Annotated in this window: 41 protein-coding genes (1 of these 41 cut by a window edge); 26 read left to right on the top strand and 15 right to left on the bottom strand. The window is 71.6% G+C overall.

Annotation, left to right across the window (positions count from 1 at the left end):
- Nucleotides 1–135: 135 nt before the first annotated feature.
- Nucleotides 136–537, bottom strand: coding sequence for a DUF2795 domain-containing protein (locus tag ACZ58V_RS11115; RefSeq protein WP_468183926.1), 402 nt, complete (start codon nt 535–537; stop codon nt 136–138).
- Nucleotides 538–695: 158 nt separating this feature from the next.
- Between ACZ58V_RS11115 and ACZ58V_RS11110 the strand changes: the two genes are divergently transcribed.
- The 5 genes from ACZ58V_RS11110 to ACZ58V_RS11090 all read left to right on the top strand — a co-directional run bounded on the left by ACZ58V_RS11110 (nt 696) and on the right by ACZ58V_RS11090 (nt 5208).
- Nucleotides 696–887, top strand: a complete 192-nt coding sequence (locus tag ACZ58V_RS11110) for a hypothetical protein (protein ID WP_471289630.1) — start codon at nt 696–698, stop codon at nt 885–887.
- Between the two features lie 254 nt (nt 888–1141).
- Nucleotides 1142–1936, top strand: coding sequence for an RNA polymerase sigma factor SigF (locus tag ACZ58V_RS11105; protein ID WP_468183932.1), 795 nt, complete (start codon nt 1142–1144; stop codon nt 1934–1936).
- A 142-nt stretch (nt 1937–2078) separates the two neighbouring features.
- On the top strand, nt 2079–2750 hold the full coding sequence (locus ACZ58V_RS11100; RefSeq protein WP_471289628.1) for a hypothetical protein: 672 nt from the start codon (nt 2079–2081) through the stop codon (nt 2748–2750).
- Between the two features lie 152 nt (nt 2751–2902).
- On the top strand, nt 2903–4150 hold the full coding sequence (locus ACZ58V_RS11095) for an aminotransferase class I/II-fold pyridoxal phosphate-dependent enzyme (protein WP_471289624.1): 1248 nt from the start codon (nt 2903–2905) through the stop codon (nt 4148–4150).
- Nucleotides 4147–5208 carry an MBL fold metallo-hydrolase gene (locus ACZ58V_RS11090; RefSeq protein WP_471289623.1) on the top strand — a complete coding sequence of 354 codons (1062 nt, stop codon included), beginning with the start codon at nt 4147–4149 and terminating at the stop codon, nt 5206–5208. Before ACZ58V_RS11095 ends, ACZ58V_RS11090 begins: the two co-directional genes overlap by 4 nt.
- A 67-nt stretch (nt 5209–5275) precedes the next feature.
- Here ACZ58V_RS11090 and ACZ58V_RS11085 read toward each other — a convergent pair whose 3' ends face one another.
- Both ACZ58V_RS11085 and ACZ58V_RS11080 read right to left on the bottom strand, forming a co-directional pair.
- A complete protein-coding gene (locus ACZ58V_RS11085; protein ID WP_468186085.1) occupies nt 5276–5890 on the bottom strand; it encodes a DedA family protein in 615 nt (204 codons plus the stop codon).
- A gap of 35 nt (nt 5891–5925) precedes the next feature.
- The gene (locus ACZ58V_RS11080; RefSeq protein ID WP_468183942.1) at nt 5926–6699 is read right to left on the bottom strand and encodes an MBL fold metallo-hydrolase; all 774 of its coding nucleotides are present in this window, start codon (nt 6697–6699) and stop codon (nt 5926–5928) included.
- A gap of 83 nt (nt 6700–6782) precedes the next feature.
- Here ACZ58V_RS11080 and ACZ58V_RS11075 point away from each other — a divergent pair, with 83 nt between their 5' ends.
- The 6 genes from ACZ58V_RS11075 to dnaK all read left to right on the top strand — a co-directional run bounded on the left by ACZ58V_RS11075 (nt 6783) and on the right by dnaK (nt 14109).
- Nucleotides 6783–7184, top strand: a complete 402-nt coding sequence (locus tag ACZ58V_RS11075; RefSeq protein ID WP_355847889.1) for a hypothetical protein — start codon at nt 6783–6785, stop codon at nt 7182–7184.
- A 143-nt stretch (nt 7185–7327) separates the two neighbouring features.
- The gene (locus ACZ58V_RS11070) at nt 7328–9400 is read left to right on the top strand and encodes a phage holin family protein (protein ID WP_468183945.1); all 2073 of its coding nucleotides are present in this window, start codon (nt 7328–7330) and stop codon (nt 9398–9400) included.
- A 102-nt stretch (nt 9401–9502) separates the two neighbouring features.
- Nucleotides 9503–9931 (top strand): OsmC family peroxiredoxin, encoded by a 429-nt coding sequence (locus ACZ58V_RS11065; protein ID WP_468183948.1) that lies wholly within the window; start codon nt 9503–9505, stop codon nt 9929–9931.
- Nucleotides 9932–10050: 119 nt separating this feature from the next.
- Entirely contained in the window at nt 10051–11433 is a 1383-nt protein-coding gene (locus tag ACZ58V_RS11060) for a hypothetical protein (protein WP_471289620.1), read from the top strand.
- Complete coding sequence (locus tag ACZ58V_RS11055; protein WP_468183953.1) at nt 11430–12170, top strand: glycerophosphodiester phosphodiesterase family protein; 741 nt, start codon at nt 11430–11432, stop codon at nt 12168–12170. Before ACZ58V_RS11060 ends, ACZ58V_RS11055 begins: the two co-directional genes overlap by 4 nt.
- A 73-nt stretch (nt 12171–12243) precedes the next feature.
- Entirely contained in the window at nt 12244–14109 is a 1866-nt protein-coding gene (gene dnaK / locus ACZ58V_RS11050) for a molecular chaperone DnaK (protein WP_471289617.1), read from the top strand.
- Between the two features lie 21 nt (nt 14110–14130).
- Here the strand turns inward: dnaK and ACZ58V_RS11045 are convergent, their stop codons facing one another.
- Nucleotides 14131–14598: a nitrate reductase molybdenum cofactor assembly chaperone gene (locus ACZ58V_RS11045; RefSeq protein WP_468183958.1), complete on the bottom strand. Its 468-nt coding sequence runs from the start codon at nt 14596–14598 to the stop codon at nt 14131–14133.
- Between the two features lie 752 nt (nt 14599–15350).
- On the opposite strand from ACZ58V_RS11045, the gene ACZ58V_RS11040 reads away from it, so the two are divergent.
- From ACZ58V_RS11040 to tgmB, 7 genes are all read left to right on the top strand, one after another.
- Nucleotides 15351–17450, top strand: a complete 2100-nt coding sequence (locus ACZ58V_RS11040) for a bifunctional polysaccharide deacetylase/glycosyltransferase family 2 protein (protein ID WP_468183961.1) — start codon at nt 15351–15353, stop codon at nt 17448–17450.
- Between the two features lie 19 nt (nt 17451–17469).
- Nucleotides 17470–18879, top strand: coding sequence for an LCP family protein (locus ACZ58V_RS11035; RefSeq protein WP_471289615.1), 1410 nt, complete (start codon nt 17470–17472; stop codon nt 18877–18879).
- Between the two features lie 115 nt (nt 18880–18994).
- Nucleotides 18995–19138, top strand: coding sequence for a hypothetical protein (locus ACZ58V_RS11030; protein ID WP_471289612.1), 144 nt, complete (start codon nt 18995–18997; stop codon nt 19136–19138).
- A gap of 114 nt (nt 19139–19252) precedes the next feature.
- Nucleotides 19253–20008, top strand: coding sequence for an RNA polymerase sigma factor (locus ACZ58V_RS11025; protein ID WP_468183970.1), 756 nt, complete (start codon nt 19253–19255; stop codon nt 20006–20008).
- A 29-nt stretch (nt 20009–20037) separates the two neighbouring features.
- Complete coding sequence (locus ACZ58V_RS11020) at nt 20038–20754, top strand: hypothetical protein (protein ID WP_471289608.1); 717 nt, start codon at nt 20038–20040, stop codon at nt 20752–20754.
- 152 nt (nt 20755–20906) lie between these two features.
- Complete coding sequence (tgmA, locus tag ACZ58V_RS11015) at nt 20907–21098, top strand: putative ATP-grasp-modified RiPP (RefSeq protein ID WP_471289606.1); 192 nt, start codon at nt 20907–20909, stop codon at nt 21096–21098.
- Between the two features lie 13 nt (nt 21099–21111).
- Nucleotides 21112–22029, top strand: a complete 918-nt coding sequence (gene tgmB / locus ACZ58V_RS11010; RefSeq protein WP_468183979.1) for an ATP-grasp ribosomal peptide maturase — start codon at nt 21112–21114, stop codon at nt 22027–22029.
- A gap of 70 nt (nt 22030–22099) precedes the next feature.
- Here tgmB and ACZ58V_RS11005 read toward each other — a convergent pair whose 3' ends face one another.
- A complete protein-coding gene (locus ACZ58V_RS11005) occupies nt 22100–22963 on the bottom strand; it encodes a helix-turn-helix domain-containing protein (protein ID WP_471289604.1) in 864 nt (287 codons plus the stop codon).
- Between the two features lie 238 nt (nt 22964–23201).
- Between ACZ58V_RS11005 and ACZ58V_RS11000 the strand changes: the two genes are divergently transcribed.
- Nucleotides 23202–23627: a hypothetical protein gene (locus ACZ58V_RS11000; RefSeq protein ID WP_471289601.1), complete on the top strand. Its 426-nt coding sequence runs from the start codon at nt 23202–23204 to the stop codon at nt 23625–23627.
- Here ACZ58V_RS11000 and ACZ58V_RS10995 read toward each other — a convergent pair.
- On the bottom strand, nt 23609–24424 hold the full coding sequence (locus ACZ58V_RS10995) for a helix-turn-helix domain-containing protein (RefSeq protein ID WP_471289598.1): 816 nt from the start codon (nt 24422–24424) through the stop codon (nt 23609–23611). The genes ACZ58V_RS11000 and ACZ58V_RS10995 overlap by 19 nt on opposite strands.
- A gap of 127 nt (nt 24425–24551) precedes the next feature.
- Between ACZ58V_RS10995 and ACZ58V_RS10990 the strand changes: the two genes are divergently transcribed.
- Together ACZ58V_RS10990 and ACZ58V_RS10985 are read left to right on the top strand one after the other, a co-directional pair.
- Complete coding sequence (locus tag ACZ58V_RS10990; RefSeq protein WP_184588441.1) at nt 24552–24857, top strand: 4a-hydroxytetrahydrobiopterin dehydratase; 306 nt, start codon at nt 24552–24554, stop codon at nt 24855–24857.
- 4 nt (nt 24858–24861) lie between these two features.
- Nucleotides 24862–25623, top strand: coding sequence for a class I SAM-dependent methyltransferase (locus ACZ58V_RS10985; RefSeq protein ID WP_471289596.1), 762 nt, complete (start codon nt 24862–24864; stop codon nt 25621–25623).
- Here the strand turns inward: ACZ58V_RS10985 and ACZ58V_RS10980 are convergent.
- Both ACZ58V_RS10980 and ACZ58V_RS10975 read right to left on the bottom strand, forming a co-directional pair.
- Nucleotides 25589–26068: a hypothetical protein gene (locus ACZ58V_RS10980; protein ID WP_471289593.1), complete on the bottom strand. Its 480-nt coding sequence runs from the start codon at nt 26066–26068 to the stop codon at nt 25589–25591. The genes ACZ58V_RS10985 and ACZ58V_RS10980 overlap by 35 nt on opposite strands.
- On the bottom strand, nt 26065–26544 hold the full coding sequence (locus ACZ58V_RS10975) for a hypothetical protein (protein WP_471289591.1): 480 nt from the start codon (nt 26542–26544) through the stop codon (nt 26065–26067). Before ACZ58V_RS10975 ends, ACZ58V_RS10980 begins: the two co-directional genes overlap by 4 nt.
- Before the next feature lie 39 nt (nt 26545–26583).
- Between ACZ58V_RS10975 and ACZ58V_RS10970 the strand changes: the two genes are divergently transcribed.
- On the top strand, nt 26584–27552 hold the full coding sequence (locus tag ACZ58V_RS10970) for a helix-turn-helix transcriptional regulator (protein ID WP_471289589.1): 969 nt from the start codon (nt 26584–26586) through the stop codon (nt 27550–27552).
- A 38-nt stretch (nt 27553–27590) separates the two neighbouring features.
- Entirely contained in the window at nt 27591–29501 is a 1911-nt protein-coding gene (locus ACZ58V_RS10965; RefSeq protein ID WP_471289587.1) for a rhamnogalacturonan lyase, read from the top strand.
- Between the two features lie 60 nt (nt 29502–29561).
- Here the strand turns inward: ACZ58V_RS10965 and ACZ58V_RS10960 are convergent, their stop codons facing one another.
- The gene (locus tag ACZ58V_RS10960) at nt 29562–32216 is read right to left on the bottom strand and encodes a cellulose binding domain-containing protein (protein WP_471289584.1); all 2655 of its coding nucleotides are present in this window, start codon (nt 32214–32216) and stop codon (nt 29562–29564) included.
- 208 nt (nt 32217–32424) lie between these two features.
- The gene (locus ACZ58V_RS10955; protein WP_471289582.1) at nt 32425–35343 is read right to left on the bottom strand and encodes a glycoside hydrolase family 48 protein; all 2919 of its coding nucleotides are present in this window, start codon (nt 35341–35343) and stop codon (nt 32425–32427) included.
- Between the two features lie 408 nt (nt 35344–35751).
- On the opposite strand from ACZ58V_RS10955, the gene ACZ58V_RS10950 reads away from it, so the two are divergent.
- Nucleotides 35752–37473, top strand: coding sequence for a glycoside hydrolase family 6 protein (locus ACZ58V_RS10950; protein ID WP_471289580.1), 1722 nt, complete (start codon nt 35752–35754; stop codon nt 37471–37473).
- A 137-nt stretch (nt 37474–37610) separates the two neighbouring features.
- Nucleotides 37611–38504 (top strand): class I SAM-dependent methyltransferase, encoded by an 894-nt coding sequence (locus ACZ58V_RS10945; protein WP_471289578.1) that lies wholly within the window; start codon nt 37611–37613, stop codon nt 38502–38504.
- A gap of 92 nt (nt 38505–38596) precedes the next feature.
- Here ACZ58V_RS10945 and ACZ58V_RS10940 read toward each other — a convergent pair whose 3' ends face one another.
- From ACZ58V_RS10940 to ACZ58V_RS10930, 3 genes are all read right to left on the bottom strand, one after another.
- Complete coding sequence (locus ACZ58V_RS10940) at nt 38597–39388, bottom strand: aldo/keto reductase (RefSeq protein ID WP_468186088.1); 792 nt, start codon at nt 39386–39388, stop codon at nt 38597–38599.
- A 160-nt stretch (nt 39389–39548) separates the two neighbouring features.
- Nucleotides 39549–41375: an AMP-dependent synthetase/ligase gene (locus ACZ58V_RS10935; RefSeq protein ID WP_468184017.1), complete on the bottom strand. Its 1827-nt coding sequence runs from the start codon at nt 41373–41375 to the stop codon at nt 39549–39551.
- A 244-nt stretch (nt 41376–41619) separates the two neighbouring features.
- Entirely contained in the window at nt 41620–42498 is an 879-nt protein-coding gene (locus ACZ58V_RS10930) for a LysR substrate-binding domain-containing protein (RefSeq protein ID WP_468184020.1), read from the bottom strand.
- 170 nt (nt 42499–42668) lie between these two features.
- On the opposite strand from ACZ58V_RS10930, the gene ACZ58V_RS10925 reads away from it, so the two are divergent.
- Nucleotides 42669–43682 (top strand): bile acid:sodium symporter family protein, encoded by a 1014-nt coding sequence (locus ACZ58V_RS10925; RefSeq protein WP_468186091.1) that lies wholly within the window; start codon nt 42669–42671, stop codon nt 43680–43682.
- Here ACZ58V_RS10925 and ACZ58V_RS10920 read toward each other — a convergent pair.
- Nucleotides 43618–44856, bottom strand: coding sequence for a DUF4185 domain-containing protein (locus ACZ58V_RS10920; protein WP_468184023.1), 1239 nt, complete (start codon nt 44854–44856; stop codon nt 43618–43620). The two genes, ACZ58V_RS10925 and ACZ58V_RS10920, sit on opposite strands and share 65 nt — an antisense overlap.
- A gap of 11 nt (nt 44857–44867) precedes the next feature.
- On the bottom strand, nt 44868–45546 hold the final stretch of the coding sequence (locus ACZ58V_RS10915) for an exo-alpha-sialidase (RefSeq protein ID WP_471289575.1). The gene runs 1193 nt beyond the window's last position; 679 of the gene's 1872 nt are visible here — the last part of the coding sequence; the start codon falls outside the window, past its right edge; it ends in the stop codon at nt 44868–44870.

The raw sequence follows: 45546 nt of genomic DNA, 5'->3' as shown, positions 1-45546 counted from the left end.
CTCCCCGCGTTTTTCGCCTCATGTTTAACTCACGCCAAAGCCCACCCCCCCCCCCCCCCCCCCTCCCCCCCCCCCCCCCCGCCCCACCCCCCCCCCCCCCCCCCCCCCCCCCCCCCCGCTACCCCCGCGCGGTCACTACGCGTATTCCTCCGGCCCGGTCTCGCGGGCCCGGACCAGGGCCTGGGCCAGTTCCTGGACACTGCCGTAGCGCTCCTGCCGCGGCAGCCGTTCCAGAGCCTCGACGAGGGTGTCGGGCGCCTGGTGGCCGCGCAGTTCGCGGGCGAGCTCGCGCGAGTTCGCGGGGAACGCCTTGCGGCCCAGGATCCGGGCCAGATCCAGCCGCACCGACTCCAGGGACGTCGGCGCACGGCTCGGTGTCACCGGCCCGTACGCGACCTCGGGGTCGTCCTCGGCGGCCGGCTCCGGGTCGTGCCACTCCTCACTGCGCGTGGGGTGCCCGGACCTGAGCAGACCCTGCAGTTCGTGCTTCATCTCGTCGTCCCGGTGGACGCTCAGCCGGTCGCTGCCTCGCTGCATGTCTCCCTCCAGACCTTCGGGGGTCCGCACCGCGTACCCGAACACCGGAAGCCGACACGGGTTCGGCACACCGGATCGCCACACCCGCCCTGGTTTGCGCCACGGCCTGGGGGAGACCCGGGTCACATCCCCCACACCTCCCTGGGGAAGGACCCGCCATGGCGATGCTCGCTGTGCTCATCCCGCTGCTCATGCTCGGAGTGGTGCTCGTTCTGGGCCGGTACGAGGAACTGCTGCTGCCGCAGGAGAACGCCGAACGGCGTGAACCGGCCGGCGTACCCGCACCCGCCGCTTCCGCTGCCGCTGCTGCTTCTCCCGCCCCGGCAGGAACTGCCGCCCCTTCCCCCTGAGGCCCCGCCCGACCTTCTGAGGCCCTGCTCGACCGTCGATCCCCGGTCCGCTTCGGGTCACCCTGCGCGACCGCGGGAAACCTCTCCGGGTTTGCGTGTGAGGGCCCGGGGCAGGCGCCCTTAAGTGCTTCGGACAGGAGGCACGCCCGTGGGAGCGGCGTGAAGCGTCGCCACCGGCGCCCCTGTCCCGCAGCGGATGCGCTCCCACGGTGACGGTCCGAACCAGAGCATCTGCAAGGGAATCGCGACGCATCATGCCGACTCACACGAGCTCGAAGCAGCACCCCCACGACGACGCCCCCGACACCGCCGAGGCCTTCCGCAGGCTCGCCGCCCTCCCCGCCGGCCCGGAGCGCGACGCGCTCCGCGACGAGATCGTCGAGGCCTGGCTGCCCATGGCGGACCGCCTCGCCGGACGCTTCCGCAGCCGCGGCGAGAACCTGGACGATCTGCGCCAGGTCGCGGCCCTCGGCCTGGTCAAGGCCGTGGACCGGTACGACCCCGAACTCGGCAACGCCTTCGAGAGCTATGCCGTGCCCACCGTCACCGGCGAGATCAAGCGGCACTTCCGTGACCACATGTGGACCCTGCACGTACCCCGCCGGGTCCAGGACCTGCGCAACCGTGTCCGGTTCGCCTCGCAGGACCTGTCCCAGACCATCTCCGGCCGCCGGCCCACCGTGGCCGAGATCGCCGAGCACGCGAAGATGAGCGAGGAGGACGTCAAGACCGGCCTGGAGGCGCTGGAGAGCTTCACGGCCCTGTCCCTGGACGCGGAGCTGCCCGGCAGCGAGGACGGGTACTCCCTGAGCGACGCGCTCGGGTCGCCGGATCCCGCGCTTGACACGGTCGTGGACCGGGAGGCGGTGAAGGACCGGCTGGCCGCGCTGCCGGAGCGGGAGCGGGCGATTCTCTACATGCGGTTCTTCTCCGACATGACGCAGAGCCGGATCGCCGAGGAGCTGGGGATCTCGCAGATGCATGTGTCCCGGCTGATCAGCCGGTGCTGCGGGAGGGTGCGGGAGCAGGTCATGCGGGATGCGGTGTAGCGCCGTCCCCGGGGGGTGACGTCCCGCTTCACCCGGTTGGAGGGTGCTGTCCCGCTAATGGGGTCCGGACGCGCGCGGCGGTCCGGAGGGCGGGCTGTGATGGCAGAGGGACATTCTGCCGTCGCCCGAAGGAGTCCCCTCCATGCGCCGCACCGTGCACGCTCTCTCCGTCGCCGTTCTCGCCGGGTCCGCGCTGCTGGGATTCGCACCCGCCGTCTTCGCCGAACCCGCCGCCGAGGTCAGTCCCGCCACCGTCGAGCCCGGGGGGACGCTCACCGTCTCGGTCAGCTGCGATCCGACCGGTGGGCCGCCGCCCGACACCATCGACGCCACCTCGCAGGCCTTCGACGAGGGCACCGTCCCGCTGCGCAAGGTCACCGGCAACGACGACAAGGTGTCCGGGCCCGCCTACCGGGGCACGGCCCGCATCGCGTCCGCCGAGAACTTCGAGGGCGATCCGGACGCCCTCGGCGAGGACTCGGCGTGGACCGTCGACGGCACCTGCCCGGCCGCTCCCGGCGGGGAGGGCAAGGAGTGGAGCGCGACGTTCACGGTGACCCACGGCGGCGGTGGCCACCACAAGCCGTCGCACCGGCCCACACACCGGCCCACCCACAAGCCCTGCCCCGAACAGCACCACACCCACGACCCCGAGTGCGGCGGGGCGGTGATCCAGCGCGGGGTACGGGCCGGTGACGGCGGTGCCTTCACCGACTCCGTGCCGGCCCTGGTCGCGGGCGGACTGCTGATCGCGGGCGCGTTCGGCGCCGCCGCGCACCGGCTGCGCAACCGGGAGAGCGACCCCTACCGCTGACCTGCCCGGGCCCGGCCCGCTCATGCTGTGACCGTCACAACCCGGCGGGTGCCCATGGGGCGGCGGCACCCTGGGTACTCGGTGGCCGAGGGCACGAGCCGCACCGTACGGATCACCAGAACACGGCGGCACCAGGCACTGCGGAGGTACGGATGCGGCGGACGGACCCGCAAGGCCACGGCCCGGTCCGGTTCGGGCCGCCGCTCCCCGAGGACGGGCTGCCGGTCCTGCCGGAGCTGTCCGCGGTACTCGCCGCGGCGGCGTCCCGTGGTGTCCACGAGCCGGTCGGCGGCGGCCCCGCGTTGCGGGAGGCCGCCTGCGGCTACTGGGACCGGCGCGGACTGCACTGCGCCCCCGACCGCGCGGCCGCCGGCCCCGGCGCGCCCTCCCTGCTGCTCGCGCTGACCGCCGCCCTCGGCGGTGACGTCCTGGTGCCGAGGCCCTGCGCGGCCTGGTGGGCGCCGTACGCACGCCTGTTGGGGCGGCCCGCCTTCCATGTGCCGACCCCGCCCGAGAGCGGCGGCGTCCCCGATCCGTACGCCCTGCTGGAGACCGTGCGCCGGGTCCGCGCCGAGGGCGGCGACCCGCGCCTGCTGGTGCTGTCCGTCGCCGACGACCCCACCGCGACCGTCGCCCCTCCCGAACTGCTGCACGAGACCCTCGAAGCCGCCCAGGGGGAGGGCCTGCACCTGGTCAGCGACGAGACCTGGCGCGACACCCTGCACGACCCGCACGACACCGTGCTGCTCAGCCCCGCCGAGATGCTGCCCGACCGGGTCACCGTCGTCACCGACCTGGCCGGTTCCCTGCTCCCGCCCGGCTGGCCCGCCGCCGTGGCCCGCTTCCCGGCCGGCGAGGACGGCGACGGCCTCCACGCGCGCGTGCTCGACGTCCTCACCGCGCTCGACGCCCGCGTCGCCGCCCCGGTCGCCGCGGCGGCCGGGTACGCCCTGGCCGAACCGGAACCCGTCACGGCGCGCGCGGCCGCCACCGTACGCCTGCACGCGCGCCTGGCCGCCGCCGCGCACTCCGCCGTCGTCGCGGCCGGTGCCCTCTCCCGGCCCCCGCACGCCGGCCGGCACCTGTACGTGGACCTCGCCCCGCTGCGCCCCGCGCTGACCGCGCACGGGGTGAGCGACGCACAGGAACTGGAGGACTTCCTCTCCGCCCGCCTCGGCATGCCCGCGCCGGGCGGCCACCGCTTCGGCGACGACCTCGAAGCCCCGCGCGTGCGGCTTTCCACCGGCGCACTGCTGCCCGCCTCCGACCCGGAACGCGCGGAATGCCTCACCTCACCCGCGCCGTTGGAACTGCCGCACGTGCGAGGCGCGTTGATCCGGCTGAAGTCGGTCTTCGACGATCTCCGCGACGAAGCTCAGCGATGGGAGCCTCCTCGATGACGCAGCAGTCCGAGTCGACCACAGGCACGACCACCCAGGAGGCCGACGACCCGGCACTCCCGTCCCCCCTCGCGCCCCCGTACCCGCCCCTGGCCGAACCCCGGCCGCCGGCCGAGCGGAGAGTGTGGCCGCGTACCTTCCACGACCGGCTGACCGCCCCGCTCCCCGGCCTGAAGGCCATCGCCCGCTTCGCCCGCGAGGGCTCCGTGAGACCGAGTCCCGAAGGCCTCGCCGACATCCCCCGGCTCCCCTACGCCCCCGGCCCGCTGCCCCGCGTCGACGCCCGCACCATCGCCGTCACCTGGGCGGGACACGCCAGTTGGGTGCTGCGCGTCGGCGGCCTCACGGTCCTCACCGACCCGGTCTGGTCCCGCAGGATCCTCGGCACCCCCGCCCGCGTCACCCCCGTGGGCGTCCCCTGGGAAGAGCTGCCGCGCGTCGACGCCGTCGTCATCAGCCACAACCACTACGACCACCTCGACGCCCCCACCCTGCGCCGGCTCCCGCGCGACACCCCCGTGTTCGCCCCGGCCGGGCTCGCCCGCTGGTTCCACCGTCGCCGCTTCACCCACGTCACGGAACTCGACTGGTGGGAAGCGGCCGAACTGGGCGGCGTCCGCTTCGACTTCGTCCCGTCCCACCACTGGTCCAAGCGCACCCTCACCGACACCTGCCACAGCCTGTGGGGCGGCTGGGTGCTCACCGACCGGGACGGACAGCGCGTCTACTTCGCCGGCGACACCGGCTACGGCCACTGGTTCTCCCGCATCGGCCGGCGCTACCCCGGCATCGACCTCGCCCTCCTGCCCATCGGAGCCTACGAACCGCGCTGGTGGCTCAGCGACGTCCACTGCAACCCGGAGGAGGCGGTCCGGGCCGCCCAGGACCTGGGCGCCCGGCGGATGGCCCCCATGCACTGGGCGACCTTCGTCCTGTCGGCGGAGCCGGTCCTGGAGCCCCTGACGCGCGTACGAGCGGCCTGGGAGAAGGCGGGTCTGCCCCGGGAAAACCTCTGGGACCTGCCGGTGGGCGCTTCCAAGGTGCTGTTCGGGAGCTGACCTCTCAGGGGCGCGGGGAACTGCGCGAACAACCCGCACTCCGCGAACAACCGCACCCCGAACGGCGCTACCGAACCCGCCGCACCACACTCGGCACCGCGCTGATCACCAAGGTCAGCGCGATCGCCGCCACCACGCCCTCCCACGGCTCATCGAACAGCGCCCCCCCGAGAATCCCGATCAACTGATACGTCACGGCCCACGCCAGACACGCCGGCAGGTTCCCCCGGGAGAACCGCCGCAACGGCCACTCCGCCAGAAGACAGGCCAGCATCACCGGGATACGCCCCGCCGGCACCAGCCGGGACAGCACCAGCACCGCGACACCGTGCGCGGCGAGTTTCTCCCGCGCCTGGGCGAGCCGGTCCTCCGGCGCCCGCGCCCGGATCGCCTCCAGCCAGCGCGAGCCGTTCTTCGACCTCAGCCCGCGCCGCCCCAGCCAGTACAGCGTGGCGTCCCCGAGGAACGCCGCCAGCGACGCCGTCAGGAACACCATCACCAGGGAGAGCGGCGACGTCTGGTGAACGGCGACCACGGCGGCCGAACTCACCAGCGCCCCCGTCGGAATCACCGGCACCAGCGCCCCGAGCAGCACGAGCAGGAAGAGCGTCGGATAGCCCACCGCCTGCTGTGTGGACGTCGGCACGATCGACGCCGGGGTGACGGCCGACGCCGCGAGCAAAGGCAGACCGGCCTGCGCCACGGGCGCGGTCCAGGTCACCGCGCCACCTTCAGGCGCACGCTCTCCCCGTGCCCGAGCCGGTGCACCGCCACGCCGGGTGCGCGCCGGGCCGCCAGCCGTACGAACTCGTCGCCCGGCGCATGGAACTCGTGGGGGCGCACGGCGTCCATCCCGATCGGCCAGTACGTGCCGTAGTGCACCGGCACCGCGCTGCACGGCGCCAGTTGTGCCAGCGCCTCCGCCGCCCGTCCCGCGTCCAGATGTCCCTCGCCCAGGTACGGCCCCCAGCCGCCGACCGGCAGCAGCGCCACCTCGACCGGCCCGACCTCCTCGGCCATCGTGTCGAACAGCCCGGTGTCCCCGGCGAAGTAGGTCCGGGCCTCGCCGGCTATGACGTAGCCGAGCGCGGGGACGCGGTGCGGTCCGAGCGGCAGCCGCCGCCCGTCGTGCCGCGCGGGCACGGCCCGTACGACCACGTCGCCGACCGGGATCTCGTCCCCGGGCGCCATCTCGCTCACCCGCAGGTGCGCGAGTCGGCGCAGTCCGGGCACCGCTCGGCGCGCGCCCCGGGGCACGAGCAGGCGCGTGCCCGGAGCGAGCCGCATCAGCGAGGGCACATGCAGATGGTCGGCGTGCAGATGCGAGACCAGTGCAACGTCCGCGTCACGGGCGCCGGACGGCGGCAGGGCTCCGCGCCGGCGCCGCAGGTGCGCGAGCCGGCGTGCGAACAGGGGATCGGTGAGTACGCGTACGTTCGAGTCCTCGACCGTGCAAGTGGCGTGACCCCACCAGGTGATCTCCACCGGCACTTCTTTGCCTCCTTCGCGCGACTCCCCGAAGCCTACGGGCAGGAGTAGGGTCGGCGGCGAAACCGGAGGTGAGGGGGGACGCCATGGTGCCGGTCCGGGTCACGGCGATCGCGAGTCTGACGCCGTTGGAGGAGCTGGACGACGATCCGTTCCTGGTCGACTCCCGCAGCCAGCACGCGATGTGCGCCCGCTGGGCCGCCGAGCGGGGCTATGTGATCAGCCGGGAGTTACTGGTCCGGGGGCTGCGCCCCGACCACGGCGCCCTCTGGGACGGCGTCCGGCCCGGCCTCGACCTGTTCGTGGCGCCCAGCCGGCGGGTACTCGAGAGCGCGCTCGCGTCCGTGGAGGAGTTCACCGCGGAGTGCGCGAGGCGCGGGGTGCGCGTCGAGACGGTGGGGCACGCCGAGCCGGCGTACGACGCGGCGATGAAGGCGTGCGTACACCGCCGGCTGTCGATGCCGACGGCCGGCTACGACGGACGCTGACGCGGCGACAGCGAAGGCGTGCCTTCGGCCTGGCTCTGCCCTGCTCCGCCTCGGCAGTGCGAGGGACAAAAGGCGTTCCCCGGGCGTTGTGACAGGGTGGACGAGGGCCCGCGGCGGCGGGCCGGGACGTGAGGTGGCTGGGCGTGCGGGGCGTGCGGTGGCGGCGGGTCGCCAGTCAGATAGGGCGGAGCGTCGCCGTGTGGGCGGTCTCCACCGTCACCCTGCTCCTGCTCGCCGGGATCCTGCCGGACTTCCGGCTCCGGTCGGCGGACGGCGACAGCGCCACCGACATCGCCGTCACGGCCGCGTTCGGCGCCGGCGCCTTCGGTCTGCTGTCGGCCGTGGTCTGGCCGCTGCTCGTCCGGCTCCTGCTCCTCGTACCGGCGCTCGTGCTCGGGCTGCTGGTGTTCTTCCTGAACGGCGCGCTGCTGCTGCTCGCCCTGCGTCTCAACCCCGCCGAGCGCGGCGCCGCCGCCCCGGAGACCGCCGTCGTGGTCGCCGCCGTGATGTCCGCCGTGGCGTCCGCCACCGGCGCCGCCCTGGCCGTGCGCGACGACGACGCCTACCGCCGCAGGCTGTACCGCCTCTCCGACCGCCGCCGCCGGTCCGGACCGCCCAGCCCGTCCAGCCCCGGCACGGTGTTCCTCCAGCTCGACGGCGTCGGCCACGACGTCCTGCTGGACGCGGTCGGCAAGGGCCTGATGCCCACCGTCGCCCGCTGGCTCGACTTCGGCGACGGCGGCCGCTGCACCCACCGCCTCACCCCCTGGCGCACCGACTGGTCCAGCCAGACCGGCGCCAGCCAGCTCGGCATCCTGCACGGCAGCAACCACGACGTCCCCGCCTTCCGCTGGTACGAGAAGGACACCCGCGAGGTGGTCGTCTGCAACCGCCCGACCAGCGCCGCCGAACTCCAGCGCCGCGCCGTCGGATACGCCGGGCACGGCGGCCTGCTCGCCGTCGACGGCGCCAGCCGCGGCAACCTCTTCAGCGGCGGCGCCGAGCAGCAGGCCCTCGTGCTGTCCATCGCCGCCCGCCGCCGCAGCCGCGAGAACCGCTCCCGGGCGGGCTACTTCGCCTACTTCTCGGATCCGGCCAACGCCGTGCGCACCGCCCTGTCCTTCGTCGCCGACGTCGGCCGGGAGATCGGCCAGTCCACCCGGGCCCGCCTGCTCAAGCAGCGCCCGCGGGTCTCCCGCGCGGGCCTCTACCCGTTCGTGAGGGCCTTCGCGACGGTCGTCGAGCGGGACGTCGTCGTCGCCTCGGTGACGGGCGACATGCTCGTCGGCCGCACCGCCGTCTACGCCGACCTGGTGGCCTACGACGAGGTCGCCCACCACTCCGGCCCGGCGAGCCGCGACGCGCAGAAGGTCCTGGAAAGCCTCGACCGGTCGCTGGCCCTGATCGAGAACGTCGCCGAGCACGCCCCGCGCCCGTACCGGATCGTCGTGCTGTCCGACCACGGCCAGAGCCCCGGCGAGACGTTCCGCTCCCGCTACGGCCTCACCCTGGGCGACCTGGTACGGGCCGGCTGCGGACTGCCCGTGTCGCGCAGGGCGGAGCGCACCCGCAGCGGGGCGGAGGCCCGTGCCGCCGTGCGTGCCGCCCTGCGCATCCCGGTCGAGGAGGGCGGCGAGCGGCATCGCCCCGCGCGCCGCTCCGAGCCCATCGTGCTGGCCTCCGGCAACCTCGGCCTGGTCTCCTTCCCGGACGTCACGCACCGGATGAGCAAGGAGGAGATCGACGCCCGCCACCCCGCCCTGCTGCCGACCCTCGCCAACCACCCCGGTGTCGGCTTCCTGCTGGTCCGCAGCGACGAGCACGGCGGCGTCGTCCTCGGCGCGAACGGCGCCGAGATCCCGCTGGCCGGTCTCGACGACGACCCGGGCCCGCTCGCCGCGTTCGGGCCGGGCGCGGCCGACGCGGTGCGCCGTACGCACTCCTTCCCGCACACCGCCGACATCATGGTCAACTCCTTCCACGACCCGGCCGACGGCGAAGTCCTCGCCTTCGAGGAGCAGATCGGCTCCCACGGCGGCCTCGGCGGCGCCCAGGGCAAGCCCTTCCTGCTGTCCCCGCTCGTCCTCTCCGCACCGGTGGCGGACGGGGCGGAACTCGTCGGCGCCGAGCACGTCCACCGTGTCCTGCGCCGCTGGCTGCGCGAGTCGAACGGCCCTCAGGTGCCGTTGGAGAGCAGCGAGGAACGCGCGGCCTGAAATTCGGCGCGTGCGCGGACGCGGCGCCACGGGTGTGATCGGATGGGGGAAGGGGACCCGGAGACGGGCCCCACAGCGAGTCCGTACGCGAAAGGAAGAACCGTGGCTACCACGCGCTCCGCACACACCGTCTGGGAAGGCAGCCTGCTCGAGGGCAACGGCGTCGTCACCTTCGACTCCTCCGGTGCGATCGGCGAGCAGCCGGTCACGTGGGCGTCGCGCGCCCAGGAGGCGAACGGGAAGACCAGCCCCGAGGAGCTGATCGCCGCCGCCCACTCCAGCTGCTACTCCATGGCCTTCTCCAACATCCTGAACAAGGCCGGGACGCCGCCCACCAAGCTCGTCACCTCCGCCGACGTCTCCTTCCAGCCCGGCGAGGGCATCACCGGCATCCACCTCACCGTCGAGGGCACCGTCCCCGGCATCGAGGAGGCGGCCTTCCTCGCCGCCGCCGAGGAGGCCAAGGTCGGCTGCCCGGTCAGCCAGGCGCTGAAGGCCACGCCCATCACGCTGACCGCCAAGCTCGCCTGACCGGACACACCCCCGTCGCGCGGGCCGCCCACCAGGGGCGGCCCGCGCGTCGTCGGTTCGCCACCCGCGGCCGGGGTAGGAACCAGACGCTCTCGAACCGACGGGCCGGAAGGAACGCGATGCTGCCGGGAACGTCGCCGAACGCCACGGTGCTCGACTCCGCCACCCGTGACCGGACCCGTGTCCTGCTGCTGTTCAGCCTCTCCGGACGGCTCCGCCCCCGGGACACCGCCCTCGGCGCCCTCGTCGACCGCTACGACTACGGCCGCTTCGCCTCCCACCTGATGACCAGCCAGGACGTGCTCCCCGTCCCGGTCCTCGACGAACAGGTCGCGCCCCGCCGGCTGCGGCTGCCGCACGGCGACCACGGCCTGGGCCTCGCCTCCTTGCGGATCCTCGTCGTCGCCACCCCGCGCGGCGACGCCACCCTGGTCGTGGACTGCGCCTTCGCGGGTGAGACCACGGCCGGCGACCTCGCCGCCTGGCTGGCCACGACCTGCTTCGACCGGGAGCGCATCGAACTCGACGACCGCCCGTTGCTCCAGACGCTGACCGAGCAGCTCGGCCGCCCGCTCGCCCTCGGCCAGAACGTGCACCAACTCGTCTTCCCCGGCGGCCGGTTACACCGCGAACTGCTCAGCGCCGACGAGGCCCGCAAGGCCATCCTGCTGAACGAGATCGTCTACCGCGGCCGGATGCCCTGGAACCCCGCCACGCCCTACGACGCGAGCCTCGCGCCGCACCTCAGGAACCACGGCCTCACCCTGTCCGCCCTCGGCCGGGGCGTCTCCGTCCAGGCCGGCTGGGCCCCGCACGTCGAGAACGGCCTGATGCTCGTCGCCGTCGGCATGGTCTCCGCCCTCGCCGTGCTCCAGCGCACCCGGCTCGCCGCCTTCGCGATGATGAAGGCCAACGAGCAGGCCCTGACCGACTCGCCCACCGAGATCCGCTCCCTGATCTCCCGCCTCTCCGCCGGCGTCAACGAACTCCAGCTGGACCTCGCCTTCGGCGTCGAGGCCTACGTCGACAGCCTGCTGATCCCCGAGATGGTCATGGAGGCCTTCCAGTCCTCGCAGCGTGACGCGCTCGGCATCCGCGACAGCCTGGAGAACTCGGCCCGCATGGTCGAGCGGCTGACCTCGGTGATCAGCGCCCGCTCCGCCGCCCTGGACGCCGAACTCGCCGAGCGTGACGAGCGCCGCGACCGCACCGTGTCCGGCCTCGTCGCCGCCGCCACGCTGATCGCCCTGCCTCCGACCCTGCTGCTCGCCTTCTTCGGCGTGAACGGCACGAACGTCGACGACCACCGCTCCATCCTCGACCTGCGCGCCTACGGAGCGGCCTACGCGCTGGCCTGGCTCCCCTTCGTCGTCCTCGTCGTGATCGGATACGTCCTGCTCAGACGTATCAGCACCCGCTCCGGCTCCCTGCTGCCCACGTCCGACGACGACGCCGTACCCGTACCGCCCCCACGCCCGCCCTCCGGGAGCCCCCGACCATGACGCCACGCCCCGCCGTCTCCGCCCACCGGGGCGGCTCCGAGCGCGCCGACGCCGCCACCTGGGAGGCGTACAAGGACGCGCTGGAGTCCGGGGCGGAGTATGTAGAGTTCGACATCCGCCGCACGGCCGACGGTGTCCTCGTCGTCTACCACGACCCCCGGGTCGGGCCCACCGGGCCGCCGCTGTCCCGGCTCACGCACGCCGAGCTGAGCGAGCGGGCCGGATACGACGTGCCGGTGGTGGACGAGGTCATGGCGCTGATCGCCGGGCGACTCGTGGCGCACCTGGACCTCAAGGAGGTGGGCTACGAGCAGGAGGTGGTCGACCGGGCGGTGGCCCTGCTCGGCACGGACGGACTCGTCGTGACGACACTGGAGGACCGTTCCCTCGCCGCCGTGACACGGGCCTTTCCCGGGGTGCGCACCGCGCTGTCCCTGGGGCGCGACCGCAGGGACCTGGCCCTGGCACAGCTGCCGGGGACCCGGCTGAGCGAGCTGTTCCCCGCCCGCAGGATCCGCGCCTGCGGGGCCCACGGCGTCGCCGTGCACCAGCGGCTGGCCAGGACCACCGTGCTGCGCGAGGCGACCCGGCGCGGCCTGTTCACCATGGTGTGGACGGTCAACGACGACACCCTGATGCGGGCGTTCCTCGCCCACCCGCGCGTGGACGTGCTGGTCACGGACCGGCCCCGGCGCGCCGTGGCCCTGCGCGGGCCCATCACCCCTTCGCGGCATTGACAACAGCGCACTCAAGTTTTGTGCTGGAGAGTGGGGAATGAGTGGGGGAGTGCCCTGACGGAAGGGGACAGCGATGGGACGAGCGGTCGGGATCGACCTCGGGACCACGAACTCGGTGGTGGCCGTGCTGGAGGGCGGTGAGCCCACGGTCATCGCCAACGCGGAGGGGGCAAGAACCACACCCTCGGTGGTGGCGTTCGCCAAGAACGGCGAGGTGCTGGTGGGGGAGGTCGCCAAACGGCAGGCCGTGACGAACGTGGAGCGCACCGCCCGCTCGGTCAAGCGCTACATGGGCGACGCGAGCTGGCGTTTCCCGGACCAGGGCGACGTGGACGGCACCCGCTACCGGGCGCAGGAGCTGTCCGCCCGGGTGCTGCAGAAGCTGAAGCGGGACGCGGAGTCCTACCTCGGCGAGGACGTCACCGACGCGGTGATCACCGTCCCGGCCTACTTCGACGACACGCAGCGGCAGGCGACCAAGGAGGCCGGGGAGGTCGCGGGCCTGAACGTGCTGCGGATCATCAACGAGCCGACGGCGGCGGCGCTGGCGTACGGGCTGGACAAGGAGAACGACCAGACGGTCCTCGTCTTCGACCTCGGCGGCGGCACCTTCGACGTCTCGCTGCTGGAGATGGGCGAGGGCGTCATCGAGGTGAAGGCCACCAACGGCGACACCCACCTCGGCGGCGACGACTGGGACCAGCGGATCGTCGAGTACCTCGTCAAGCGCTTCAAGGGCCAGTACGGCGTCGACCTCGCGGGCGACAAGATGGCGGTGCAGCGGCTGCGCGAGGGCGCCGAGAAGGCCAAGATCGAGCTGTCCAGCTCCACCGAGACGACGATCAACCTGCCCTACATCACGGCCTCCGCCGAAGGGCCGCTGCATCTCGACGAGAAGCTGACCCGGGCCCAGTTCCAGGAGCTCACCTCCGATCTGCTCGACCGCTGCAAGGCGCCCTTCCACCAGGCGGTCGACGACGCCGGGGTGAAGCTCTCAGCGGTCGACCACGTGATTCTCGTCGGCGGCTCCACCCGGATGCCCGCGGTGACCGAGCTGGTCAAGGAACTCACCGGCAAGGAGCCGCACAAGGGCGTCAACCCCGACGAGGTCGTGGCGCTCGGTGCCGCGCTCCAGGCGGGCGTCATGCGCGGCGACGTCAAGGACGTGCTGCTGCTCGACGTCACCCCGCTGTCCCTGGGCATCGAGACCAAGGGCGGCATCATGACGAAGCTCATCGAGCGCAACACGACCATCCCGACCCGGCGTTCGGAGATCTTCACGACGGCCGCCGACAACCAGCCCTCGGTCGGCATCCAGGTCTACCAGGGCGAACGGGAGATCGCCGCCTACAACAAGAAGCTCGGCGTCTTCGACCTGACGGGCCTGCCGCCGGCACCGCGCGGCGTCCCGCAGATCGAGGTGGCCTTCGACATCGACGCCAACGGCATCATGCACGTCTCCGCCAAGGACATGGCCACCGGCCGGGAACAGAAGATGACCGTCACCGGCGGCTCGGCCCTGGGCAAGGAAGACATCGACCGCATGATGCGCGAGGCCGAGCAGTACGCCGAGGAGGACCGGGGCCGCCGCGAGGCCGCCGAGACCCGCAACCAGGCCGAGCAACTCGTCTACCAGACGGAGAACTTCCTCCGCGACAACGGCGACAAGATCCCGGCCGACACCAAGACCGAGGTCGAGTCGGCCGTCACCGAGGTGAAGGGACAACTGGAGCAGCAGGCGGACACCGCCGCCCTGCGCACCGGGGTCGAGAAACTCGCCTCGGTCAGCCAGAAGATGGGCCAGGCGATGTACGCCCAGGCCCAGCAGGCCCACACCGAGGAGTCTCCCGGCACCGCGCGGGAAGAAGAGGGCGTGGTCGACGCGGAGATCGTGGACGAGGAGAAGGACCAACGGGACGAGAAGGGCGGCGCCGCATAGGCAGGACCACCGTCGGCGGTCCTAGAGACCGGTGTGCGCGGGCGGCAGTGTCGCGCACACCGCGTCCAGGACCGTCGCGTACGGCGTACCGAAGTCGGTGAGCCTGGACCGGAGCTGATCCAGGCCGTCGCGGTGCTCGGTCAGCAACTCGGTGCTGCCCGTGCGGGCCGCGAACTCCAGGACCGCGGGCAGGAAGTCGGGCGGTTCCTCGCCGGTGGTCTCCAGGCCGTGCGCGCGGTAGACCTCCTCGGAGGGCGCCGGTGCCGCCTCGCGCCAGACGCTCAGGTACAGGCTGTGGTCCTGCCCGGCCTCGAAGACCTCGACGTAGTGCGCGGCCAGCTCCCGGGGCGGGGTGACGGCCGCGTGGTCGGCGAACTCCCTCAGCTGCGGGGCGGCTTCGCGCAGCAGCGACAGCCGGGCGCGGAAATCGTCGTCGGGGTACATCAGGCACAGCGCGGCCGCCTGGTACAGCAGCTCGAATCCGGGCATCGGACCTCCTTCGCGTGCGCCTCGTGGTCCCGACGCTAGGGGCGGGCAGGGGGCCGTACCCGTTGGCGGGGTCCGTACGGGTCAGGATGCGTGGCTGGACCGGCCGTGACGCTGCGAGAGCCACCGAGGGGTACGCCCGCTGGGTGGCTGAAAAACGCCACTGGGAGGGGCCCTGGCGCTCGGCGGGTCCACTCCGGGAAGGGCGAATGTGAAGACACACTTCCCCGCACCCCACTAGTCCAGCGCACCGGCGGCGCCGAGTGTCACTGTCCCCCTCGCGTGGCGTTGCACAGGCTGTTTCCGGCACACCCGGGACATCGGATGTGACTACACTCGCCCCCCATGCACGAGCACGACCGCAAGACAAAACACCAGAAAACGCTTCACCGTTCATCGGGCCTCGACGTCATCGACCGGCATGTGAAGGCGGTGTGGCGCGTGGCCGGATCCGTCGTCCGCGCGGTCGTATCGACGTCCTGCGCCGATGCGTGCGGTCTCGGGCGCGCTCCTGGGAACGGGCGTGGACAGAGCCGTGCGCGTACTGCGGGCAGACGCCCGGCGGCAGTGGTCCGGCGAGGCCGCGCCGACCGCGTCGTCCAGGTGCTGTCCCGGTCCGCCGCTCGCGTGACCCCTCCGGTCGGCTCCCCTCTCTCGGCGGCCCGCACCGGGCACGCGGCGGTCACGTCCGTCGCCGGCCACCGCGGAACCGGACCCGACCCGGCTGTGATTAACGACATACCCAGGACGGCTGCGTGAGCCGCTCGGCCCATCGCCGGCACGCCCGTTCGCGCGACCCCCGCGGACACTGGCGGCTGCTCGCCCTGACCCTGCCCGTCGTATTCGCCGTCCTGCTCTTCGAAGGCTGGACCATCCACGAGGTGGACGCCGCCAAGACACGCCACCCCTGCACCAGACCCGTGCCCAAGTCCGTGGCCGAGAGCGGCCCCGTCCTGCGCGGCATCGACGGCGACAAGGTCTCGTCCGCCGCGGCGCCCGCGCGCACCGTCGCCCTCACCTACGACGGCGGACCCGACCCCGAGTGGACCCCCCATCTGCTGGATCTGCTGCGCGAGCACCACGCGCACGCCACCTTCTTCGTGTCCGGCGCCCAGGCGGCACGCCATCCGGACCTGGTGCGGCGCATCCTCGACGAAGGCCACGAGGTCGGCTCGAACACCTATACGGGAGCCGACCTCGGTTCCTCGTCGCGCGTCCGCTTCGGCATGGAACTGGGCCTCACCCAGAAGACCCTCGCGGGTACGGCGGGCATCCGCACCGACCTGCTGCGGATGCCGATGACCACCGAGGTGGACACGCTGTGCGGCGCCGAGTGGCAGGCGGCCCGGAAGGCCGCCGCGGACGGCTATGTCCTGGTCGCGGCGAACCGCCCGAGCCGCGATCCCGCGCACGGCCTGATCAGGCAGTTCAGCCAGACGGAACTGGCGTACGACGAGACGAAGCAGCTGCTCGACGACCCGCACGCCGACCGGTTCACCACCGTGACGGACGCGGTCGGCATGCCGCCCGCCGACACCCGGGTGTCCACCGCCGAACGGTGGCAGGGCAAAGCCCTGAACTGGACCGTGACGGCCGGAAACACCTTCACGCACATCATGACCTGGGTGCTGGGCGTGGCCGGAGCGCTGGGGCTGCTGCGGCTGCTGTCGCTGACCTTCTTCGCCCGCGCCCATGTCCGGCGCCTCACCCGCGTCCGCCCCGGCGCGCCCTGGCTGCGGGAGGTCAACGCGCCCGTGACGGTGCTCGTCCCCGCCTACAACGAAGAGGCCGGCATCGAGTCCACCGTCCGCTCGCTGCTCGCCTCCACGCACTCGTACCTCGAGGTCATCGTGATCGACGACGGCTCGACGGACCAGACGGCGGACCTCGCGACCTGGATCGACGACTCCCGCGTGCGGGTGATCCGGCAGCCCAACTCGGGCAAGGCGGCAGCACTCAACACCGGTCTGGCCAACGCGTCCCACGACATCGTGGTGATGGTCGACGCCGACACCGTCTTCGAGCCCGATGCCCTGCACCGGCTCATCCAGCCGCTCGCGCATCCGGCCGTGGGCGCCGTCAGCGGCAACACCAAGGTCGGCAACCGGCGTGGGCTGCTCGGCAGATGGCAGCACCTGGAGTACGTCTTCGGCTTCAACCTCGACCGGCGCATGTTCGAGGTGCTGGAGTGCATGCCGACGGTTCCGGGGGCCATCGGAGCCTTCCGCCGGGACGCGCTCATGGGCGTCGGCGGGGTCAGCGAGGACACGCTCGCCGAGGACACCGACCTGACGATGGCCCTGTGGCGGGCCGGCTGGCGGGTGGTCTACGAGGAGTCGGCCGTCGCCTGGACCGAAGTACCCGCTTCACTGAGGCAGTTGTGGCGGCAGCGGTACCGCTGGTGCTACGGAACCCTGCAGGCGATGTGGAAGCACCGCCGGGCCGTCGTCGAAGTGGGCGCGGCCGGACGCTTCGCCCGCCGCGGGCTGAGCTATCTGACGGTCTTCCAGGTGGTCCTGCCACTGCTTGCGCCGGTCGTCGACCTCTTCGCGGTGTACGGGGCGCTCTTCGCCGACCCCGTGCAGGCGACGGGCGTGTGGCTCGCCTTCCTCGGGGTCCAACTGGTCTGTGCCGGTTACGCGCTGAGACTCGACGGCGAGCGGCTGCGGGCGCTGTGGTCGATGCCGTTCCAGCTCTTCGTCTACCGGCAGCTCATGTACCTGGTCGTCATCCAGTCCGTGGTCGCCCTGCTGCTCGGCACCCGGCTGAAGTGGCACCGCATGCAGCGTTCCGGCACGGCCGCCACCCAGCAGCTCAGCAGACCGGTCGCCGATCGACAGTTGTCATCGAGGTGATGAAGGAGTGGTTCGTCCCATGAGCGACGGGCCGGGCACGTGGCCCGGAACCGACCGGCGGAACGAGAACGGGGAGGCACCAGGGCATCGGGTGATCACGGGGCAGGTGTGGCAGAGCGGCACCCCTCCGCTCCAGGCGCCCGTCCGGCCGTACGAGGGCTACGTCGTCGGGCCGTACCCGTACGACGGCGCCGACCCCGGGCCGTACCCGTACCCGTCCCCGCATCCGTCTCCGTACGACCCCCCTGTCGCCGAGCCGTACCAGGACCGTGTCGCCGAGCCGTACCGGGAGCATGTCGCAGAGCCGTACCGGGAGCATGTCGCCGGGCCCTCCGGCAGTGCTGTCGCCGGGCCGGACGAGGGAGGCGGCGGTGCCGACGGCGAACCCCGGCACGAGGGCGGCGGCCGCACCACCAGCATCAGGCCCCGTTGGGTGCGACCCGGCCGGGTCCGGCGGACCGTGCGCCTGCTGGCAGCACTGCTGTGCGCACTGGCCCTCACCGGCGCGGGCACCTGCGCCTGGGCCGAGTTCAGGCTCGACAGGTCCGTCGACCTGAGCGGGCTCGCGGACCGTCCGCCCCGGGGGAAGGGCACGAACTACCTCATCGTGGGCTCGGACGGCCGCGACGGCCTGTCGGAGCAGGCCAGAAAGGAACTGCACACCGGCACGGCCGGAGGCAGCCGCACCGACTCGATGATGCTCCTGCACACCGGCGCCCACGGCACCACGATGGTGAGCCTGCCGCGCGACTCCTGGGTGACCATCCCGTCGTACGTCGACCCGAACACCGGCAGGTTCCACCGGGCCGCGAAGAACAAGCTGAACGCGGCCTACTCCCTCGGCGGGCCCGGGATGCTCGTCCGGACCGTCGAGCGGAACACGGGGCTGCGCGTCGACCACTACGCGGAGATCGGCTTCGCGGGCTTCGTCGGTGTGGTGGACGCGGTCGGTGGCGTGGAGATGTGCGTGGACCGGAAGATCGACGACCCGAAGTCGGGACTGAAGCTGAAGAAGGGCTGTCACAACCTGACCGGCACCCAGGCACTGGCCTTCGTCCGCCAGAGGCACCAGGAGGCGGACGGCGACCTGGGGCGCTCCCGGAACCAGCGTGCCTTCCTCTCCGCCCTGGCCCGCAAGGCCGCCGCGCCGGGCGTCGTGCTCGATCCGTTCCGTACGTATCCCGCCCTGGGCGCGGGCCTTGACACCCTCGTCGTGGACAAGGACATGGAGCTGCCGACTCTCCTCTCGCTGGTCCGGGCGGTGAAGGGCGTCTCGGGAGGCAGTGGCAGGCAGCTGAACATCCCCGTGGCCGGGCCCGGCTCCGGCACGGCCGGCAGGAGTGCCCTGAAGTGGGACGAGGTGAAGGCGGAGGAGCTCTTCGCCGAACTGCGGAACGACCGGCCCGTGAGCATCGAGGAGCAGGGCTGACCGGCCGGACGGCAGTCCCGGCGGGGAAGCAGGGCGTGTGGGGTGGCCGGGCTCCGTACAGTGGGCGGAGCCCGGCCACCCCGTCTCTCTCCGTCCCGCTCCCGGGGGGAGTCAGGTGCGGCACGGAGAGGGCCAGGGGTTCGTCACCGACGCGTCGACGACGATGTCCGGCCGGGCGGTCACCGGCGGTCTGCCCAGCGCGGACTCGCTACTCATCCAGCGCACGGCCCGCGCCGAACGTCACCGGGACCCGGTGTGATCTGAGGGGCGCCTGGGGTGTTGTGACACTTCTGTGAGAACACACGCTGGTCTTCATGAGGGTGTCGCAGCGAAACAGCGCGCGTCGGTCGGCACGGACTCGCTAGGAACCCCGGTGCGAACGAGGACGGTCTTGGGTCAGGAACGGCAATCGCGCTACGCACAGGCCCACGACGGGGAACTGGGCGCGGCCGTCGCGCGGGCCCAGGACGGGGACGAGACGGCTTTCGCGGTCGCCTACCGGCTCGTGCAGCCGGGCCTGCTCGGCTATCTGCGCGGACTGGTCGGCGAGGACGCGGAGGACGTGGCGTCCGATGCCTGGCTGCAGATCGCCCGGGACCTCGGGAGATTCAAGGGAGACGGGGCCGGCTTCCGTGGCTGGACGGCCACCATCGCCCGGCACCGGGCACTGGACCATGTGCGCCGCCAGCGCGCGCGCCCCCGGCCGGGTGTGATCGAGCAGGACGTACTGGACCTGCCCGGCCCGCACAGCACCCACGAACAGGCCCTGGAGGCCGTCTCCACCGAGCGGGCCCTGGAACTGGTCTGCGGGCTGCCGCGGGACCAGGCCGAGGCCGTGCTCCTGCGCGTCATCGTCGGCCTGGACGGCCCCGCTGCCGCGCGCGTCCTCGGCAAGCGCCCCGGGGCGGTGCGCACCGCGACGCACCGGGGGCTGAAACGCCTCGCCCGCCAGTTGGGCCTCGAGACCGAGGGCGCCGAGGGTGTGACGGATGAGGCTTCCCGGATGCTGGAAAGTCGACATCAGCCACGACGAGGTCAGTGGTCGGAAAGACCGGCATCACCGACGGGGATGCCGGACCCATCGAACAGCTCAGGCAGGAACGGACAACGGACATGGGTGATCGGCTGAGCCGCGACGGAGGTACAGGCCGTCGACGTGTGCACCCCGGCGACGCCGTGACCGGCCCGTGGGGCCCACGGGACGACACCGCGCTGCACACGGCCCTGGCCGCCGCCCTGCTCGCAGACGATCTCGGTCCCGAAGCCGAGCGCCGGGCCGTGGCCGCCTTCCGGACCGCCCGCGACGCGGGAGCGCACCGAGCGCGTACCCGGCACCGGGACGACTGGCGGCTGCCGGCGGAGCGGCGTACCGGGCGCCCGGTGAAGGCGACGGTCGCCGTTGTGTTCACCAGCATCGCCCTGGGCGGAGTCGCGGTCGCGGCCATCGGCTCGGTCGGTTCGTCCGCGAACGGCACCGGGGGGAGGACCGCGCACCCCTCAGCGCTCGCCCCGGCCCGGCCGGGCGGTGAGACCTCACCGGCCTCCTCCGGCGGCCCGGGACGGGGCGATGTCTCGTCCTCCGCCCAGGACACCGAGGCCCACTGCCGTGCCTACGAACGAGTCAAAGACCGTGGAAAGGCACTCGACGCGACAGCATGGCGGCGGCTCGCAGCGGCGGCGGGCGGAGAGGGCGAGGTCGACGCGTTCTGCGCGGAGTGGCTGGCCCGGGCGTCGGCCGCACCGAGCAGGTCCGGCGCCCCGGGCAGAGCCGGCGAAGGCGCCGCGGACGCCGGCACGGGCACGGCTGGGAAGAGCCGCGCGCCGGGCAACGGGAATCCCGGCAACGGTCGGGCGGGCGGCGTCAAGGGCGAGTGACCCCAGCGGCACCGGCCGGGCCGCAGCGCGGCCCCGCCGTGGCCGTAGGCATGCCCCTGTGACGATTTCGGCGCCTCTTTCGGTGTGTAAGTAGTGAAGAAATCGCACGCCGTCGATGGCGGCGATGTGGAGATGACGCCTGGAGGTTCCGATTGCGGCCGTTCACCCTCACCTACGCCTTCCCCAGGTCCCTTCCAACGGCGGTGACGCCCTACCGCTTCGACGAGTCGCTCCAGCTGAACGTGCTGCCCGACGGCCGCCCGGCCGTCAGTGACCCGGACCTCCTCCTGGCGGTCGGTACGACGGTCTCCACCGCCGGTTCCAAGACCCACTTCGACGACTGACGATCGTGACCGAATGACCGTACTGATCCTCACGGCCAAAGAAGACGTCACCGCCGACCTGGTGGTGACCAAGCTGCACGAGGCGGCGGTGCCCGTCATGCGACTGGACCCCGCCGACCTGCCGGCCAACACCGTGCTGTCCGCGCATTACGCCCATGGCGACTTCGAGGGCCTCCTGTCGGCGAACGGACATGTGGTCAGCATGGGAGGTCTGCGATCCGTATGGGTGCGCAGGCCCGGCGAACCGGCCGCGCACGCGGCTCAGCCCTCCGCATGGCTGACCGCCGAGACCCGCCAGGCGTTGTTCGGAATGCTCTACTCCGCCTCTGCGCGATGGATGAACCATCCACGCGACGCCGACCGGGCCCGCCTGAAGCCGTGGCAGTTGAGGGCCGCTCATCTCAGCGGCTTCGCCGTACCACCGACTGTCATCACCACCTTCCCCCGCCTGGCACGGCAGTTCGCCGAGGAGTACGGGGAGGTGGTGGTGAAGTCCGCCTCGGGGCCGCCGCCAGGCGAACCCCTCCTGGCCCTGCCCACCACCTTGATCGGACCCGACTCGGACTTCTCGGGTGTCGAGGCCGGTCCCGCGCTGCTGCAGCGGTACGTACCCAAGCGTGCCGACATCCGTCTGACCTGTGTCAGCAGCCAACTGTTCGCCGCCCGGAAGAAGGCCGAGCCGCACCAGGTCGACGGACGCTACGGCGACACCGAGCACACCTGGGAGCCGGTTCCGGTGCCCGGCCATATCCGCAAGTCGGTCCACGACTACGTGGACATGGCCGGACTGGCGTACGCCGCCTTCGACTTCGCCGAGGACGAGGACGGCTTCTGGTGGTTCCTCGAATGCAACCAGAGCGGCCAGTTCGGCTTCGTGGAGCTGGAGACGGGGCAGCCGATCTCGGAGGCGGTCGCCCAGTGGCTGTCATAGCCCAGCCATCGCGGGCCGTCGGGGGCGCGTCATCGAGACCGGGACCGACTCATGCTGTCGTCCCGAGCCATCAGAAGCTGTCGCGGTAGTCCCGCAGCAGTTCCTCCGTGCGCTGGGCGGAACCGGCGCGGGCCGTCATGTGGTCCAGGACCTCCAGATGCGTGGAGATCTCCTTGCGGGAGTCCAGGTACAGCGCGCCCGTCAGATACTCGGTGAAGACCATGTCGGGCAGTTCGGGCTCGGCGAACCGGAACAGCGAGAACGGGGCGTACGTACCCGGATGCGGGCCGTCCTTGAACTCGGCGATCTGCAGCGTGACCCGGTCACGCGCGGCGTACTCCAGCAGCTTGTCCAGTTGGTCGCGCATCACCCGGCCGTCGACGCTCACCGGGCGGCGCAGCACCGTCTCGTCCATGATCACCCACAGATGCGGCGGGTTCTCACGCTCCAGGAGCCGCTGCCGCTCCATGCGCAGCGACACATGCCGCTCCACCGCCTCCGGTCCCGCGTTCGCGATGGTCCCGGCCTCCAGCACCGCACGCGCGTACCCCTCGGTCTGCAGCAGCCCCGGCACGAAGTGCGGCTCGTACGAGCGGATGATCCGGGCGGCGCCCTCCAGGCTCACGTACAGGCTGAACCACTCCGGCAGCACGTCGTGGAACCGCTGCCACCAGCCCGGCCGGTTCGCCTCCTCGGCGAGGCCGACGAACGCGGTCACCTCGTCCTCGGGCACGCCGTAGGCGGTCAGCAGGATCTGCACGTACGGGATCTTCAGCGCGACGTCGGCGGTCTCCATCCGGCGGACGGTCGCGGGGGCGACCCGCAGCACCCGGGCGGCCTCGTCACGACTGAGGCCCGCCGCCTCGCGCAGTTCCTGCAGCCGCTTGCCCAGCACCACCTGGCCCACGGTGGGTGCGGCCCGCCGTTCACTCACGCCACGCCTCCCCAACGCGCCCAAGCCCGCGATCAGTCTGCCATGTACCGCCGACAGTCTCCCAGGGCCGACGGCGAGGAGATCACGGGAGAGGACGTGTCGCCGGGGCATTACCCCGCGGGTAATCGACCGGGCGCGGCCGGAAAGCGATCGTGGACGTACCGGACCCCGGGCCGGCGCACTCCGGCCCGGGGCCCGGCTCCCAGCCGCACCATGACCCGACGGAGGGTGATGCCCCATGTCCGCGATCCAGCTCGCCGCACTCGCCCGGACCTCCGAGCCGCAGTCGATGCTGCGCCGCTTCCTGGCCCTGGACGCCGTGGTGACCGGCGCCAACGCCCTCGTCTACCTCGCGTTCCCCGGCCCCCTAGGACGCTTTCTCGGCGTCGGCTCCACGCTGCTGCTCGCCCTGGGCGCGTTCCTCGCCGCCTACGCGGCGGGCGTCGGCCTGCTGGCCTCCCGTCGGCAGCCGCCGGCACTCGGCGTGCGGGCCGTCGTCGAGGCCAACCTCGCCTGGACGGTCGTGAGCCTGGTGGCCCTGGCGCTGTGGCTCACGCCGAGCACGGCGGGCGCCGTGTGGACGGTGCTCCAGGCGCTGACCGTGGCGGGGTTCGCCGTCCTCCAGCACACGGCCCTGAAAGCACGTCAGGACAGCAGCGACTGAAGGTACTTGGCCGTCGCCGGGTCGGCCGGGAGGAGTGTCTCGATGGCCAGCTCGGCGACGGTCACGTCCATCGGGGTGTTGAACGTGGAGATCGAGGAGATGAACGAAAGCGTCCGCCCCTCGTGCTCGATCCGCAGCGGCAGCGCGAAGTACGGCACCGGCTCCGCGGGCTCCTGAGGTCCGGCCCCCGGATCCTCCTCGGGCACCGGATAGGCCGCCACCTCCTCGTACAGCTCCCGCAGCGGCTCGGAGCGGTGCAGGGCGATCTGCCGCTCCATCTGCTCCAGCAGGTGACCGCGCCAGGCGCGCAGATTGCGGATGCGGGGGGCCAGACCCCGCGGGTGCAGGGCGAGCCGCATCGCGTTCAGCGGCGGCTCCAGCAGGGACGCGCAGACGCCGTCGACCAGCGTCATGATCCCCCGGTTGGCCGCCACCACGTCGTACAGCGCGTCCACCACCAGCGCCGGATACGGCTCGTAGCCCCCGATCAGCCGCTCGATGCCCTCGCGCAGCGCGCCCAGCGCCGGGTCGTCCAGCGGCGTCTCCGGGTAGCGCGGAGCGTAACCGGCCGCCAGCAGCAGGGCGTTGCGCTCCCGCACGGGGACGTCGAGATGCTCGGCCAGCCGCAGCACCATCTCCTCGCTCGGCCGGGACCGGCCCGTCTCGACGAAGCTGATGTGCCGGGCCGAGGAGTCCGCGCGCAGGGCCAGCTCCAGCTGGCTGACCCGGCGCTGCTCCCGCCAGGCCCGCAGCAGCGGACCCACGCCCTGGCCGGCCGTGGACGGGTGAGTGGTCATGTCGGGACCGTAGTCGAGAACCGGTCGTGCCGGACAGGCACACGCCTCTGACCAGGGCCTCGGGCGCCCCGCTGTGGCAGGCTGAGAGGACACCGAGGACCCCGGCGCAAGGGAAGGAGCGCGGCCCATGCCCGTCGAACCGCTGTCGCAGAAGGAGGTCGAGGACCGGCTGGCCGAGCTGCCGGGCTGGTCGCTCGACGGAGACCGCCTCACCCGCTCCTACCGGCTCGGCTCGCACTTCGCGGCGACGGCGATGGTCGTGCACATCGCCCAGGTCCAGGAGGAGCTCGGCCACCACTCCGACCTCACGCTCGGCTACAACACCGTCTCGCTGTCCGTCCACACGCACAGCGCGGGCGGCGCCGTCACCGAGAAGGACTTCGAGCTCGCCCGCAGGGTGGAGGACCTGGCACCCGGGCACGGGGCACACTGACCGGGTGCTCGACTACGACAAGGAAGCGGCGCGGTACGACGCCTCGCGCGGCGGCGAGCCCAGGGCGGCCGCCGCCGCGGAAGCGGTGCTGAGCCTCGTACCGCCGGACACGCGCAGCCTGCTCGATCTCGGCTGCGGCACCGGCATAGTGACCCGGCGGCTCGCCGCCGCACGCGAGGGCATGCGGGTGACCGGCGTGGACCTCGCCCTCGCGATGGCCCTGCAGGCCGCCGCCCGGCTGCCGGGTGCGGTCGTGCTCGCCGACAGCAGACGGCTGCCCTTCCGGGACGGCGAGTTCGACGCCGTCAGCAGCGTGTGGCTGCTGCACCTGGCCGCCGGGCCCGCCGATGTGCGGACCATCGTCGGCGAGTGCGCCCGGGTACTGCGGCCCGGCGGGGTCTACGTCACCACGGTCGACAAGGCCGCCGCCCACAACGTGGGCAGTGACATCGATGTCGTCCTGTCCTCCCGTCCGCCGAGCCCGGTCCGCGACGGAGCGGCGGACGTCGTGTCCAGCGCCGCCGGACACGGCCTGGTGCCGGCCGGGCAGGCCTGTTTCCGGGGGCACGGGCAGGGCCGCAGCCCCCGGCGTACGGTGGCCGACCTCAGGCGCGGCTGGTTCGTCACGCTGCCGCCCGGCGACCCGCTCGCCGACGGCTTCGCCACCCGCCTGGCGGAACTGCCCGACCAGGACCGGCCCCGCCCCGACCCGGTCTTCGCACTCCGCGCCTTCAGGAAGCCGTCGGAGCACCCTCCCGCCGGGTGAAGTCCATGATCCAGTTGGTCACCCAGGTCCGGCCACCGTCCACGGAGAACGCCTGCTCCCAGCGGGCGGCGGTGTCACACACCCCCGACCACACGAACCGCACCAGCACGTCCTTGCCGATGAAGGTGTCGCTGCCGGTGAACTCGCCGCGGTCGCCCTCGAAGCGGCCGAAGACGGGCGGGAACAGGGTGCCGGTGCGGCTGGAGGCCCAGTTCAGCGACCACAGCTTCGTGGCCGGGTCGAACAGGCGCAGGGTGGCCCCCTTCGAGCCCAGGTGCGGCATGTCGATCTCGTCGATGTTGGCGGTCCCGTCGAACAGCGGCCGGCAGTGACTGGTGCCGGTGAACTCCTCCCAGGCGCTGTCCGGATCGAGGAAGTCGGTCAGCCGTCGGTGCCGGACCCGCCATGCGCCGTGGAAGAAGTCGAAGTCGTGCGGGCTGCTCATGAGCGGTCTCCAGTGGTCCCCTGGGGCAGGGAGTCGGCCAGGTAGGCGTCGAGGTCGGGGGTGGCGGGGGCGAGCATGTGGCGCACCCAGGCGTCGCGTTCGTGCAGGATCGGCGGCAGTTCCCAGACGCAGCCGATCCACGGTTTGCCGGGCGCGACGAAGTGGGTGGGATCGTTGTCCGGGCAGCCGAGGACGGGCTGGCCCGCCGCCGCGCCCCCGAAGTGCAGGACGTTGTCCCACACCCAGCTGTAGGCGTTCAGATAGGCACCGTCGTCACCGCCCCGGTGCAGGACGACGAACGTCGCCGGCGGAGTGCCGTCCGGCTTCGGCAGCAGCGTGGGCAGTAGGCGGTAGGCGGTCTCCTCCACCTCGGGTGCGATGCCCGCCGGGTCGGCGGTCACGTGGTAGCGCTTGACCCACCGTCCCGCCACCTCGACGGGCGGCGGCACGGTCAGGTGTTTCTCGGTGAAGGGCATGGCGGGACGCTAAGGCCGCTTCACTGCCATCCTGTGTCAGTGAAGTCCAGCCGACTCGTCTCGATCCTGCTGCTGCTCCAGACCCGCGGCCGGATGACCGCCGCCCAGCTCGCCGAGGAGCTGGAGGTGTCGGTGCGGACGGTGTACCGGGACGTGGAGGCCCTGGGCGCCGCCGGGATCCCGCTGTACGGCGACGCGGGCCACGCCGGCGGCTACCGCCTCCTCGACGGCTACCGCACCCGCCTCACCGGCCTCACCACCGGCGAGGCGGAGGCGCTCTTCCTCGCGGGCGCCCCCGCCGCGGCCGCCGAGCTCGGCCTCGGCTCGGTCCTGGCCGCCGCCCAGCTCAAGGTGCGTGCCGCCCTGCCGGCGGAGCTGCGCGCGCATGCCGACCGGATCAGCGGCCGCTTCCACCTGGACGCCCCCGGCTGGTACAGGGACGCCGACGACACCCCGTACCTTGCGGCTGTCGCCGACGCCGTCTGGAGCGGACGCGTGCTGCGTGTGCGGTACCGCCGCTGGCGCGAGCCCACCGACGTGGAGCGCCGCCTGGAGCCGTACGGGCTGGTGCTGAAGGCGGGCCGCTGGTATGTCGTCGCCGGGCCCGGACCGCGGACCTTCCGCGTCGACCAGATCCTCGAACTCGACACCGGCGACGAGGAGTTCACGCGCCCCGGCGACTTCGACCTGGCCGCGTACTGGGCGGCGTACCAGCGCGACTTCCACGACCGGCTGCACCGCGGCGAGGCGGTGGTACGGCTGGCCCCGGGGACGAAGCTCACCGGCCCGGCGGGGGAGGCGGTCCGGCGCGACGGACGTACGGACGAGGACGGCTGGACGCGTGCCACGGTCCCCATCGAGTCCGTCGAGCACGCCCACGCCGAGTTCCTGCGCCTCGGCACGGGCATCGAGGTACTGGCCCCGGACGAACTGCGGTCGCGCATCGCCCGCACGGTCGCCGAACTGGCCGAGCGGTACGGCAACTCCCGCGCCCCCGGCGGCGACTGAGAGGCGGAACCCGCCCGTCCTTCCAGGAGGTCCGTCACGTGAAGCACCCCCACAGGCACCGCAGACGCCGTGTGCTCCTCCCGGTGGCCGTGGTCACGGCGGCGCTCGCCGGCGCCGGCCTGACCACGTTCGCCACCGGCGACGCCTCCCCCACGCTCGAACTGACTCGCGCGGGAGGGGCCCCCATGGCCGCCACCGCCCGGCAGGTCGAGAAACTCGACCGGGGCGTGGTCAGCGTCCACACCGGCAGCGGCAACCTGGTCAGCTGGCGCTGGCTCGGCACCGACCCGGACAACGTCTCGTTCAACGTCTACCGGGCCGGTACGAAGGTCAACTCCACGCCGGTCACCGGCTCCACGAACTACTTCCACTCCGGCGCACCCGCCCAGGCCGACTACACCGTCCGCGCGGTCGTCAACGGCACGGAGCAGGGCGACTCGGTGCACGCGGTCCAGTTCCGCACCGGCTACAAGGACATCCCGATCTCCCCGCCCGCCGGCGGTACCGCCCCGGGCGACTCGGCGTACACCTACGAGGCCAACGACGCCTCCCTCGGCGACCTCGACGGCGACGGCGCCCTGGACATCGTCCTGAAGTGGCAGCCCACCAACGCCAAGGACAACTCCCAGTCCGGCTACACCGGCAACACGATCATCGACGGCATCAAGCTCGACGGCACCCGGCTGTGGCGCGTCGACCTGGGCCGCAACATCCGCTCCGGCGCGCACTACACGCAGTTCCAGGTCTACGACTACGACGGCGACGGCAAGGCCGAGGTCGCCATGAAGACCGCCGACGGCACCAAGGACGGCACCGGCGCGGTCATCGGCAGCTCCTCGGCCGACCACCGCAACTCCAGCGGGTACGTGCTGGCCGGACCCGAGTTCCTGACCATGTTCAACGGCCAGACGGGCAAGGCGATGCAGAGCGTCGACTACGTCCCGGCCCGCGGCACCGTCTCCTCCTGGGGAGACTCCTACGGCAACCGCGTCGACCGCTTCCTCGCGGGCACGGCGTACCTGGACGGCTCCCGCCCCTCCCTGATCATGGCGCGCGGCTACTACACCCGCACGGTGATCGCCGCCTGGGACTGGCGGAACGGCTCCTTCACCCGCCGCTGGACCTTCGACACCACCTCCTCCACCAACAGCGGCAAGGGCTACGACGGCCAGGGCAACCACAGCCTGTCCGTCGCGGACGTCGACGCGGACGGCAAGGACGAGATCGTCTACGGCGCGATGACCGTGGACGACAACGGCAACGGACTCTGGACCACGAAGACGGGCCATGGCGACGCCGGCCATGTCGGCGACCTGAACCCGTCCCGCGCGGGCCTGGAGTACTTCAAGGTCTCGGAGAGCACGAGCCAGCCCGGCTCCTGGATGGCCGACGCCCGCACCGGCGCGATCCTCTGGAAGACCGCCTCCGGCGCCGACAACGGCCGGGGAGTGGCCGCCGACATCTACGCGGGCAGCCCGGGCGCCGAGGCCTGGTCCGCCTCCGACACCACCCTGCGCTCGGCTACCGGCGCCTCCCTCGGCCGGGAGCCCTCCAGCATCAACTTCCTGTCCTGGTGGGACGGCGACCCCGTCCGCGAACTCCTCGACGGCACCCGCGTCGACAAGTACGGCACGTCGGGCGACACCCGCCTGCTGACCGGATCCGGGGTCTCCTCCAACAACGGCACGAAGTCCACGCCCGTCCTGTCCGGCGACATCCTCGGCGACTGGCGCGAGGAGGTCGTCTGGCGCACCGGCGACAACACGGCCCTGCGCGTCTACTCGACCCCGCACGAGACGAACACGAGGATCACGACCCTCCTCCACGACACGCAATACCGCACGGCGCTGGCCTGGCAGAACACGGCCTACAACCAGCCCCCGCACCCGAGCTTCTTCATCGGCAACGCCATGCCGACGGCTCCGAGGCCGACGGTCTACACCCCGTGAGACCCCGGTGGGTGCGTGCCACAGGGGAGCACGCACCCACCGGTCACGACAGCAGGGCCGTCAGGCGACCGCGCAGGTCCGGTCACCCAGCTTGAACACGGTCGGTTTCGTGTTCGTCCCCGACCAGTTCGCCGTGAAGCCGAAGCTCACCGACGAGCCCGCCGCCACGTTGGCGTTCCAGCCGATGTTCTTCGCCGTCACCGTCGAACCCGACTGCGCGGCCTCGGCGTTCCAGGCCTGGGTCAGCTTCTGTCCGTCGGCGAAGGGCCAGCTCAGCGACCAGCCGCTCCAGGCACTCGTCCCCGTGTTGGACAGCTGGACGTCCGCCTGGAAACCGCCCGACCACTGGTTGGTGACCTTGTACGTCACCTTGCAGGTGCCCGTCGGTGTCGGGTCGGGGCCAGGCCCCGGGTCCGTGGTGCCGCCGTCGGAGCTGTCGCCGTAGATGACGCCACGGCCGTTCGTCGAGACGTACACACGGCCGTAGACCCTCGGGTCGCCGGTGATGGCGGCGCCCGTCCAACCCCACTGGTGGGCATCGTCGTTGATGCGCGTCCAGCTCGCGCCCTTGTCCGTGGAGCGGAAGATGCCGCGCACGCCGCCGATCTTCGCGCTCGTGTACAGCGTCTGGTAGGAGGCGCCGGGCGCCGCCTTGCCGAAGCCGATGGTGTCGGCCTGCTCGACGTTCGAGAGCTTCGTGAAGCTCGCCCCGCCGTCCGTGGAGTGCCACAGGCCGTACGCCCCGTCGCTCGCGCCGCCCGCCAGCCACACATCGCCCTTCCCGCCGGGCAGGGCCTTGAAGCGGACGCTGTCGCCGCTCGGCAGTCCGTCGGCCGGGGACTGCTTGAAGGTCGCCCCGCCGTCCGTACTGACGTAGAACTTCCCCGACTTGAAGCCGTAGAAGGTCTTCGGGTCGACCCGGTCCGACTCGACGACCGCCCCGGAGGGGATCCCGCCGGAGGCCTGCCAGGAGGTGCCGAAGCCCGTCGCGTAGTGCACGCCGGCGCCCTGCGGGCTCCACACGAACCGGCTGCCGTCGGCCCCCGCCGCGACCGTGCCGCCGCCGCTCACGCCCGAAGGGTCGGTGCCCGCGAACCAGTTGGCGCCGTTGTCCGTCGAGAACGCGATGTGCGGGCCCGAGTCGAGGTTGCCGACCCGGACGGCCGTGTTCGGGTTCGACTCGGCGAAGTCGAGGCTCGTGGTCGTCGTGAAGTTCGGCTGGGTGAACATCATCGACGGCACCTTGGTCAGGTCAGTGTGGCGGAAGCCGCCGACATCGCCGAGCGCGCTGAGCAGCGGGGCACCGGACGGCGGCGAGGCGAGGTCGTTGACCGCAGTCTCCTCCAGGCCCCGCACCATCGGCTTGACGGTGAACTTCCCGCCGCTGTCCCAGTTCGTGAGGTTCTCGGTGCCGTAGATCGTCGCGCCCGTCCCGTACATCATGCGAGCGGAGTCGAACGGGTCGATCTCCATCGACTCCGTCATCCAGCCCAGTTTCGGGGTCTGTTCGGGAGGTGCCGGGTTCGCACCCCACGTCAGCCAGGGCGAGGACGAGACGTCCATCGTGTACCGGTTCTCACGGTTGGGGTACGACGTGTAGTCCCACGCCTTGGTCCAGGTCGCCCCGCTGTCCGTGGAGCGGAAGATCTGCGTGTCCGGCCACCAGGCGCTGTACGCCGTGGCCATGACCGTGCCCGGCTTCTGCCGGTCCACCGTCAGCCCGCTGAAGCCGTAGAACGTGTCGGCCTCCGCCACCGGGCTGATGTTCGTCCAGGTCCCGGTCCCGGTCGCGTACCGCCACAGCCGGCCCTTGCCGCCGTCGTACGGGCCGCCCTTGTCGCTGTAGGCGACATAGAGGTGGCCGTTCTTCGCGTCCAGGACGCCCTTGTGGGCCAGCTGGCCCGTCGGCTGTCCGGCCAGTCGCTGCCAGGTCGCGCCCGCGTCCGTCGAGCGGTACACCGCGTTGTCCGCGTCGGCGACCCCGACGTAGATCGTCTTCGTGGCGTTGCCCGACGTGCCCGTGGACTCGTCGAAGGTGACCCAGACGATGCCCTGGTTGTCGGACGCGTAGCCGGACGTGTCGCTCGGATCCTGGACGTAGTTTCCGACGTTCGGGAAGTTCGTCACCTGCGACCACGTCACGCCCGAGTCCGTCGACCGCCACAGCCCCTTGCCGCTCGGCGCGCCCAGATACAGCACGCTGTTCCGGTTCGGGTCGATCGCCAGCCGCTCGCCCATGCCACGCCCCGGCATGTTGCCGCCCAGCTTGAACGGCAGATTCGTCTTCCGCCAGCTCGCGCCCCGGTCGGAGGACCGCATGACCGCGCCGTTCTTCGGGTCCCAGCTGTTGGTGTACGTCCCGACCGCCGCGTACACCCGGTCCGGATCGACGGAGTCGGACGCGATGCTGACGACACCCGTGTGCCCCCAGTCGTCCCACCCGACCGAGTCCAGCAGCGGCGTCCAGGTCTTCGACGACTCCTGCCAGCGGTACGCGCCGCCGATGTCGGTACGGGCGTAGGCGAGGTTCTTCTCGGAGCGGTTGAAGACGATCCCTGGGACGAATCCGCCCCCGTCGATCCGGGCGTTCTTCCAGGTGTACGTGTCCGCTGCGAGCTTCGTCGAGGGGGGATCGGCGGCCAGGGCGGAGGGGGCACCCGACAGCAGCCCGGCGGCCAGCGCGAGTACGGCGGTGAGGATACGGGTTCTTCGCACGGTGGGGGTCCTTCCGTGAGGGGGACGTGCGAGGGCCGGGCGGCTCCCGTGCGGGTGGAGCCGCCCGACCGTGGCCCCGCGTCAGGTGCAGGGCCGAGTACGCGGAGCTTCGGACGCACCTAGGGCTTGGGGGCGCGGAGAACTGCGCGACCAGCCACAACGGACCCGCAGCCGACCACGGCCCCGCCCGCGGAGCGCCCGGCGGGGGCTATTCGAGAAGCTCCGCGTACGAGCCCATGGCCAAGGCGATGTCCGCCTGGGCCCAGAACCGGTGATACGTGAACGACGGAACCGCACCGCCCGCCAGATAGCTCTCGATCTTCGACCAGGCCGGGTCGTCCTCGTAGAAGGACCGGATCGAGTCGAACGTCGACGACGCGTTGATCGCGTCACCGTTCGGCATCGTGCCCGTCCAGCCACTGGGGATGTACACCGGATCGTCGAACCGGTTGTAGTCGGCCCGGTTCTCCGGGACGGCGATCCCGAGCGCGTCCTGGTGGTTGTCCCACATCCCGTCCAGCAGCTTCTTCGCCGCCGCGCCGGCCTCCGTGTCTCCCGAGCGGTCCGCGTAGTACGTCAGGGTCTTGGCGTACGAGGCCGCCACACCGACATCGTTCGTGTAGTCGGCGACGGTGACCCGCAGTCCGCTGTTGGAACCCGGGCTGGAGGCGTTCCACGTGTCGGGCTGGCCCGACCACTGCAGCGTCGACGGAATCCGGAACGTGCCGTCCGGGTTGAACGTGGTCTTGGACAGCGCCCAGTCGACCCACTTGTCGAGGACCGTCTTGGCCTGCGCGTTCCCCGTCTGCTGGTACAGCTCGGCGACCCGCTCCATGGACCACGCCTGGAAGCCGAACCACTGGTTGGACGGCGGGTCGTGGTACACGGGCTTCTCGTCGTAGTACATGCCGTAGAACGTCGACTTCCCGGCGGGCGGGGTCGCGTACCGGCCCGCCCAGCTGTTGGTCGCGCCGCCGGCGATCGCGCCCTCGCTCGACTGCAGCCAGCGGTAGAACTCCAGCTGCCGGTCCATGGACTTGGACCAGTCGGCCGCGCCCGTCGCCGACTTGGGCTTCAGCGGGGCGTAGTTGCCGAGAGCGTAGGCCGCGAGGGGGTTCTGGTAGCCGCCGTGGGCGTGGCTGGAGCCGATGCGCCAGGCCCAGCCGGCACTGGTGTCCGTGGCGCCGCCCCAGGCGTAGTACCAGGACATGAGGTAGAACGAGGCGTCCTTGCCGGTGCCCGCCGGACAGGTCGAGGGACCGACGCAGTCGCCGATCTTCTTGAAGTACTTGTCGAACATGGAGTAGCGCAGGTAGTCGCCCATCTTGGCGGCCTTGCCGACCGTCGCGGAGACGTCCCCGCCCTTGCCCTGCTCCTTCGCCCACAGGTCCGCCCAGTAGGCGGCCTGCACGGCCCGGGCGTCGGCGTCCGGCGCGTTGGTGAACTTCCACTGCTTGGCGTAGGAGGCGTCACCGGTGAACAGGTCCAGATAGCCGTTCTTCCCGCCGTACTTGAAGGCGTCACAGGTCGGCTGCGGCACGGTCTCCCACACCGACTCCTGCGAACCGCGCTGGAAGGTGTTGATGTACGACGGGCCGGTGTCCGAGGGGCCCGCCTCGCACTTGCCGGGCGAGTTGCCGTAGCCGTAGACGTTGTCGACGTCCTGCAGCCAGTGCATGCCGTAGACGTCGTCCGTGCCGTACGCGCTCTTCAGCTCGGCCGCGATCGGGTCCCGGCCGACCGAGGCGCCGGTGTCGAGCTTGGCCGGGTACTCGTTCGGGGTGTCCAGCTCGGGCGCGTAGGTCGCCGGCTTGGAGGCGTTGTAGAAGGAGTTGGTCGGCTGGTCGGCGCGGGTGGGGATCATGTACTTCTCCATGAGGTCCCACGCGCCGTTGAACTTGGCCCAGTCGCCGGTCACCTTGCCGTACATGGCCTGGAGCCACAGGAGGTAGCTGTACGCCTCCGAGGTGGTCTCGTGGCCGTGGTCCGGCGCCTCGACGATCAGCGTCTCGACCGAGTGGTAGGGGATGCCCTCGGGGGAGAAGTAGCCGTTCGCCGGGTTGGTGATCTTCCCGTAGAGCTCCAGGAAGCGGGCGTCGTAGACCTTCGCCGCCGCCAGCTGGGTCACGGTGACCGAGGCCTTGGCGTGGCCCGCGGCCGTCGACTCGAAGACCGCCGAGCCGGTGCCGGAGTTGGCGGCGGTGACGGTCACCTTCTGCGCGGTGTTCCAGTTCTGCGGCGTGAAGGTGAGCGAGGCGCCGCCCGTGACCGACAGGCCCGAGTTGCCGCTCGCGCGGGCCGACGCCACCGTCACGTTGGACGCCGGCTGCTTGGACAGCTTCACCTCGTAGGTGCCCGACTTGCCTGACTGGACGCCCAGTTGCAGCGGCGAGGCGACGACGGTCGGGCCGGAGGAGACCGTGATGCCGACCGGGGTGGAGTTCGCGGAGGCGCCCATGCTGTCGTACGCCTTCGCCACCAGGGAATGACTGCCCACGGTCAAGTCGGAAACCGAAAGAGAGTAGGGCGCACTCGTGTCCGTACCCAGCAGCGTGGTGTCGTCGTAGAACTCCACCTTGCTGATCGTGGCGTTGTCCGCGGCGGCGGCCGTGGCCGCCAGGGGGACCGCCTGGCCCTGGGTGTAGACGGCGCCGGCGGACGGGCTGGTCAGCACGGCGATCGGCGGCTGGTGCGCTCCGGTGCAGGCGGTGCCGTTGACCGAGAAGGACGTCGGCGCGGCGTTGGTGCCGCTGTAGGTGAACTGGGCGCCGGTGGAGACGGCGGCGCCCGCGGCGACCCGCGCGTTGTGGGGGGCGTTCTTGACGGTGATGTTCTGGCCGGACTGCGACCAGGTGCCGTTCCAGCCGTTCCCCAGCTTCTGGTTGCCGGAGTAGGCGTAGGTCAGCGTCCAGCCGTCGATGGCGTCCGTGCCGCGGTTGGTGAGGGTCAGGTCCGCGGTGAAGCCGGAGCCCCAGTCGTTCGTCTTGTAATCGACACTGCACTGAAGTGCGGCCGCCTGCGCGGGAGTCGACCCTGAGGAGAGCATCGTCAACGGAAGCGTGAGAGCTGCGACGGCGGCGATCCACACGCGCCGCACCGCTCCCCGTCTCCGGGGTGGGGGATGCATGGTGCTGGTTCCTCCTTGCGGCTCGGAGAAGTCAAGGCTTGAACCAGTGGGAGCGCTCCCATCGTGAGGACGGGTGTGGTATCGGTCAAGGGCCTTGAAGAGTCGAAAAGATTCGACGCCGTGAGTTGAGCGAAAGTCAGTGACTCCTCTGTTCTTTGCAGACACTTGGCGCTACCTTCCTTGACACCAGTGGGAGCGGTTCCATCAGCCGACGCGTCCGTCACGGCGTGCCCGGCCTGCAAGGAGTCGCTCATGCGACACCTCTCGCGTTCAGTACTTTGAGCCGCCCTCAGCGCGGTCGTCCCCTGCTGCGCGAGCGCCATGCCGGGTTCCTCAGTTCCTCATGTCCTTGTCGGAGCGCGCCCTGAACGGCTGACACCCCCACCAGCGAAAGGGAAACCCGCACTCATGAGCCGTACGAGAACAGCGTTACTGGCCGCGATGGCCCTGGTCGCAGGCGCGACCGGCACGGCGTTCGCCGTCGACCCGGGCGGCGCGGACATCGCCGCGGTCCCCTGCACCGTCGACTACAAGATCCAGAACCAGTGGAGCACCGGCTTCACCGCCGCCGTGACCGTCACCAACAACAGCGCCGCCAAGTCGTCGTGGTCGCTGAAGTGGTCCTACGCCGGCAACCAGATGGTCACCAGCGGCTGGAACGCCAAGCTGAGCCAGAGCGGTGCCGCCGTCACCGCGGCCAACGAGAGCTACAACGCCCAGCTCGCGACCGGCGCTTCGGTCAGCTTCGGCTTCCAGGGCAGCTACAGCGGCAGCAACGCGATCCCGGGCACGTTCACCCTCGACGGCGTCACCTGCAACGTCGACGACGGCGGCAACCCGGATCCGACCGACCCGCCGGGCCCCGGCGGCCCGTCCAACCGGGTCGACAACCCCTATGCCGGCGCCAAGGTGTACGTGAACCCGGAGTGGTCCGCGAAGGCCGCCGCCGAGCCGGGCGGCAGCCGGATCTCCAGCCAGCCGACGGGTGTCTGGCTGGACCGGATCGCGGCGATCAACGGGGCCAACGGCGGTATGGGTCTGCGCGCCCACCTCGACGAGGCGCTGCGCCAGAAGGGCTCCGGCGAACTCGTCGTCCAGCTCGTCATCTACAACCTGCCCGGCCGTGACTGCGCCGCCCTCGCCTCCAACGGCGAACTCGGCCCGACGGAGATCGACAAGTACAAGACGCAGTACATCGACCCGATCAAGACGATCCTCGCCGACTCGAAGTACGCCTCGCTGCGGATCGTCACCACCGTCGAGATCGACTCGCTGCCGAACCTCGTCACCAACACCGGCAGCCGCCCGACGGCCACCCCGCAGTGCGACGTGATGAAGGCCAACGGCAACTACGTCAAGGGCGTCGGCTACGCGCTGAACAAGCTCGGCGACGTGGCGAACGTCTACAACTACGTCGACGCCGGGCACCACGGCTGGATCGGCTGGGACGACAACTTCGGTGCCTCCGCGACCCTGTTCAAGGAGGCGGCGACCGCCGAGGGCGCCACGGTCAACGACGTCCACGGCTTCATCACCAACACGGCCAACTACAGCGCCCTGAAGGAGAACAACTTCACCATCAACGACAACGTGGCCGGCAAGTCCGTCCGCGAGTCGAAGTGGGTCGACTGGAACCGCTACACGGACGAGCAGTCCTTCGCCCAGGCCTTCCGCAACCAGCTCGTCTCGATCGGCTTCCCCTCCGGGATCGGCATGCTGATCGACACCTCCCGCAACGGCTGGGGCGGCACCGCCCGGCCCGCCGGACCGGGCGCGCAGACCTCCGTCGACACCTATGTCGACGGCGGCCGCTACGACCGCCGCATCCACCTCGGCAACTGGTGCAACCAGTCCGGAGCCGGCCTCGGCGAGCGCCCGCAGGCCGCCCCGGCGGCGGGGATCGACGCCTACGTGTGGATGAAGCCGCCGGGTGAGTCCGACGGGTCGAGCAAGGCCATCCCGAACGACGAGGGCAAGGGCTTCGACCGCATGTGCGATCCCACCTATACCGGCAACCCGCGGAACAACAACAACATGTCCGGTGCCCTGCCGGACGCGCCGGTGTCCGGGCACTGGTTCTCCGCCCAGTTCCGGCAGCTGATGCAGAACGCGTACCCGCCGCTGTCCTGAGCGGCTGACACCCCGTCCCCACGGGTCCGCCGGGGCTTCGGCCCCGGCGGATCATTTTTGCGGGAGCGGCAACAGCGGTGGCCTTCTCCCGGTGCGTCGGCGCAGTCTGGCGGCATCCGAGGGAGAGGCTGACCACCATGGCGCACGACCACGACCACGATCGTCACGACCACGACCGTCACGACCACACGCACCTCGACTGGGCCGCGATGGCTCCGAGGCTGGAGTCCCAGGCAGAGCTGTTCGCTTCCCTGTACGAGCGGGCCATGGGCTGGCTGGCGCACGAGGTGACCGAGCCGGGCCTGATCGTCGACGCGGGCAGCGGTCCGGGCGTCGTGTCGTGTCTGTTCGCCGAGACGTTCCCGGGCGCGCGGATCGTCGCGGTGGACGGCTCCGAGCCGCTGCTGGAGCGGGCGCGGGCACGCGCCGAGCGGCTGGGCGTCGCCGACCGCTTCGGCACGATCGCCGGTGAACTCCCTGGCGTGCTCGAAGAGTTGGACTACCCGGCCGACCTGCTCTGGGCGAGCCGCAGTCTGCACCACCTCGGTGATCAGCGGGCCGCGCTCGCCGCGTTCGCGGCCCGGCTGGCGCCCGGCGGCACGCTGGCCCTCATGGAGGGCGGCCTGCCCGCACGGTATCTGCCGCGCGACATCGGTATCGGCCGGCCCGGGCTCCAGGCGAGGCTCGACGCGCTGGAGGCGGAGTGGTTCACGCGGATGCGGACGGAGCTGCCGGGCTATGTCGCGGAGACGGAGGACTGGCCGGCCCTGCTGGCGTCGGCGGGGCTGAAGCCGGGCAGGACGCACACCTTCCTGCTGGACCTGCCCGCACCCGCCTCGGAACGGGCCCGGGAGTATGTCGTCGGGTCACTGTCCCATCTGCGGGAGCGGATTCCGGAGGGCTTCGACGCGGACGATCTCGCCACCCTCGACCGGCTTCTCGATCCCGACGACGAGGCGAGTCTGTACCGGCGGTCGGATGTGTTCGTGCTGGAGGCGCACACGGTGCACACGGCGGTTCGGGCGGTCTGATCAGGGGGATCTCCGATCCCCACCGCCCCGAGCAGCACGACTGCCCGCGGCCGAATGACAGGCTGCGGGCAGTCGTGGGGCCGGGAGAGGGCTCAGGCTCCGTCGAACGTCGCCGGGTCCGGGCCCAGGCGGCGGTCCTCGTTGAGGGCGCTGATGGCCGCCAGGTCCTCGGTGTCCAGCTCGAAGTCGAAGACCTCGATGTTCTCCTTGATCCGCGACGGCGTCACGGACTTCGGGATCACCACGTTGCCCAGCTGGATGTGCCAGCGGAGCACGACCTGGGCCGGCGTGCGGTTGTGCTTCTGGGCGATGGCCACGACCGCCGGAACCTCCAGCAGGCCCTTGCCCTGGCCGAGCGGCGACCAGGCCTCCGTGGCGATGCCCTGCGCCGCGTGGTACTCACGGGCGGCACTCTGCTGCAGGTGCGGGTGCAGCTCGATCTGGTTCACGGCCGGGATGACCGACGTCTCGCCGATCAGCCGCTCCAGGTGCTCGGGCAGGAAGTTGGAGACACCGATGGCCCGGATCCGGCCGTCGGCGTGCAGCTTCTCGAACGCCTTGTACGTGTCGACGTACGTCCCCTTGGCCGGCAGCGGCCAGTGGATGAGGTACAGGTCGACGAAGTCCAGGCCGAGCTTCTCCAGCGACGTGTCGAAGGCGCGCAGCGTGGAGTCGTACCCCTGGTCGGCGTTCCAGAGCTTGGTGGTGACGAAGAGCTCCTCGCGGGGGAGACCGGCGGCGGCGATGGCCTTGCCGGTGCCCTCCTCGTTGCCGTAGATCGCCGCTGTGTCGATGCTGCGGTACCCGGCCTCCAGCGCCGTCGCGACGGCCGACTCGGCCTCGTCGTCCGGCACCTGCCAGACGCCGAACCCCAGCTGGGGCATCTCGATGCCGTTGTTCAGGGTGATCTGGGGGACCTTGCTCACGAGCTCTCGATCCTTAGGTTTGTGGTCGGGTGTACTCCCATCGTCAACGATCACGAGCCGTGATGCATTCCTGACGGGAGAATTCAGACGGGTGGCACACCATCCGTTAACAGGCAGTTCATGCCCGGTAGAGGGCCTCGACCTCGTTCTCGTACGCCTTCTCGATCGCCTTGCGCTTCAGCTTCAGGGACGGGGTCAGCAGCCCGTGCTCCTCGGTGAACGGCTGGGCCAGGATGCGGAAGGTGCGGATCGACTCGGCCTGCGAGACCAGGGTGTTGGCCGCGACCACCGCGCGTCGCACCTCCGTCTCCAGGTCCGCGTCCCGCACCAGCTCCGCCGCGGACAGCTGCGGCTTGCCGCGCATCGCCAGCCAGTGCTCCACGGCCTCCTGGTCGAGGGTCACGAGGGCTGCGACGTACGGGCGGTCGTTGCCGACGAGGATGCACTGGTTGACCAGCGGATGGTCCCGGACGCGTTCCTCCAGCACACCGGGCGAAACACTCTTGCCGCCCGATGTGACCAGGATCTCCTTCTTGCGGCCGGTGATGGTGAGGTAGCCGTCCTCGTCGAGCGAGCCGAGGTCGCCGGTGGCCAGCCAGCCGTCGTGCAGGGTCTCGTCCGTGGCCTTGGGGTTGTTGAGGTAGCCCTGGAAGACGTTCTGGCCGTGCAGCCAGATCTCGCCGTCGTCCGCGAGGTGCACCGTCATGCCCGGGATGGGCTGGCCGACCGTGCCGAACCGGGTGCGGCCGGGCGGGTTGGCGGTCGCGGCGGCCGTGGACTCGGTCAGTCCGTAGCCCTCGTAGATGTGCACGCCCGCCCCGGCCCAGAACAGACCGAGCCGTCGGTCCATCGCCGATCCGCCCGACATGGCGTGCCGGATCCGGCCGCCCATCGCGGCGCGGATCTTGGAGTAGACGAGCTTGTCGAACAGCTGGTGCTGCATGCGCAGCCCCGCCGAGGGGCCGGGTCCGATGCCCCAGGCCTTGGCCTCGACGGCGTCCGCGTACTTGATGGCGATGTCCACGGCCTTCTCGAACGGGCCGGAGCGGCCCTCCTTCTCGGCCTTGCGGCGGGAGGCGTTGAACACCTTCTCGAAGATGTACGGCACGGCCAGGAAGAACGTCGGCTTGAACGCGGCCAGATCGGGCAGCAGGGCCGCCGCGTTGAGCTGCGGCTGATGGCCGAATTTCACCCCACCGCGAATCGCCGCGACCTGGACCATCCGCCCGAAGACGTGCGCGAGCGGCAGGAACAGCAGGGTGGCGGCCTCGTCGCCCCGCTTGGAGTGGAACACCGGCTCCCAGCGCTCGATGACGGTGTCCGCCTCGTACGCGAAGTTGCCGTGTGTGATGACACAGCCCTTGGGGCGTCCGGTCGTGCCCGAGGTGTAGATGATCGTGGCGACCGAGTCGGGCGTGACGGCCTGCCGGTGGCGGTGCACCACTTCGTCGTCGAGGTGCGCGCCGGCGTCGTACAGCTCCTGCACGGCACCCGAGTCGAGCTGCCACAGGCGGCGCAGCTGCGGCAGCCGGTCGATGACGGTGGCGATCGTCATCGCGTGGTCCTCGTGCTCCACGATCGCGGCCGTCACCTCGGCGTCGTACAGCATCCAGAAACACTGCTCGGCCGAGGACGTCGGGTAGACCGGCACGACCTGGGCGCCGATCGCCCACAGCGCGTAGTCGAAGAGCGTCCACTCGTAGCGCGTACGGGACATGATCGCGACCCGGTCGCCGAACCGGATGCCGCTCGCCAGCAGCCCCTTGGCCAGGGCGAGCACCTCGTCGCGGAACTCGGCGGCGGTGACATCCCGCCAGTACCCCGTGTCGTCCTTGCGGCCCAGGGCGATGTGCAGCGGGTCTTCCTGGGCATGCTGGAATACCACGTCGGCCAGACCGCCCACCGGAGGTGCCAACGCCAACGGAGGGTTGGTGAACTCGCGCAAACCCCGCTCCCCGCTCCTCAGCGCTTCTGTTGAGTGACGCTCCGCACAGCGCCGTGAAAGCTACCCCACCCGGCCAGGGGTGCGGGAGGGGGACGAAGCCGAGCGGGGCTCTGGTTCGCGCTGGTCATCGCGGGAAAATGCGCTCAGACAGGGAAGGGTCGGACAGATTACTGACGGTTGAGTAAGTTTCGGTGCCGTAATCTCCACCGAATCTGTACGACCCTGCCACGGCCCGGCGCACGCCTCACAGGCCCTTCGGCGCACTGCGGTGCAGCCGGTCCCCGCCCGCCAGGATCGCCGCCGCCAGGGCGTTCGCCGCGCCCTGCGCTGAGGGGCGGCGCCGGCCGTGGACCACCACGAAGTCGACCTGGCCCAACTCCGGCAGGCCCGCCCGGTCCGGGACCCGGACCAGGCCCGGCGGGATGAGGCCCCGGGAGTGGGCCATCACGCCGAGGCCCGCGCGCGCCGCCGCGACGAGACCGTTGAGGCTGCCGCTCGTACACACCACACGCCACTCGCGGCCCTGCCGCTCCAGCGCCTCCAGGGCGAGTGCGCGGGTGATGCCCGGCGGCGGGTAGACGATCAGCGGCACCGGGCGGTCCGGGTCGAGCCGGAGGCGTTCCGCGCCGATCCACACCAGCCTGTCGTGCCGGACCAGCTCGCCGTGCGGGTCCTCGGGGCGCCGCTTGGCCAGGACGAGGTCCAGCTTCCCGGCCGCCAACTGTTCGTGCAGCGTGCCCGACAGTTCGACCGTGAGCTCCAGGTCGACCTCCGGATGTTCGTGCCGGAAGCCCTCGAGGATCTCGGGCAGCCGGGTCAGCACGAAGTCCTCGGAGGCGCCGAAGCGCAGCCGGCCACGCAGCCGGGTGCCCGTGAAGAACGCCGTCGCCTGCTCGTGCACCTCCAGGATCCGGCGCGCGAAACCGAGCATGGCCTCGCCGTCCTCGGTCAGCTCCACCGAGTGCGTGTCCCGGGTGAAAAGCGTCCGCCCGGTGGCGTCCTCCAGCCGCCGCACGTGCTGGCTGACCGTCGACTGCCGCAGCCCGAGCCGCCGCGCGGCCTGCGTGAAGCTCAGCGTCTGCGCCACCGACAGGAAGGTGCGCAGATGGGAGGGCTCGTACATGACCCTCAGGCTATCGCTTATCGCAGAACACGATGGCAGTCAGAGCGGTATACGGGATTCCCGATCGCCGGACCGGGGAGCAGGATGGGAGGGGGCCTCCCCGGCCCTAGTACCGCCTGTACGTACCGAGCAAGTGGAGCACCGTGAAACGCCTGCGCCGGCCGCGCCGGATGCCGATCGACCCGTTCATCCTCCTCCTGCTGGCGACCGTGGGAGTCGCCGCGCTGTTCCCGGCCCGCGGGTCGGTCGCCGATGTGGCGTCCGGGGCCTCCACGGCGGCGATCGCCTTCCTGTTCTTCCTCTACGGTGCCCGGCTCTCCACCCGTGAGGCGCTGGACGGCATGCGGCACTGGCGGCTCCACATCACGGTCCTGGCCGCCACCTTCGTCGTCTTCCCGCTGCTCGGCCTCGCGGCCCGCGGGCTGGTGCCGGTGATCCTCACGGACCCGCTCTACCAGGGCCTGCTCTTCCTCACGCTCGTCCCCTCGACCGTCCAGTCGTCGATCGCCTTCACCTCGATGGCCCGCGGCAACGTGCCCGCCGCGATCTGCGCTGGCTCCTTCTCCTCCCTCATCGGCATCATCGCCACCCCGCTGCTCGCGGCCTCGCTGCTCGGCGGCAGCGGCGGCGGGTTCTCCGCGGACTCGCTGCTGAAGATCGTGCTGCAACTGCTCGTGCCGTTCCTCGCCGGGCAGCTGCTGCGCCGCTGGATCGGCGGCTTCGTCACCCGCCACAAGAAGGTCCTCGGGCTTGTGGACCGCGGCTCGATCCTGCTCGTCGTCTACACCGCGTTCAGCCAGGGCATGGTGCAGGGCATCTGGCACCAGGTCAGCCCCGCCCGGCTGGGCGGGCTGCTCGGCGTCGAGGCCGTGATCCTCGCCGTGATGCTGCTGCTGACCTGGTACGGCGGCAAGGCGCTCGGCTTCAGCCGGGAGGACCGGATCACCCTTCAGTTCGCCGGTTCGAAGAAGTCCCTGGCCTCCGGACTGCCCATGGCGAGCGTCCTGTTCGGCGCGCACGCCTCGCTGGCCGTGCTGCCGCTGATGCTCTTCCATCAGATGCAGCTGATGGTGTGCGCGGTGATCGCCAAGCGCCGCTCGCACGACCCCCGCGCGGAGGTCACCTCGCCGGAGCCAGCCGCAGAGACACGAACCGCGGTCGGTACAGGGACACGTTCCGGCTGAGCTGGGCCGCCGCACCGGTCGTCTCCAGCCAGTTGACGTCGTAGCTCAGCACGAGCCGTCCGTCGCCGCTCAGCACCGGATGGGCCTGCGGGTTGTAGGCGGCCACCTGGCCCTGCGGCAGCGACGGACTGAACTCCTTCGCCGGCCCGTGCCAGGGCCCGGCCGGGGAGCACGCCCAGTACGAGGCCACGGTGGTCAGGCCCTTCGTGCCCGCGGCCATCGTGAACAGCACGTAGGTGCCGCCGTCCCGGACGACCGAGAACGCGCTGCCCACGCCCCTGCGCTGCCCGTCCCCGAGCACCGGCCGGGGACGGGCGGCGGCCGTCCACGCCGAGCCGTCCCAGTACCGCCAGGCCGCCGGATCCCCGAGTCTGCCCTCCCGTACGCGCGCCACGTACGCGTGCGAGGCCGGTCGGGAGGCGGCCTGGCCGTCGTCGCCGCCGAAGACGTACGTCCAGCCGTCCTCCTCGACCAGTGTCGTGCCGAACAGCACCCGCCGGGACGGGTCGGGGACCAGCTGCTGGTCGAGCACCTTGACGATCGACTCCAGGCGCAGAGCGGGCAGCGACAGGGTGGCGACCTCGGTCGCGGTGGGCACGCCGTAGATCCACGGGGCCTGCCCCGCCGTGCGTACCCACAGCAGCACCCGGACGACCTGCTCGGAGGATCCGGGGGAGCGGGGTTCGACGCGGGCGGCGACCGGCCAGCGCCACTGGTTCGGCGCCGGATCGGCGAACAGCGGGGCGGGCAGAGTGGTTTCGAGCCTGCCGTCGCGCATCAGCACGGCCGAGTTGCGCACCAGCGGCTCGGCCGTGTCCCGCCAGGCGTACGACTCGCCGGCCGGGTTGGGCGGGCCGTACACCCGGCCCAGGAAGGTGTCCGAGAACAGCCACAGCACCCGGCCGTCCGGCAGTCGCAGCGAGTGGGTGCCGTCGCCGCCGGTCCAGTCGTCGCTGCGGCTCGCGTCGTCGCCGTAGCGGGCGAACTCGGCGGTGAGGCCGTCGTCCGCCTGCCAGGCGTCCACCGTCCGTGCCCGGCAGACGCCGTCGTCGTCCGGACTCTCGTCCTCCGGCAGGGCGAAGAGCAGGGCGGCACCGAGAACCAGGACCACCAGCAGGCCGATCCCGGTTCCGGTGCGCTGTCGTGCTCGTGCTGCCTCTGCGTCGTCGGGCACGTTCCGTGACGTTAGTTGCTGCCGCTCACCTGGTCCATGGGCAGCCACAGGACGGTGCCCTTGGCGGACGCTCCCGCGGCACCCGACGCCAACTCCTCGTCGGACAGAGCCCGGTTCCAGACGCGGACGTCGTCGATGGCCCCGCTGAGGAACGCCCTGCTGTCCATCCGCTGGCCGACGTGCACGCCGAACGGGGAGTTACGGCTGACCGAGCCCGGCACGTCCGTGGTGGTGACCGGCGCACCGTCGAGGAGGAGCGTCAGCTTCCCCCCGCCCCGGCGCAGCGCCAGATGGTGCCAGCCGCCGTCGTTGTGGGCGCCGTCGGTCCACACCGAGGCCGATCTGACGGTCGTCGCGCCCGACCGGGTGGTGATGAGCCCTCGGACCCGGTCGCTCGCCGGCTCCCCGCGCAGCCAGATCTGCGGCTGGGTGCTGCCGATGCCGCCCATCCACAGGAAGGGCTGTTCGCCGGTCGTGGCCGTGTAGCGGAAGAACAGCGAGGCGGTGAAGTCCCCTTCGCCGAGCGGGAGCCGGGACCGGTACGGCAGCCGTACCGCGTCGTCGGTGCCGTCGAAGGACAGCGCGCCGCCGCGCACACCGGTGGTCCGGGCGGCACCGCCGAGCACGGCCGCGGGCGTCGTGGCCGACGCGGCGTCGCGGGTGGTCGGGTCGGGGCCCCGGCGCGGTGTC

This window comes from Streptomyces sp. NPDC040589, from assembly GCF_055594445.1.
This window is presented reverse-complemented; position numbering and strand designations above follow the sequence as displayed.

Bases quoted from the DNA above. Each gene is read 5' to 3' on its own strand.
- ACZ58V_RS11075 (WP_355847889.1), top strand. From the start codon at position 6,783: ATGGTGCCGGTCCGGGTCACGGCGATCGCGAGTCTGACGCCGTTGGAG.
- ACZ58V_RS11000 (WP_471289601.1), top strand. From the start codon at position 23,202: ATGTCCGCGATCCAGCTCGCCGCACTCGCCCGGACCTCCGAGCCGCAG.
- ACZ58V_RS11060 (WP_471289620.1), top strand. From the start codon at position 10,051: ATGCTGCCGGGAACGTCGCCGAACGCCACGGTGCTCGACTCCGCCACC.
- ACZ58V_RS11055 (WP_468183953.1), top strand. From the start codon at position 11,430: ATGACGCCACGCCCCGCCGTCTCCGCCCACCGGGGCGGCTCCGAGCGC.
- ACZ58V_RS10975 (WP_471289591.1), bottom strand. From the start codon at position 26,544: ATGCCCTTCACCGAGAAACACCTGACCGTGCCGCCGCCCGTCGAGGTG.
- ACZ58V_RS11090 (WP_471289623.1), top strand. From the start codon at position 4,147: ATGACGCAGCAGTCCGAGTCGACCACAGGCACGACCACCCAGGAGGCC.
- dnaK (WP_471289617.1), top strand. From the start codon at position 12,244: ATGGGACGAGCGGTCGGGATCGACCTCGGGACCACGAACTCGGTGGTG.
- tgmB (WP_468183979.1), top strand. From the start codon at position 21,112: ATGACCGTACTGATCCTCACGGCCAAAGAAGACGTCACCGCCGACCTG.
- ACZ58V_RS11045 (WP_468183958.1), bottom strand. From the start codon at position 14,598: ATGCCCGGATTCGAGCTGCTGTACCAGGCGGCCGCGCTGTGCCTGATG.
- ACZ58V_RS10995 (WP_471289598.1), bottom strand. From the start codon at position 24,424: ATGACCACTCACCCGTCCACGGCCGGCCAGGGCGTGGGTCCGCTGCTG.
- ACZ58V_RS10940 (WP_468186088.1), bottom strand. From the start codon at position 39,388: ATGCCCCAGCTGGGGTTCGGCGTCTGGCAGGTGCCGGACGACGAGGCC.
- ACZ58V_RS10980 (WP_471289593.1), bottom strand. From the start codon at position 26,068: ATGAGCAGCCCGCACGACTTCGACTTCTTCCACGGCGCATGGCGGGTC.
- ACZ58V_RS11100 (WP_471289628.1), top strand. From the start codon at position 2,079: ATGCGCCGCACCGTGCACGCTCTCTCCGTCGCCGTTCTCGCCGGGTCC.
- ACZ58V_RS11105 (WP_468183932.1), top strand. From the start codon at position 1,142: ATGCCGACTCACACGAGCTCGAAGCAGCACCCCCACGACGACGCCCCC.
- ACZ58V_RS10945 (WP_471289578.1), top strand. From the start codon at position 37,611: ATGGCGCACGACCACGACCACGATCGTCACGACCACGACCGTCACGAC.
- ACZ58V_RS10925 (WP_468186091.1), top strand. From the start codon at position 42,669: ATGCCGATCGACCCGTTCATCCTCCTCCTGCTGGCGACCGTGGGAGTC.
- ACZ58V_RS11115 (WP_468183926.1), bottom strand. From the start codon at position 537: ATGCAGCGAGGCAGCGACCGGCTGAGCGTCCACCGGGACGACGAGATG.
- ACZ58V_RS10990 (WP_184588441.1), top strand. From the start codon at position 24,552: ATGCCCGTCGAACCGCTGTCGCAGAAGGAGGTCGAGGACCGGCTGGCC.
- ACZ58V_RS11095 (WP_471289624.1), top strand. From the start codon at position 2,903: ATGCGGCGGACGGACCCGCAAGGCCACGGCCCGGTCCGGTTCGGGCCG.
- ACZ58V_RS11035 (WP_471289615.1), top strand. From the start codon at position 17,470: ATGAGCGACGGGCCGGGCACGTGGCCCGGAACCGACCGGCGGAACGAG.
- ACZ58V_RS10930 (WP_468184020.1), bottom strand. From the start codon at position 42,498: ATGTACGAGCCCTCCCATCTGCGCACCTTCCTGTCGGTGGCGCAGACG.
- ACZ58V_RS11110 (WP_471289630.1), top strand. From the start codon at position 696: ATGGCGATGCTCGCTGTGCTCATCCCGCTGCTCATGCTCGGAGTGGTG.
- ACZ58V_RS10950 (WP_471289580.1), top strand. From the start codon at position 35,752: ATGAGCCGTACGAGAACAGCGTTACTGGCCGCGATGGCCCTGGTCGCA.
- ACZ58V_RS10955 (WP_471289582.1), bottom strand. From the start codon at position 35,343: ATGCATCCCCCACCCCGGAGACGGGGAGCGGTGCGGCGCGTGTGGATC.